Source organism: Marinitenerispora sediminis, from assembly GCF_003336425.1.
Taxonomy (GTDB): Bacteria; Actinomycetota; Actinomycetes; order Streptosporangiales; family Streptosporangiaceae; genus Marinitenerispora; species Marinitenerispora sediminis.
The window spans coordinates 57,672-110,676 of sequence record NZ_QEIO01000016.1; the positions used below are offsets into that span (position 1 = coordinate 57,672).

General features: G+C 73.7%; 48 protein-coding genes and 1 other RNA gene (1 of these 49 running past the window's edge). 21 read left to right on the plus strand and 28 right to left on the minus strand.

Annotated elements, in window-relative coordinates; translation table 11 throughout:
• From DEF28_RS04850 to DEF28_RS04870, 5 genes are all read left to right on the plus strand, one after another.
• Nucleotides 1-1,529 carry the 3' portion of a sensor histidine kinase gene (locus tag DEF28_RS04850; protein WP_233515098.1) on the plus strand. The gene continues 1,003 nt to the left of window position 1, outside the view, so 1,529 of the gene's 2,532 nt are visible here — the last part of the coding sequence; its start codon lies off the left edge, out of view; the stop codon is at nucleotides 1,527-1,529.
• 2 nt (nucleotides 1,530-1,531) lie between these two features.
• Nucleotides 1,532-1,972 (plus strand): roadblock/LC7 domain-containing protein, encoded by a 441-nt coding sequence (locus DEF28_RS04855; RefSeq protein ID WP_114396083.1) that lies wholly within the window; start codon nucleotides 1,532-1,534, stop codon nucleotides 1,970-1,972.
• Between the two features lie 13 nt (nucleotides 1,973-1,985).
• Nucleotides 1,986-2,360 carry a DUF742 domain-containing protein gene (locus DEF28_RS04860; protein ID WP_114396084.1) on the plus strand — a complete coding sequence of 125 codons (375 nt, stop codon included), beginning with the start codon at nucleotides 1,986-1,988 and terminating at the stop codon, nucleotides 2,358-2,360.
• Nucleotides 2,341-2,934 (plus strand): GTP-binding protein, encoded by a 594-nt coding sequence (locus tag DEF28_RS04865; RefSeq protein ID WP_114396085.1) that lies wholly within the window; start codon nucleotides 2,341-2,343, stop codon nucleotides 2,932-2,934. Before DEF28_RS04860 ends, DEF28_RS04865 begins: the two co-directional genes overlap by 20 nt.
• Before the next feature lie 219 nt (nucleotides 2,935-3,153).
• A complete protein-coding gene (locus DEF28_RS04870) occupies nucleotides 3,154-4,107 on the plus strand; it encodes an oxygenase MpaB family protein (protein WP_114396086.1) in 954 nt (317 codons plus the stop codon).
• On the opposite strand, the gene DEF28_RS04875 is transcribed toward DEF28_RS04870, so the two are convergent.
• Entirely contained in the window at nucleotides 4,104-5,096 is a 993-nt protein-coding gene (locus DEF28_RS04875; protein WP_114396087.1) for a DUF3068 domain-containing protein, read from the minus strand. The two genes, DEF28_RS04870 and DEF28_RS04875, sit on opposite strands and share 4 nt — an antisense overlap.
• 182 nt (nucleotides 5,097-5,278) lie before the next feature.
• On the opposite strand from DEF28_RS04875, the gene DEF28_RS04880 reads away from it, so the two are divergent.
• Nucleotides 5,279-6,553 (plus strand): acyltransferase family protein, encoded by a 1,275-nt coding sequence (locus DEF28_RS04880; RefSeq protein WP_233515099.1) that lies wholly within the window; start codon nucleotides 5,279-5,281, stop codon nucleotides 6,551-6,553.
• 288 nt (nucleotides 6,554-6,841) lie between these two features.
• Here the strand turns inward: DEF28_RS04880 and DEF28_RS04885 are convergent, their stop codons facing one another.
• Nucleotides 6,842-7,213: a VOC family protein gene (locus DEF28_RS04885; RefSeq protein ID WP_114396088.1), complete on the minus strand. Its 372-nt coding sequence runs from the start codon at nucleotides 7,211-7,213 to the stop codon at nucleotides 6,842-6,844.
• Between the two features lie 79 nt (nucleotides 7,214-7,292).
• Here DEF28_RS04885 and DEF28_RS04890 point away from each other — a divergent pair, with 79 nt between their 5' ends.
• Entirely contained in the window at nucleotides 7,293-7,754 is a 462-nt protein-coding gene (locus DEF28_RS04890; RefSeq protein WP_114396089.1) for a MarR family winged helix-turn-helix transcriptional regulator, read from the plus strand.
• 181 nt (nucleotides 7,755-7,935) lie between these two features.
• Here the strand turns inward: DEF28_RS04890 and DEF28_RS04895 are convergent, their stop codons facing one another.
• Together DEF28_RS04895 and DEF28_RS04900 are read right to left on the minus strand one after the other, a co-directional pair.
• A complete protein-coding gene (locus DEF28_RS04895; RefSeq protein WP_199493141.1) occupies nucleotides 7,936-8,655 on the minus strand; it encodes a YqeB family protein in 720 nt (239 codons plus the stop codon).
• Complete coding sequence (locus DEF28_RS04900) at nucleotides 8,648-9,259, minus strand: TetR/AcrR family transcriptional regulator (protein ID WP_114396091.1); 612 nt, start codon at nucleotides 9,257-9,259, stop codon at nucleotides 8,648-8,650. Before DEF28_RS04900 ends, DEF28_RS04895 begins: the two co-directional genes overlap by 8 nt.
• 599 nt (nucleotides 9,260-9,858) lie before the next feature.
• On the opposite strand from DEF28_RS04900, the gene DEF28_RS04905 reads away from it, so the two are divergent.
• From DEF28_RS04905 to DEF28_RS04920, 4 genes are all read left to right on the plus strand, one after another.
• Entirely contained in the window at nucleotides 9,859-10,653 is a 795-nt protein-coding gene (locus tag DEF28_RS04905) for a class I SAM-dependent methyltransferase (protein ID WP_114396123.1), read from the plus strand.
• Nucleotides 10,654-10,874: 221 nt separating this feature from the next.
• Entirely contained in the window at nucleotides 10,875-11,609 is a 735-nt protein-coding gene (locus DEF28_RS04910; RefSeq protein ID WP_233515100.1) for a class I SAM-dependent methyltransferase, read from the plus strand.
• Between the two features lie 456 nt (nucleotides 11,610-12,065).
• Nucleotides 12,066-12,281, plus strand: a complete 216-nt coding sequence (locus DEF28_RS04915) for a helix-turn-helix transcriptional regulator (RefSeq protein ID WP_233515101.1) — start codon at nucleotides 12,066-12,068, stop codon at nucleotides 12,279-12,281.
• A complete protein-coding gene (locus DEF28_RS04920; protein ID WP_114396092.1) occupies nucleotides 12,268-12,675 on the plus strand; it encodes a hypothetical protein in 408 nt (135 codons plus the stop codon). Before DEF28_RS04915 ends, DEF28_RS04920 begins: the two co-directional genes overlap by 14 nt.
• A gap of 238 nt (nucleotides 12,676-12,913) precedes the next feature.
• Here the strand turns inward: DEF28_RS04920 and DEF28_RS04925 are convergent, their stop codons facing one another.
• The 4 genes from DEF28_RS04925 to DEF28_RS27960 form a co-directional block, all read right to left on the minus strand.
• A complete protein-coding gene (locus DEF28_RS04925; RefSeq protein WP_158562763.1) occupies nucleotides 12,914-13,849 on the minus strand; it encodes a DUF3068 domain-containing protein in 936 nt (311 codons plus the stop codon).
• Between the two features lie 166 nt (nucleotides 13,850-14,015).
• Nucleotides 14,016-18,605 (minus strand): alpha-(1->3)-arabinofuranosyltransferase domain-containing protein, encoded by a 4,590-nt coding sequence (locus DEF28_RS04930; RefSeq protein ID WP_114396126.1) that lies wholly within the window; start codon nucleotides 18,603-18,605, stop codon nucleotides 14,016-14,018.
• Nucleotides 18,602-19,882 carry a glycosyltransferase family 4 protein gene (locus DEF28_RS04935; RefSeq protein ID WP_114396094.1) on the minus strand — a complete coding sequence of 427 codons (1,281 nt, stop codon included), beginning with the start codon at nucleotides 19,880-19,882 and terminating at the stop codon, nucleotides 18,602-18,604. Before DEF28_RS04935 ends, DEF28_RS04930 begins: the two co-directional genes overlap by 4 nt.
• A gap of 127 nt (nucleotides 19,883-20,009) precedes the next feature.
• On the minus strand, nucleotides 20,010-20,150 hold the full coding sequence (locus tag DEF28_RS27960) for a hypothetical protein (protein ID WP_181874190.1): 141 nt from the start codon (nucleotides 20,148-20,150) through the stop codon (nucleotides 20,010-20,012).
• Nucleotides 20,151-20,630: 480 nt separating this feature from the next.
• On the opposite strand from DEF28_RS27960, the gene DEF28_RS04940 reads away from it, so the two are divergent.
• A complete protein-coding gene (locus tag DEF28_RS04940) occupies nucleotides 20,631-20,903 on the plus strand; it encodes a hypothetical protein (protein ID WP_114396095.1) in 273 nt (90 codons plus the stop codon).
• Here DEF28_RS04940 and DEF28_RS04945 read toward each other — a convergent pair.
• The 3 genes from DEF28_RS04945 to DEF28_RS28785 form a co-directional block, all read right to left on the minus strand.
• Nucleotides 20,871-21,257, minus strand: a complete 387-nt coding sequence (locus DEF28_RS04945; RefSeq protein WP_114396096.1) for a hypothetical protein — start codon at nucleotides 21,255-21,257, stop codon at nucleotides 20,871-20,873. The two genes, DEF28_RS04940 and DEF28_RS04945, sit on opposite strands and share 33 nt — an antisense overlap.
• Nucleotides 21,258-21,690: 433 nt before the next feature.
• Entirely contained in the window at nucleotides 21,691-22,458 is a 768-nt protein-coding gene (locus tag DEF28_RS04950) for a DUF1963 domain-containing protein (protein WP_114396097.1), read from the minus strand.
• A gap of 202 nt (nucleotides 22,459-22,660) precedes the next feature.
• On the minus strand, nucleotides 22,661-24,559 hold the full coding sequence (locus tag DEF28_RS28785) for a hypothetical protein (RefSeq protein ID WP_158562764.1): 1,899 nt from the start codon (nucleotides 24,557-24,559) through the stop codon (nucleotides 22,661-22,663).
• A 238-nt stretch (nucleotides 24,560-24,797) separates the two neighbouring features.
• Here DEF28_RS28785 and DEF28_RS04965 point away from each other — a divergent pair, with 238 nt between their 5' ends.
• Nucleotides 24,798-25,721, plus strand: coding sequence for a hypothetical protein (locus DEF28_RS04965; RefSeq protein ID WP_114396099.1), 924 nt, complete (start codon nucleotides 24,798-24,800; stop codon nucleotides 25,719-25,721).
• Nucleotides 25,722-25,745: 24 nt separating this feature from the next.
• Here the strand turns inward: DEF28_RS04965 and DEF28_RS04970 are convergent, their stop codons facing one another.
• Both DEF28_RS04970 and DEF28_RS04975 read right to left on the minus strand, forming a co-directional pair.
• A complete protein-coding gene (locus DEF28_RS04970; RefSeq protein ID WP_114396100.1) occupies nucleotides 25,746-25,928 on the minus strand; it encodes a DUF397 domain-containing protein in 183 nt (60 codons plus the stop codon).
• Nucleotides 25,925-26,731 carry a helix-turn-helix domain-containing protein gene (locus DEF28_RS04975; RefSeq protein WP_114396101.1) on the minus strand — a complete coding sequence of 269 codons (807 nt, stop codon included), beginning with the start codon at nucleotides 26,729-26,731 and terminating at the stop codon, nucleotides 25,925-25,927. Before DEF28_RS04975 ends, DEF28_RS04970 begins: the two co-directional genes overlap by 4 nt.
• Nucleotides 26,732-26,911: 180 nt before the next feature.
• On the opposite strand from DEF28_RS04975, the gene DEF28_RS04980 reads away from it, so the two are divergent.
• Both DEF28_RS04980 and DEF28_RS04985 read left to right on the plus strand, forming a co-directional pair.
• On the plus strand, nucleotides 26,912-27,142 hold the full coding sequence (locus tag DEF28_RS04980; RefSeq protein WP_114396102.1) for a hypothetical protein: 231 nt from the start codon (nucleotides 26,912-26,914) through the stop codon (nucleotides 27,140-27,142).
• A 47-nt stretch (nucleotides 27,143-27,189) separates the two neighbouring features.
• On the plus strand, nucleotides 27,190-27,423 hold the full coding sequence (locus tag DEF28_RS04985) for a hypothetical protein (protein WP_114396103.1): 234 nt from the start codon (nucleotides 27,190-27,192) through the stop codon (nucleotides 27,421-27,423).
• Between the two features lie 193 nt (nucleotides 27,424-27,616).
• Here the strand turns inward: DEF28_RS04985 and DEF28_RS04990 are convergent, their stop codons facing one another.
• Together DEF28_RS04990 and DEF28_RS04995 are read right to left on the minus strand one after the other, a co-directional pair.
• The gene (locus DEF28_RS04990) at nucleotides 27,617-28,177 is read right to left on the minus strand and encodes a S1 RNA-binding domain-containing protein (protein WP_114396104.1); all 561 of its coding nucleotides are present in this window, start codon (nucleotides 28,175-28,177) and stop codon (nucleotides 27,617-27,619) included.
• 145 nt (nucleotides 28,178-28,322) lie between these two features.
• On the minus strand, nucleotides 28,323-28,841 hold the full coding sequence (locus DEF28_RS04995; RefSeq protein WP_114396105.1) for an NADPH-dependent FMN reductase: 519 nt from the start codon (nucleotides 28,839-28,841) through the stop codon (nucleotides 28,323-28,325).
• A gap of 564 nt (nucleotides 28,842-29,405) precedes the next feature.
• Between DEF28_RS04995 and nagA the strand changes: the two genes are divergently transcribed.
• The gene (nagA, locus tag DEF28_RS05005) at nucleotides 29,406-30,542 is read left to right on the plus strand and encodes an N-acetylglucosamine-6-phosphate deacetylase (RefSeq protein WP_114396106.1); all 1,137 of its coding nucleotides are present in this window, start codon (nucleotides 29,406-29,408) and stop codon (nucleotides 30,540-30,542) included.
• A 353-nt stretch (nucleotides 30,543-30,895) separates the two neighbouring features.
• On the opposite strand, the gene DEF28_RS27965 is transcribed toward nagA, so the two are convergent.
• Nucleotides 30,896-31,462, minus strand: coding sequence for a hypothetical protein (locus DEF28_RS27965; protein WP_181874191.1), 567 nt, complete (start codon nucleotides 31,460-31,462; stop codon nucleotides 30,896-30,898).
• 237 nt (nucleotides 31,463-31,699) lie between these two features.
• On the opposite strand from DEF28_RS27965, the gene DEF28_RS05015 reads away from it, so the two are divergent.
• Nucleotides 31,700-32,533, plus strand: a complete 834-nt coding sequence (locus DEF28_RS05015) for a hypothetical protein (protein WP_147280055.1) — start codon at nucleotides 31,700-31,702, stop codon at nucleotides 32,531-32,533.
• 42 nt (nucleotides 32,534-32,575) lie between these two features.
• On the opposite strand, the gene DEF28_RS05020 is transcribed toward DEF28_RS05015, so the two are convergent.
• Nucleotides 32,576-33,505 (minus strand): EamA family transporter, encoded by a 930-nt coding sequence (locus DEF28_RS05020; protein ID WP_114396128.1) that lies wholly within the window; start codon nucleotides 33,503-33,505, stop codon nucleotides 32,576-32,578.
• A 400-nt stretch (nucleotides 33,506-33,905) separates the two neighbouring features.
• On the opposite strand from DEF28_RS05020, the gene DEF28_RS05025 reads away from it, so the two are divergent.
• From DEF28_RS05025 to DEF28_RS05035, 3 genes are all read left to right on the plus strand, one after another.
• A complete protein-coding gene (locus DEF28_RS05025) occupies nucleotides 33,906-34,910 on the plus strand; it encodes a LysR family transcriptional regulator (RefSeq protein WP_114396108.1) in 1,005 nt (334 codons plus the stop codon).
• Nucleotides 34,911-35,085: 175 nt separating this feature from the next.
• On the plus strand, nucleotides 35,086-36,132 hold the full coding sequence (locus DEF28_RS05030) for an aminotransferase class V-fold PLP-dependent enzyme (protein WP_114396109.1): 1,047 nt from the start codon (nucleotides 35,086-35,088) through the stop codon (nucleotides 36,130-36,132).
• 183 nt (nucleotides 36,133-36,315) lie between these two features.
• Nucleotides 36,316-36,624, plus strand: coding sequence for a hypothetical protein (locus DEF28_RS05035; RefSeq protein ID WP_114396110.1), 309 nt, complete (start codon nucleotides 36,316-36,318; stop codon nucleotides 36,622-36,624).
• Nucleotides 36,625-36,919: 295 nt separating this feature from the next.
• Here the strand turns inward: DEF28_RS05035 and ssrA are convergent.
• Both ssrA and DEF28_RS05045 read right to left on the minus strand, forming a co-directional pair.
• Nucleotides 36,920-37,291: a transfer-messenger RNA gene (ssrA, locus tag DEF28_RS05040) on the minus strand.
• A 97-nt stretch (nucleotides 37,292-37,388) separates the two neighbouring features.
• Nucleotides 37,389-37,907 (minus strand): MarR family winged helix-turn-helix transcriptional regulator, encoded by a 519-nt coding sequence (locus DEF28_RS05045; protein ID WP_147280056.1) that lies wholly within the window; start codon nucleotides 37,905-37,907, stop codon nucleotides 37,389-37,391.
• 23 nt (nucleotides 37,908-37,930) lie between these two features.
• Here DEF28_RS05045 and DEF28_RS05050 point away from each other — a divergent pair, with 23 nt between their 5' ends.
• Nucleotides 37,931-38,347 (plus strand): nuclear transport factor 2 family protein, encoded by a 417-nt coding sequence (locus DEF28_RS05050; protein WP_158562765.1) that lies wholly within the window; start codon nucleotides 37,931-37,933, stop codon nucleotides 38,345-38,347.
• Nucleotides 38,348-38,612: 265 nt separating this feature from the next.
• Here DEF28_RS05050 and DEF28_RS05055 read toward each other — a convergent pair whose 3' ends face one another.
• The 9 genes from DEF28_RS05055 to DEF28_RS05095 all read right to left on the minus strand — a co-directional run.
• Nucleotides 38,613-40,592, minus strand: coding sequence for a penicillin-binding transpeptidase domain-containing protein (locus DEF28_RS05055; protein ID WP_233515103.1), 1,980 nt, complete (start codon nucleotides 40,590-40,592; stop codon nucleotides 38,613-38,615).
• A gap of 327 nt (nucleotides 40,593-40,919) precedes the next feature.
• Nucleotides 40,920-41,384: an SsrA-binding protein SmpB gene (gene smpB, locus DEF28_RS05060; RefSeq protein WP_114396114.1), complete on the minus strand. Its 465-nt coding sequence runs from the start codon at nucleotides 41,382-41,384 to the stop codon at nucleotides 40,920-40,922.
• Between the two features lie 44 nt (nucleotides 41,385-41,428).
• Nucleotides 41,429-42,337 carry a permease-like cell division protein FtsX gene (gene ftsX / locus DEF28_RS05065; protein ID WP_181874192.1) on the minus strand — a complete coding sequence of 303 codons (909 nt, stop codon included), beginning with the start codon at nucleotides 42,335-42,337 and terminating at the stop codon, nucleotides 41,429-41,431.
• Nucleotides 42,338-42,413: 76 nt separating this feature from the next.
• A complete protein-coding gene (gene ftsE, locus DEF28_RS05070) occupies nucleotides 42,414-43,103 on the minus strand; it encodes a cell division ATP-binding protein FtsE (protein WP_114396116.1) in 690 nt (229 codons plus the stop codon).
• Between the two features lie 395 nt (nucleotides 43,104-43,498).
• Nucleotides 43,499-44,614: a peptide chain release factor 2 gene (gene prfB, locus DEF28_RS05075; RefSeq protein ID WP_114396117.1), complete on the minus strand. Its 1,116-nt coding sequence runs from the start codon at nucleotides 44,612-44,614 to the stop codon at nucleotides 43,499-43,501.
• Nucleotides 44,615-44,681: 67 nt separating this feature from the next.
• Nucleotides 44,682-45,521, minus strand: a complete 840-nt coding sequence (locus tag DEF28_RS05080) for a hypothetical protein (RefSeq protein ID WP_114396118.1) — start codon at nucleotides 45,519-45,521, stop codon at nucleotides 44,682-44,684.
• A gap of 230 nt (nucleotides 45,522-45,751) precedes the next feature.
• Nucleotides 45,752-50,611 (minus strand): NAD-glutamate dehydrogenase, encoded by a 4,860-nt coding sequence (locus DEF28_RS05085; protein ID WP_114396119.1) that lies wholly within the window; start codon nucleotides 50,609-50,611, stop codon nucleotides 45,752-45,754.
• 392 nt (nucleotides 50,612-51,003) lie between these two features.
• Nucleotides 51,004-51,702 (minus strand): HAD family hydrolase, encoded by a 699-nt coding sequence (locus DEF28_RS05090; protein ID WP_233515107.1) that lies wholly within the window; start codon nucleotides 51,700-51,702, stop codon nucleotides 51,004-51,006.
• Nucleotides 51,703-52,275: 573 nt separating this feature from the next.
• Nucleotides 52,276-53,005: aldehyde dehydrogenase family protein (locus DEF28_RS05095; RefSeq protein ID WP_114396121.1), on the minus strand; the 730-nt coding region annotated here is incomplete at its 5' end.

A 53,005-nucleotide genomic window follows, 5' to 3' on the forward strand; every position in this document is an offset into this window, starting at 1 on the left:
CCTTCAGGTTCGCCCTGCGCGCCGCCCATACGGTGAGCGACCGGCTGAACCGGCTGCGCGACGAGACCCAGGAGCTGGCCGACCGCCGACTGCCCGGCATCATGGAGCGCCTCGGCCGCAACGAGCCGGTCGACGTCGCCCGCGAGGTGCCCGAGCTGTCGCACAGCGACGACGAGATCGGCGAGGTGGCCCGCTCGTTCAACGCCGCGCAGCGCACCGCCGTCGCCGCGGCCGTCCAGCAGGCCGAGCTGCGCGAGGGCGTCAACAAGGTGTTCCTCAACATCGCGCACCGCAGCCAGACCCTGGTGCACCGCCAGCTCCGGCTGCTCGACAAGCTGGAGCGCGAGCAGGAGGACCCGGACCAGCTGACCGAGCTGTTCAAGCTGGACCACCTCGCCACCCGCTCGCGGCGCAACGCCGAGAACCTGCTCATCCTCGGTGGCGAGACGCCCGGCCGCACCTGGCACCGGCCCATGCCGCTCATCGACGTGCTGCGCAGCGCCATCTCCGAGTCCGGCGACTACACCCGGGTGAAGCGGCAGCGGATCGCGCGGGTCTGGCTGAGCGGCCCGGCGGTCGCGGACGTCATCCACCTCGTCGCGGAGCTGGTGGACAACGCGACGGCCTTCTCCCCGCCGCATACCAACGTCCACCTGCGCAGCGAGCAGGTGCCCAACGGGGTGACGGTCGAGATCGAGGATCGCGGTCTCGGCATGAAGGACGAGGAGTTCACCGACGCCAACGAGCTGCTGGCCAACCCGCCGGAGTTCGACGTCATGCGGCTGAACGAGAAGATGCGCCTCGGCCTGTTCGTGGTCTCGCGCCTGGCCCAGCGGCACGGCATCAAGGTCCGGCTGCGCGCGTCGCCGTACGGCGGCGTGCAGGCGATCGTCCTGCTGCCCAGCGCGCTCGTCTCCACCGACGAGCCGCCCGCCTCCGCAGGCGCCCCGGCCGGCGAGGCCGGTTCCGCGCGCCGGGACCACGCCGACGCCCACGGGGCCGACGACGACCGCGACGCCTCCACCGGTCCGCGCCGGACGGTGCCCCGGCACGCCGAGCGCGGCGCGCACGCCGCTCCCCCGGCCGGCGACGTCCTGGCCGGCCCCGGCGAGCCCGATCCCGCGCAGCCCGCCCGGACCGCCCGCCCCTCGCGGCCGCGCCGCGTCCCCGGTGCGACGCTTCCCACGGCGGGCACGGTGTGGAGCACGGGTCCCAACGGCGCGCCCGCCGCGGGCGGCGGCCCCGAAGGGGACTCCTCCGGTGCCCGCCCGGAGGCGGCGCCGCAGGAGCCCGCGCCGGACGGCGCACCGGCGGGCGGGCGGCCGCGGCTGCCGAAGCGCCAGCCGCAGGCGAACCTCGCCCCCCAGCTCTACGACTCCGGTCCGACCTCCGCTCCCGGCCCGGCCGCCACCGAGGACCCGGAGCGCTCGCAGCGGCTACGCCGGAACATGGCCGCGTTCCAGCAGGGCACCCGCCGGGGACGCGCGGACGGTCGGCAGCACCAGAACGAGACTGAGAAGGATGCGTGAGCGTGACGAACAACGTCTCCAGAGACCTGGACTGGCTGCTGGACGAGCTCGTTGAGCGGGCGGTGGGCGCGCAGTCCGCGATCGTGCTGTCCGCGGACGGCCTGCCCATCGGCAAGTCCCGCGGTCTCAGCCAGGCCGACGCCGAGCACCTGTCGGCGGTGGCGTCGGCCTTCCAGAGCCTGGCCCGCGGTACCGGCCGGCAGTTCGGCGGCGGGCGGGTGCTGCAGACCGTCGTGGAGATGGAGCACGCGTACCTGTTCGTGACGGGGGCGGGCAGTGGTGCCTGCCTGGCGGTGATCGCGGGCGAGGAGTCCGACGTGGGCCTGATCGCCTATGAGATGAACGTGCTCGTCGAACAGGTCGGCGGGTCCCTGGACGCCGCGCCGCGGCACGGCGGAGCACCGTCCTCCGGCGGACCGGTCTCGGGAAGCACATCGCGGTAGCGGGAGGACGTAAATGCCGGACGAGTACGCGTCGGGACCCGCTCCGGAAGAGGCGGGCCCCCTGGTCAGGCCCTACGTCATGACCTGGGGGCGGCAACGCTCCGACACCGTCCAGCTGGACATGATCAGCGTGGTGATCGCGGCCCGGGCCGACGTCGACGAGATGTCCCTGGAGCCGGAGCAGGTGGACATCCTGTCCCTCTGCCACCGACCGTTGTCGGTCGCCGAGGTCTCGGCGCACCTGGACATCCCGGTGGCCGTGGTCAAGGTCCTGCTCAGCGATCTCATCGGGCGGGGATACGTCCTCGCACGCGCGCCCTACACGACGGAGAGCCCGGTGAGCCGGGACATACTTCAGGCGGTTCTCGATGGCATCCAACGACTCTGACCGGCCGGCAGAGACCGGACCGATCCCCTCGGCGATCAAGATCCTGGTGGCCGGTGGCTTCGGGGCCGGCAAGACGACGATGGTGGGATCGGTCAGCGAGATCTCGCCGCTCAGCACCGAGGAGCTGATGACCGAGGCGAGCCTCGGCGTCGACGACCTCGACGGCGTGGAGGAGAAGACGACCACGACGGTCGCCCTCGACTTCGGCCGCATCACCATCAGCGCCGAACTGGTGCTGTACCTCTTCGGCACGCCGGGGCAGCAGCGGTTCTGGTTCATGTGGGACGAACTGGCGCTCGGTTCGCTGGGCGCGGTGGTGCTCGCCGACACCCGGCGGCTGGACACCTGCTTCCCGTCCGTGGACTTCTTCGAGCGGCGCGGGATCCCGTTCATCGTGGCGGTGAACTGCTTCGACGGCGCGTACCGCTACGAGCCGGAGGAGGTGCGGGAGGCGCTCAGCATCGCCGACGGCATCCCGATCGTGCTCTGCGACGCGCGGGTCCGCGACTCCAGCAAGGAGGTGTTGATCACCCTCGTGCAGCACGTGGTGGCGACGATGGCCGTGGTCGGCTAGCCCGGCCGCACGAGCGCACCACGCCGGTGACCAGGGACCGGCCCCCGGTCACCGGATCCCTCCGCCAACATCACAAAACCGACAACAAGCCCGAAAAGGCCGTTCGTCCGCTGCGTTCCGACGACACCGCGATTACGCTACGACGCGGTATCCGGGACAGCTGTGGCGCAGGTCACCTCGTGTACCGCGGAGCATCCCCCCAAGATCGAGAGAGCGTGCATGAAACGGTACGACTGGTACGACGAGATCCACCGACTCGACGCGGACGCCGACTGCCGGCGGATCGCGCAGATCCTCAGCGCGCACGAGTTCCCGTGGGACATCATGCAGGCCCTCGGCCTCGCGCTGTACCGTACCTACGCCGCGCCGAGCATCGGCGGCCTGCTCGGCGAGACCCGGGAGTTCACCACCCGCACCCAGTACCGCTACGACGACACCGCGCTGATCCTCGACCAGATCCTGGAGCACGGCTTCGAGCCCGGCCGCGGCCGCGACGCCCTGCGGCGGATGAACCAGATGCACCGGTCCTACGACATCAGCAACGAGGACTACCTGTACGTGCTGAGCACCTTCGTGGTCATGCCGGTCCGCTGGCTGAACGACTGGGGCTTCGGCTGGCGGCGGCTCACCGAGCACGAGATCACCGCCAACACCAACTACTACCGCCGGCTCGGCAAGCACATGGCGATCAAGGAGATCCCGGAGACCTACGCGGAGTTCCTCGACCTGTTCGAGGCCTACGAGCAGGCCCACTTCGGCTACTCCGAGGGCGGCCGGGCGGTCTCCGACGCCACCCTCGCCCTGATGATCGACTTCTACCCGAAGTGGCAGCGCCCGATCATGCGCCCCTTCATGATGGGGCTGCTGGACGACCGGCTGATCAGCGCGTTCCGCTACGACGAGCCGTCCCGCTTCTGGCGGACCGCGGCGCGCGTGTCGCTGAAGGCGCGGGCCCGCGTGGTGCGCTTCATGCCGCCGCGCGAGCAGCCGCAGTGGGCGCGGATGAGCCCGAACATCCGCAGCTACCCCGACGGGTTCGACCCCGCCAGCATCGGCACCTTCCCCAAGGGCTGCCCGGTGCCGCACGGCCTCGCCACGGTGGAGGTCCCGGAGACCGGCGCCCGGGTGCCCGCCCCGGGGGCCAGCGCGCCGCAGGGCGCCGAGCGCCCCTAGGGCTCGCGGCGGGCACGCCGCCCGAGGCGGCGGGCGGGGCCGGCGGACACGGAACCGTCCTCCCCGCCCGGTCGCCGTCCGTCGCGGCGGCGCCCCGCCGACAGGACGAGTCCGAGCACGGTCAGGGCCGCGCCCGCCGCCGCGAGCGTGACCGGCAGCGTCTCGCGCAGCAGCGGCAGCCGGGTCATGCCCGGGGTCGCGGACTCGATGTAGCCCTCGGTGGTCTCCTCGGTGAAGCGGAGATCGCCGTCGAACAGCACGAGGCGCTCCTCCCCGTCGACGCTCACCGCGCGGTGGTGCTCCTCCACCAGGTCGATGGGGATGCCGGTGGTCGGCTCGATCCAGTAGGTGCGGGTCAGGGAGAACATCTCGTCGGCGGTCACGTCTCCCTCACCCTCCAGGCCGAGGAGGCTCCGGGGCAGGGTGCGCTCCCCCACCCGCGTCGGTTCGATGACCTGCACGAACCGGTAGGTGTCCACGCCGTGCACCGTCTCCTCGCCCTCGAACTCGATCGGCCAGGTCCGCCGGGTCGTGGTGTCGAAGAACTCGTGGTCGCGCCGCTCCGTGAGGAACGGGAACTTGAACACCTGGCCGCGCTGCACCACGCGCTCGCCGTTCACCGAGGGGTCGCAGCACTCGACGGCCTGGCCGGTGAACCGGTCGTGCCCGGCGCGCCGGGTGGTGGACTGGATCGGGTAGTCACGGTCGACGTCGGTGACCCAGGTGAACTGGTCCCACACCACGACGTCGGAGTCGCTCGCCGGAACGTCGGCGCGGAAGGTGGAGTAGGCCTCCACGGTCGCGCCCTCGACCGACTCCAGGTCCTCGGCGCTGAAGTAGGTGACGTTCTCCCCGTGGTTGACGACCTCGTTGTAGTAGTCCATGGGCGTGCGCATCAGGGCGGGGGCCGCCCAGAACCGCAGCATCGGGGCCAGAGCCAGGGCGAAGACTCCGAGCGTGACGCAGACGAGCGCGACGGTACGGCGCATGACCCCTCCCGGGCCCGGATCCACTATCTGGAACTTGCTTCAGTTTGAGGTATCGTAGTTGGCGCCGTGAGCTACGTCACCAGGGCGTGTCGGTTTCTTTATAACTAGTTCTATTTTCCGGCGGCGGGCCGACCGAGCCCCGTTTCCGACCGGCCCCGCGCCCGCACCGTGAAAGGGCGGCCGTGACCGCATCCCCCGCCGAGCAGCCGCCTCCGGAGGCCGGACTGCCGCAGGCGGCCGGGCGCCAGGAGGGCCTGGACGGCGTCCGGGCGCTGGCGGCGCTGATGGTGCTGGTGTTCCACGTGGCCATGGAGACCGGTGCCGCGCTCGCGCCCGGGGCGGTGGGCGCGCTGCTCGCGCGCGGCGAGATGGGCGTACCGCTGTTCTTCGCGCTCTCGGGGTTCCTGCTGTACCGGCCGTGGGCCCGGTCCGCCCTGGACGGCACGCGCGGCCCGGCGGTGCGCCGCTACCTGTGGCGGCGCGGGCTCCGGGTGCTGCCGGCCTACTGGATCGTGGCGGTCACCGCGATGCTGCTGTGGTCGCGCGACCAGATCACCTCGCTCCCCGCCTGGACCGAGGTGCTTACGCTCACCTTCGTCTACGATCCGGACCCGTGGTGGGTCGGCACCGGACCCGTGGGGCTGGGGCAGATGTGGAGCCTGTGCGTGGAGGTCGGCTTCTACCTGGCGCTCCCCCTCCTGTCCGCCCTCCTCGCCCGCGGCGCGGCCCGCACCGGCCGCGACCCCGGCGCCCGGGCACGCCGGCTGCTCGCCGGCCTCGCGGCGCTCGCGGGTGTCGCGGTGCTGGCGACGGTGGTGCAGTTCTATCCGGAGCCGCGGCCCCAGATGCACGCCTGGCCGCCCCGGACGCTCGGGATGTTCGCGGTCGGCATGGCGCTGGCCGTGCTCGCGGAGTGGGCGTGGCGGGAAGCGGGCCCGGACGGCCCCGTGCGCCGGGTCTGCCGCACCCTGCCGCGGTCGGCCGCGCTGTGCTGGCTGACCGCCGGCGCCGTCTACCTGGCGGCCGCCACGCCCGCGACCGGTCCCCGGTTCGTCGGGGTGGACGGCTTCTGGGTCGCGCTGGTGGACATGGCGACCTCGATGCTCTTCGCGTTCTTCGTCATCGCCCCGGTCGCCCTGCTGCCCGGCCCCGCCGCCGCGGCCCCCGCGGGGGCGGGCTGGCTGGCCGCCCTGCTCCGGCACCCGGTCGCCGTGTTCCTCGGCCGCGTCTCCTACGGCGTGTTCCTGTGGCAGTTCGTCGTCCTGTACCTGTGGCGGGACTTCACCGGCCAGGAGGTCTTCACCGGGTCGTTCTGGCTGGACGTCGTCCCGGTGACCGCGGGAACCGTGCTGCTCGCCGCGGTCACCCACCGCTGGGTGGAGGAGCCGGTCCGCCGCTGGGGAACCGCCGACCGGCACCGACCGGTCCCAGATCCGACCGGGCGGGCGGACGCCTAGATCGGTGACGGGTTCGCCGGACCGTCCGCACCAGCGGTGAGGGCCACCGGGGACCGGTGGGCGAAGGCGGCCCCGGGCGCCGCTTCGTCCATCCGGGTCTCGCTGCCCCACCGTCGGTGTGGCACCGGCGCGGCCGCGCCTGCTCTGCTGGCCCGCAGGCCGCGGCCCCATTCGCGTGCACTCGCCACGGAGGCTCCTCTATCCCGTGCACTCGCCACGGAGGCTCCTACCCCCCCCGGACGCCAGAGGCGTGGGAGGAGGGCCCGGCCGGGGTGACGGCGGCCGTGATCAGGCTCCGTGTGCGGTGAGCGTGTACCCTTCCGGGCCCTCGAAGGAGAACGTGGGCCCGAAGGGGCTGTCCACCATCGGGGTGAGGATCTTGACCCCCGTGGCGGCGAGCTGGTCGTGGAGCTCATGGGCGTCCGACGTCCGGAACCAGAGCGCCACACCGAGACCGGGCCGCGCGGTGTCGGCGAGGTCGACGCCCGGAAGGAGCTCGCGGACGGCGAAGGGGATCGGCCTGGTGTCGAACACGACCGCGTGCGGCGGCGAGACCGCGGCCCGGCGCAGGCCCAGATGCCGCTCGCAGAACGCCGCCGCCGCGTCCACGTCGCGGACCTGGAGGGCGACGAAGTCGGGGCCGTCGATGGTGGCTGGCACAGGTCTTCCTCGATTCATATGTCAGGACTTTGACATGATCGAGACTAGGACGCCGCACCACCTATGTCAAAATGCTGACATGACCGAGAGCATGCCGGCCGAGCCGCCCCACCCCGCGAAGGACGTCACCCAGCACGTGGGTTACCTGATCAAACGCACCCAGGCCGCCCTGCGCGGTGCGATGGACAGGGTCCTGCGCGAGCACGGGCTGACCGTGCCGCAGTACGCCACGCTCGAACTCCTGGCCCTGCACCCCGGCATGTCCAACGCCGACCTCGCGCGCGCGACCTTCGTCACCCGGCAGTCCGGAAACGTGGTCCTCCAGGGCCTGCAGGAAGCGGGACTGATCACCCGCCCCGCCACCGCCGACCACGGGCGGGCCCGGCCCGCCCACCTCACCGAGGAGGGCCGCAGCCGCCTGGCCAGGGTCCAGGCAGCCGTCTACGCCGTAGAAGAGCGCATGGTCACGGCGATCCCGCCCGAGCGCATGGCCGCGCTCCTCACCGACCTCGACCGCATAGCGGCAGCCCTGGAGGACTGACCGGCCGCCCCGCCGCGGGGGCGCCCCTGGACTCCGGCCGGGTACCCCCGCGCGGCACCGGCGCCTTCTCATCCACCACCCGGCACGAAGCCGCTCGCGCGATCCCGTGCGGCGGGCCGAGCGCCCGCCCCAGGGTCCCCGCTCCGATACGCGCGCCCGCGCTGACGCCGCGTTCGCGGCCCTACCTGTGCCGGGGATCACCCTGCCGGGGGCGCGATGTCCGGCGGTACTGCTGTCCTCCGCGGCGGTCCCGGACGGCGACACCGAGATCACGAAGCGCGTCCCGGGCGTCATCGGCCGCGCCGGCCTGTTTGTCGGCCAGTGCCCGGTGCCGCGCGCGCAGCAGCGCGTGTGCCTGTTCGCCGAGGGCCGGATCGCGGTCCACCCACGCGGCGAACGCGGCTTCGTGCGGATCGGCCTCCCCCCGCCAGGGGTAGCCGAACCGCTGGAACGCCTGCCGCAGCCCGCTGACGAGGACCCGGTCCGCGTGCACGCGCACCAGTTCGACGGTCTCCCGGTCGACCAGCACCAGGTCGTGGCCATCGGTGAACACGCCATCGACGAGGCCGCGCCCGACGCGGAGGCTGACGCCGGCGCGGCGCACGACCACCTCCTCGCCGCCCACCGTGACGACCGGGTTCTCCCGCTCCCACTCCCTGACGATCCACGCGCCCAGGACGAGCCCGGTGATGGTCAGTACCGGCACAGCCCATCCCAACGGCAGTTGGGCGGCGATTCGCAACGGAGCGGGGGCGCCGTCAGCGACCCGGACCAGCCCGTCCACGACAGGGCCGACGACGAAGGCGGCGCCGAAGCCGAGCACGGCACCGGCCGAGAGAACGAGGCACCGCCATGCCCGAGGAAACCGCACGGTTTCCTCGTGGCCTTCGGGATCACTCATGGTCTTGCGTCCTTCCCAGCTGGTTCGGAGCGAGATAGCCCAGGGCCGTGCGGCGCAGCGCGGGGACGGGCGAATGGCCGGGCCTGGCGTTCAGATAGGTCGCGTCGACGACCGCCTGCAGCCAGGTGGCCGCCTCGGCCGGGTCGAGTTCGGGATCGACGGTGCCTTCCTCGGCGCCGCGGGCGATGAGCTCGGCCAGGCCGTCCCGGACGACGCGTGCGGTGCGCGTGACGACGGACAGCAGGTCCGGGTCGTGCTCGACACGGCGCAGCAGTTCGACCAGCATCCCGGCCGCGGCCGGGTCCGCCGCGTCCTCCGCCAGTTCCGAGAGCACGTCGAGAATCGCGGCGACCGGATCCGCGTCGTCGGCGTGCCGGGCGACGAGCGCCTCCGCCAGCGGAAGATCCCGCTCGAACACCGCACGGAACACCGCCGGTTTGTCCGCGAAGTAGTAGAAGACGCTGGCCGCGCTCAGTCCGGCGGCCTCGGCGATCTGGGCCACCGTCGTCCGCTCGTACCCGCGTTCACCGAACAGCCGTCCGGCCGCGAGGAGGATCGCCTCCCGCCGCTGGGCCGTCCGGCCAGGGTCCACCGTGCGCGCCACCGTGCACCTCGATTAATTAACTAATTGGTCGATTAATTATAGCCCTTGGATGCCCGGGCACGGCGGCCGACGCCGCACCAGTAGCCCTGCCGTGCCCCCGCCGGACGCCGGCAGACAACGCGCCCCACACCCGACTCCGCGAGAACGGGACCGTCCCAGTGGCGGCGAACACGGCACGGGACCCCCTACCGCGGCCGGACGGCCCGCCCGCGGAGCGATCGCCCGCGCTCGCGGCCGGCCGAGGACGGCTCCGCGGCCGGCCCCGCACGCCGAATCGCCGCACGCGCCCGGCGGCGGGTGCCGGCCTCCCGGCGGCCGCCAGCCTCGGAGCCGAGCCCGCGGCTCGCCTTGACACGCGCCCCCGGCCGGGCGCCAGAATGTAACGCGTTCCATCTGCGGCCGTGGGCACCACCACGCCCCGGTGGACGCAATGGACGCGCGACAGGAACACACTTCACCGCGACCGCGCGGCCGCGGCGCGATCGGGAGGCGATGGTGCGCCTGACGGTGCGGGCGGACGAGCGGGTCCGCGAGGTGTGCGCCGGGTCCCCGGCGAGCGGCCGCCGCGTATCCGGCTCCGGCTCCCGGAGGGGCGGCGGATGAGCCGCCCGACGGCGGAGAGCGCCGCCGGGCGGCCCCGCCGACCCGGCCTCGACGAGGTCCGGCGGGACTGGACCCGGCTCGGTGCCGCGGCGCCGCTGTGGGCCGTGTGCGTGGACCCCGCGAAGCGCCACGCCGGCTGGGACCACGACGAGTTCCTCGCCTCGGGGCGGCGCGAGGTCGACGCCGCCATGCGGCGGCTGGCCGACGCCGGCGGCGCCCCCGGACGAGGGCGGGCCCTGGACTTCGGCTGCGGGGCCGGCCGGCTGTCCAACGCGCTGGCCGCGCACTTCGACTCCGTCGTCGGCCTCGACATCTCCGCGCCGATGCTCGCGGCGGCCCGGCGGCTCGACCGCGGCGGCGGCCGGATCGAGTTCCGGCTGCACGACGCGCCGGACCTCGGCGCCTTCGAGGACGCCAGCTTCGATCTCGTGTACACCGACCTGGTGCTGCAGCACCTCCCGCCCGCCCTTGCCCGCGGCTACCTCGCCGAGTTCACCCGGGTCGTGCGGCCCGGCGGAGCGCTGGTGGTCGGCGCGCCCGACCGGGAGCGCCGCACCGCCAAGGGCCTGGTGTTCCGGTACGCGCCGTGGCCGGTGATCCGCTTCGGCCAGCGGGTCCTCCTCCGCTATCCGGCGCCGATGCGCATGCACACGCTGCCGGAGCGGGACATGCGCGCCCTCCTGGTCGGGCACGGCGCCCGCGTGCTGGCGGTCGAGGAGTACTGGGCCGGCGACCACTGGCGGCACCTGCGCTACTACGCGACCATGGACGGCCCCGGAGCGGTGTCGTGACCGCCCCTGGCCGACCCGGCGGCCCCGAGAGGGCCGCGCGCACGGGCGGGCGGGACCGGCCCGCGGCGCCGGGCGCCTCGCCCGGCCGGTCCGTGCCGCAGGCCGACACGGCGCCGCGCGCGAGCGGGGTCGATCCGCCGGCAGCGCCGCTCGGGCGGCCTACCGCGGAGGCGCCGCGCCCGCCGGCCCCCGAGCCGTTCCACGCCACAGCGGCGCGCTCGGTGCGGCTCTTCCAGGCGTTCCGGCAGGAGCAGACCGATCCGGACCACTTCTACGGCACCCTGGCCCGCGACACGGTCGCGCAGCTCGCCCGCTACCTGCCCGACGGGCGGGCCGGGCTGGCCGGCGCCCGCGTTCTGGACGTCGGCGGCGGCCCCGGCTACTTCTCCGACGAACTCCGCGCCGCCGGCGCGCACCCGGTCTGCGTGGACGCCGACGCCGGCGAGCTCCGGCTCCGCGACGGCCGCCTCCCGCAGACCGCGGTCCTGGGCAGCGCGCTCGACCTGCCGGTCCGCACCGGAGCGGCCGACGTCTGCTTCTCCTCCAACGTGCTGGAGCACGTCCCCGACCCCGAGCGCATGGCCGACGAGATGCTCCGCACAACCCGTCCGGGCGGCCTCGTCTTCCTGTCCTACACGGTGTGGCTCTCCCCGTGGGGCGGTCACGAGACCTCCCCCTGGCACTACCTGGGCGGCCGCCGCGCGGCGGAGCGCTACGCGCGCCGCACCGGCCACCGCCCGAAGAACGACTTCGGCCGCACCATGTTCGCCGTCTCGGCGGCCCGGATGCTGCGCTGGACGTCCCGGACGCGCCGCACGGGGTCAGCCGAGGTCCTCGACGTCCGCCCCCGCTACCTCCCGGACGCACTGGCCCCGGTGGTCCGCGTCCCACTGGTCCGGGAGCTCGTCACCTGGAACCTGCTCCTGGTCCTGCGCAAACGTGCGGCGGACGGCTGACCGCACGTCCTCCCGCGCCCACTCACCACGCACTCCGCCACCTGGACCCGGGCCGGGCAGCGGCCCCCGTCCCCGGAGACGACGTGCGTCCCGGAGGACCCTGGCTGCCCGAAGTCCGCACCGAGATCACCACCCACCGCCCGACCCGGGTCCTCGACCCAGGGCTGTCCGGACAGCGTCTATCCCCGCAGAACGCGCCTACGGGCTCGGCCCTCTCACCCACCTCTCGTGCTCGGAACCCCGTCATCAGGACAGTGAGCGCCGTGATGGCGCTGTCCTGCCTTCTCCTGGGCGCAGCCATCCCCGTGGTGGTCGTCCGAGCCATCGGCGCGGGCGCGATGTGGGTCACCGGCGTCGCGCTCGCCCCCGACCGTCGGCCTAAGTGGCATCTGGGGGAGGCGAGGAGGATCGGCCGACCTCGACCACTCCTGTAAAGCGAACTTGACACACCCGGACATGTCAAGCATCCTTTACATCATGCGAAGCGAGGTCAGGGACCTGCGGCAGCAGGCCGGACTGTCCCAGGCGGCGCTGGCCGGCGTCCTGGGTGTCTCCCGGCAGACGATCAACGCGATCGAGACCGGCCGTTACGATCCGTCCCTCACGTTGGCGGTCCGGATCGCCCGGCATTTCCAGCGACCAGTGGAGGAGATCTTCCATGTCGACGACTAGCCAGCGCTGGCTGCTGGCCTCCGGACTCGTCCTGATCGGTGGCGCCTTCACCGCCTTCACGTTCTGGATCTCGGCGAACTGGGTCATGCCGACCCTCCTGGCCGCCGTCGCCTGGTTCGGCCTGTGGCGCGTCTTCCGCACCCATCTGCGCCCGGGCGAGGCGTCCGACTCCGAGCGCCTCGCCGCGGGCAAGCGGCTGGACGAGCGTGACCGCGCCCTCAACCGGCGGGTCTTCGCCATCGTCGGGCTGGTGGCGCTGCCCCTGAGCCTGGTGTGCTCCTACGCGGTCCTGCTCTTCGACTCCCTCGACGCCCGCCAGGTCGTGCACGCCCAGTTCCTCGTCGTCATGCTCGCCTGGGCGATGGCCGGCGGCCACGTCCTCCGGCGCCACTGACCCGTCCACCGCGCCCGGCCGGTCCGTCCGGCCGCGCGCCGGGGCCCGACGCCTCCGGCCCGGTGGGCCGCGGCGCGGTCCACGCGGGGCGTACGGAGCCCGCCCGCCGGATGGGGGCCGGCTCATCACCGCGGACCAGCAGTGCGCCCACGCGAGTCGTGATCCGAGTGAATGGGGACCCTGCTCGAACGGCCGGGAGCACGTCTTCGGAGCCCGCACCGCGTGCGGGCGGGTCCCCTCACACCCGGCCAGCGGCCGAGCTCCGCCGCCGATCCGGACGGTGCGCCCGGCGTAGGACGCCGACCAGGACGAGCAGCGCGCCGGCTCCCCCGAGGGCTGCGGGCAGGTCGGTGCTGGTCAGTCGGAGCAGCAGGGCCCGGCGGTCGGCCGCGGCCGCGTTCGCGGCGGCCTCCTCCGGCGGCGTCTGGAAGTCGGCCGCGAGCAGGACGCGCTCGGTCTCGCCGTCGGGACCGGCCTCCTCGGGACGCAGGGTCTCCCGGCGCTGCTCGCGGAGCTGGACGACGCGGCCGGTGAGCGGCTCGACCCAGTAGACCCGCTCCACCTCCAGCCAGCGCTCGGCACCGACGGTCCCGCGCGCATCGGCGTCGAACAGCCGGGCGGGCACCGGGCGCGCGGGCTCGGAGGCGCGGGTGGCGGCGACGGTCTGGACGTAGCGCTCGGTCGGCACCCCGGAGACCAGGTCCGCGCCGTCCGGGACGGCGGGGGCCGAGGTGCGCGACTCCGGGTCGAACAGCGGGCGTTCGGCGGCGCCGGCGCCGGGCGGCCACCACAGGGTGAGGCCGTGCGGCCTGGCGAGGTGGTCACCGTCCACGTGGGCGCCGCAGCAGCGCACCGCCTCCCCCGACGAGCGGTCGACCGCCACCCGCCACGCCAGGTGGCCGAGCGTTCCGTCGGGACCGGTGGTCGCCGTGCGGACGTCCCACACGGCACGGCCGGCGCTCCCCGCTGCCGGAGACCCCACCGCGTCGATCCGGCGGACCAGTTCGGCGTCCTCACGGGTCCGCCACGTCGCGGTGTCCAGGTACCGCGCCGAGTCGGCCTCCAGCCGCCAGCTCAACCGCCCGCTGTCCGGGACCAGGGCCGACCGGCCGTGCACCGGGCCGGGCAGCAGCAGCGCGAGGGTGACCAGGAACGCGCCCGCTGCCACCAGCACCGCCGGGAGGTCGGGGCGCCAGGCCGAGGGGACGGCCCGGCCAGGACCGGCCCCGCGCTCGGGTGTTCCCGTCCCGGGCCGGTCCGGCGGAGACGGCGGCGTCATCCCGGGTTCCCCTCCTCGCCGTGCCGTTGCGGGGGGCGGCCGCCAACCGCTCCGTGCCCCGTCACGTGCGCACCTCCTCGGAGCCCTCCCGGATGGCCTCCGATGGCCGACCGCCGTTCCCGGTATCCGCCGGGCGCGGGAGGCCGGGCGGTGCGGGCTCGGGGGCGGCCAGCGCGGCGAGGGCCCGGGCGAGGGCCGTGACGCACAGCAGCTGCGGGACCCAGCCGCGCAGGGCCGCGCCGAGCGGTGCGTCGGGGACGCGGACCTCCAGGGCGGTACCCGCGGCGAGTGCGAGGCCCGCCGCCGTCAGGAGGGCGGCGGCGAACCACCGCCGGGCCGCCACGTCAGCGGCGCGGTGCGCGGTCCGGCGCAGTGCGCGGCCGGTCCGGCGGCCGAGGGCGCGGCGTCCGCCGGTCTCCACCGCGCTTCCGGTGTCGTCCCGACCGGGCCGCGCCGGGCGGTGGCGGGCCCGCCGCCACCCGGCCGCCAGCACCGTCGCGACAACGGCGAGTCCGGCGGCTCCGGCCACCCACGTGCCGTACAGCAGGGCCGGCACGACCAGCAGGGCCGGGCGCGGGCGGGCGGCCCGGGCAGCGGGAAGCACGCTGCCGCGCCGGTCCAGGCGCTCGGCCAGCGTCGGCCGGCCGGCCGTGCGACCCGCCGCGCGCGGGAGGCCGCTGGTGCTCGGGAGGCCTCCCTCGTCCGGGGGTCCGCCCTCACCCGCGGCCTCGACCGCGCCCGGGGTGCCGCGCCCCTGCGCCGGACCGCGCGCACGCGAAGCACCGAGCGGGCGGAGCCGGGCGAACGCGAGCACGACGACCCCGAGGGCGAGCGCCCCGCCCGCCGCCAGGGCGGCGCGGTACGGCGTGTCCGGCGTGTACCGCAGGGTGACCGTCCCGCTGGTCCCCGCGGGCAGCTCCCACGCCTGCTTCCAGCCGTCCAACCGGACCGGGGTCAGCGGCTCGGCCCGGCCCGGCAGTGTGGCCTGCCATCCCTCGTTGAAGTTCTCGTTGACGACCAGGTAGGCGGCGTCGCGGGCGTCGACGGTGACCCGGCGCTCGGTCGCCGTCCAGAGCTCCGTCGAGCGCACGGCCGCCGTCCGCACCGGCGGCGGGTCCCCGGCCGCCGCGGCCTGCAGGGCGGCCGACTCGACGCCGACCCGGCCGGCGCCGGTCCCGGTCCCGTCGACGGCGATCCGGTTGCGCCCCTCGGTGAGCGGCACCTCGCCGCAGCTCTCGTAACGCACCGGCCGGCCCGCCAGCGCGTCTTGCAGCGCGTCACCGACGATCCGCGTCGGCACCGACCGCCCGTTGACCCGCAGCCGCGGCCCGGAACCGCAGGACGCCGCCAGGCCGGTGTCCGCGACGGCTGCGAGCTCCGGCACGCCGGGCAGCGCGACGGACTCGACCTCCAGCGGCTGCCCGGGCGGCGGTTCGAACGTGATCAGCACCTCGTCGGCGCTGAACGGCGCGAAGTCCAGCCGCCCGTCGCCGTCGAGCCATCCGGAGCGGACAGCGGTGGTGCTCTCCAGCGTGACGCGGACCGGAGCACCCATGGCGTCGGCGCGCGGAAAGCCCACTCGGACGGTGTCCAGCTCGGTGCGCTCCGCCAGCTCCACCCGCAGGGAAGGAGCGTCCTCGGCCGGGTCGGGGTACCAGACGGTGGCGGGGTCGCCGTCGAAGGCGCTCCGGCCCAGGGCGGCGGGATGGTCCACGGAGGTGGAGGACGACGTCACTCTCGGGTACCCCCCGGCGCGGTTGGCGGCCCGCTCCAGGACCGCCGGATCCGCGGCCACCACCCGGCCGGTGACGGTGTCGAGCCGCTCGGCGGCGGCCGCCGAGAGGGTGACGACCCGGTCGATGGCGGCGGCGTCCTCCCCCTGGATCGCGAGGTCGGGGTGGCAGGCCCACACCCGGGAACCGGCCAGGCACCCCGGGGCGCTGCCCACGGACCCGGTGAGCAGGACCGCGCCCGCGTCCGGCGCTCCGGGCACGTCGAGGGAACGGGTCGCCCGCAGTCCGGGCACGGCCAGTTCGGCGATGCCCACCCGGGCGGGCCGTCCGGCGTCCCAGGCGAGCGCGTCCACCCGGAGCAGCAGCTCCGAGGTGCGTCCGGGCGGCGCGGCGACCTCCTGCGGTTGCGGTCCGGGGGCCACCGGGACGGTCCGGCGGCCGGTGTCGGTGACCACGGTGACGCGCGCCGGCGGCGGCTCGCCCGGGATCTCCTCGAAGGCGGCCGTCAACCCGGTGACGTCCCGGGGCTCGGTGAACTCGACCCGGAGCCAGGCGCCGACCGGCCCGCCGGGCCCGGCGGGCCGCCACGCGGTGTCCGGGTCGCCGTCCAGCGCGGCGAAGGGCAGCCGGCCCGGGTCCCGCTCGGCGGCCGCGGCGCGGACGCCGGCCGCCGAGGAGGACGCGGTCACCGAGCGGACGCCGCCGGGCACCGCCACCGCCGTGTAGCGGTCCCAGGCGGGGTCCGCGATGTCCGGGGCGGGCGCGCCGCGCTCCAGCGGTTCGTCCGCCGTCAGCGTGGCGGTGACGTTGCGCCGGACGTCGGAGTAGAGCACCTCGCGGCGGCGCAGGGTGTCGGTGACCACGGTGTCGTGCGCGGGCACGTCGGCGCCGCCCGGGTCGTCGCCGATGATCACCGGCCGGTCGCCGTCGAGCATGCCCTGTTCGGCGAGCGCGAGCAGCGCCTCCGGCCCACCGGTGACGCGCAGCGCGCCGTCGCGCGCAACGGTGCCAATACGGGGCGCCGCGCCGCGCACGGTGTAGACCTCCACCGCCTGGTACGGCTGGTCGAACCAGGCCGACGCCGGCAGGGCGTCCAGTGCGCCCACGACCGGACCGAAGCCGCGCGCGTACTCGATCCCGGGCGAGTCCGCGAGCGCCTGGTGGACCCGGGCCGGCCACCCGCCGTTGTTGCCGACCCGCTGGAGGTCGTTGCGCACGAGGAGGTGGGTCACGCCCATGCGGGCGAGCGCGTCCGCCAGGCCCGGCGAGCCGCGGCCGGAGCTGAGCCGCTGGTCGATCTCGTGCAGCAGCCGGGACACGCCGGCCGATCCCCACGGGATGATCTGGTGGTTGGTCCAGGGGCTCTCCATGAGCGGCTGCATCGGCTCGTCCATGGGGCGCCCCCACAGGTACTCGCCGCGCGCGGACCCGGGGACGGCCATGGTCATGCCGGTGCCGCCGCGGGCGTCGATCCAGGCGGTGGCCTCGCGCCAGTACACCGGGACCTCCTCGAACCCGCCCGGCGCCGCCAGCCCGGCACCGGCCGCCGGGGTGAGGGTGGTGAGCACCGCGACCGCGCACAGGCCTGCCGTGTACCGGCGCACGGCGGCGGGCGGCGGGACGGTCGCTCCTCCGGTCGGCCGGTGCGGAGGGCGGGCGGCCCGCGCCGCGGCGGCCGCGGCGGGCAGCCGCGCCAGCCCGAGGGCGAGCGGCAGCCGGATGAGCGCGTCGAACTTGTGGATGTTGCGGAACGGCGCGAGCGCGCCGTCGAGCGCGTCCCGCACGGCCGGTGCGAACGGCCCGGTGAGGTCGCCGGTGTACCCGGCCGCCACGACGGCGGTCCCGGTCAGCAGCGACGCCAGCAGGAAGGTCCGCTCGGGGGTGCGGCGGCCGAGCAGGCCGGCGAGGCCGAGCCCGGCGACCAGCGCGGTCGCCGCGACCAGCCACGGCTCGGCGGCCAGCTCGGCGCCGGCCGGCAGCGCGGTCACCCCCTGCGCCGGCACGTACCCCATCCAGTTAGCGGTCCCGCGCAGCACGTTGACCAGCGTGGTGACGCTTGTCGTGGTCGCGGCGTCCTCGGTGAAGGGCATGAACGAGAAGACGTAGCGGCCCATGAGGAGCAGCGGCACCAGCCACCACATCGACACCAGGCCGACGGCGGCCAGCCAGTACCCGAGCAGCCGCCGCCGGCGCGGACCGGGCGTCCGGGTGAGCAGGTACAGCAGCGGGACTACGAGCACCGCGAGTTCGGCCGCCGCGTTGGTGCCGCCGCAGCAGAGGAACGCCACCGCCGACAGCGCCGCCGCGCGCAGCGGACTGCGCCCGGAGCGCGCGCCGTGGACAAGGGGCAGCAGGATCCACGGCAGCAGCAGCGTGGGTTGGAGCTCCGCAGAGTTGTAGGAGAGCAGGGTCAGGACGCGGGGCGCGAGGGCGTAGCCGAGGCCGGCGACGATGCGGGCGTGCGCGGACCCGATCCCGAACTCGCGGGCCAGCCGCACGACGCCGAGGAACGCCGCGCACAGCAGTGCGGCCGCCCACACGCGCTGCACCAGCCACTCCGGCATGCCCGCGCCCACGAGCAGCGCGTGGAAGGGCCCGTTGGGGAACAGGTAGCCGTACGCCTGGTTCTGCACCTGGCCGAAGTAGGCGGCGTCCCAGAGGTGCAGCGCGCGGTCCAGGAAGCCCAGCGGGTTGACGGTGAGGTCGATCTTGGTGTCGCCGAGGATCCGGCCGGGGTCCGTACTGAGGGTGAGCGCGGTCAGCAGCACGCAGACCGCGAACAGCTCCAGCCGGCGGACCAGCGCGCGGTCGACCGGGCGGGCGGCCGCGCCGCCGGCGGCCGGGCGGCTCGGGGGCGCTCCGGGCGGCGTGGATCCGGACGGCTCCGCGGGGCCGGAACCGGGAGTCGGGGAGGTCACCGAGGCGCCCCGCCGCGTGGCCGGCGCCCGGCGGGCCGGCGCGCGCGGTCCGGCCCGATCTCGGCCGCGATCAGGGCGGCCATGGCGGTTCCGGTCCGCTCCCAGGTGAACCGGGACGCCCACGCGCGGCAGGCGCGCCGGATCTCCGCGGCGCGCGCCGGGTCGCTCAGCTCGACCAGGGCGCGGTGCACGACCTCGGCGAGCGACTGGCCGTCGCGGACCAGCCACCCGGTCCACCCGTCGCGCACCGAGTCGCGCAGGCCGTCCACGTCGTAGGCGACGGTGGGCACCCCGAGCGCGGCGGCCTCGATCACGGTGAGGCCCCACCCTTCGAACCTGGACGCGGTCACGTGCAGCCGCGCGCCGGCCAGGACGGCGTTGCGGTCGGCCTCGGGCAGGAAGCCGTGCAGCCGGACCCGGTCGGCCAGCCCGTCCCGGTCGATCTGGGCCGCGAGCGCGGCGGCCTCGGGGCCCCGCCCGACGATGTGCAGCCGCAGCCCCGGCCAGTCGTACCGAAGCCGCGCGGCGACGTCGACCACACGGCTCACCCGCTTCTGCACGACGAGCCGTCCCAGGCTGACCAGCGCGGGCGCGCCCGCCGCCGCTGGCGCTCCGGTCGGGGCCTGCCCCGGGCTCCGCCCCGGCCCCCCGTTGTGGATGACGGTGATGGGGGCGCGCCAGCGCAGCTTCGCCCGCATGGCGCGCCGGGAGGACTCCGAGACCGTCACCGTGGGGCAGTCGCGGTAGACGCGGCCGGCGACTCTGCTCTCGATGAACCGGCCGAGCCATGCCAGTGGGCGGCTGAAGTAGGCGTCGAACTGGAGGTCGTGCACGTGGTGCACGACGCTGATGACCCGGGTGCGGCGGCAGAGCACCAGTGGCGCGAAGAAGGGGACACCGTTCATGCAGTCCAGCGCGACGTCGAAGCGCCACCGCGAGCGCAGCAGCCACAGCATCACCAGCGGGTAGACGGTGAACGCGGTCCCCATCCGGCGCAACCGCACGCCCTCGCGGGTCTCGGCACGCGCCTGGCCGGGTTCGCGGCTGGTCACGAAGGTCACGGCGGCGCCGCGGCCGACGAGGTGCCGGCTGACCCGCCAGGCGTACTCCTCGGCGCCGCCGGCGGCCGACTGCCACGGGTCGCGCCAGTTGATGACCGCGACGCGCACCCCGTCGAGCCTCGGGCCGCACGTAGGGCTGGGCGGCGGGCGCCGCGGCTGCCGGTGCGCACCGGCGGTCGGCGCGTGCGTCCCGGCGCGCGTCCGCTGGACGACCACATGCCCTCCCTGTTCGGCCCGCGCACCCCGTCGAGCGGTCGGTCCGCGCGGCGGCGCCGGCCGGGGTGTCCGCACGGTGCCGCGGCGGCGACCGGGCGGCGCGCGACGGCCGCCCGGCCGGACCGGGTCAGCGTTCGCCGTAGTTGTACAGCGGCTCGGTCACCGGCTCCGTGGTGGAGGACGCGCCGCTGATGACGCTCGTGCCGATGAAGGTGAGTCCGCCCGCCAAGGCCGCGCCGATGGCGCAGGCGGCGATGAGCTTAATCACCGGGTGCTCTCCTTCCGGGTCTGCTCCGCGCGCCGGGCAGGCGCGGGCAGTGGAACGAGACTAGAACCTGATTCAGCGATTGACCAGAGGAGTGCCCCAACCGTGACGGTCCGACCGGCGGCCGTCCACCGGAAGGCCCACTCGTAATCCGCTGCCACATGGGCGTCCTCGGCGCTGAGCAGCGGTTGCCGCGGGCCGCCGCACGCGCGGCAGGCGCCGCCGAGACGGAGGAATAACGCGTTCTCGTACGCCGGACCTAGGGGAGTCGGGGCAGCCGCAGCACACCGCGCGCCCCCAGACCGCCCAGGACCGGCGGACGCCGGGTCCACCGTTCCGCCGGCCGTTGCCGGATCGCGGTGTTCCGCTGTGAGAGCGGTTGTGCGCCTTGCTCGGGCCCGGTCGGAGGGTCGGACCACAAGCTGCCTTCCCAGGCCGAACGCGAGTCGGTCAAGGAGAAGGTGAAGCGGCTGCCGCGCCTGAATGCCGAGTCGGCGAAGCTCGCGACGGCCGTGGGGTGCTGATCGGGGCGCCCCCGGCGACTGCGACGCCGCAGCCGGCGACCTCGCCCAGGCGTGGGAGCGCATCGAGCGCATCGTCCCGCGCGGCGAGCTGGCCGCGGCGCTGCGGGCGTTGGAGAAGATGCTGTCCGACCCCGATTCCGACGAGGACGAGGAGTGGCGGGCCGAACTGGTCAACCGCTTCGGTGGCGTGCGCGGCTTCCTACACGCTATAGGGCAGATAGCACTGGACTGAGTAGCGCCGGCTGATGAGAAAGCATGTCTGTTCGAGCCAGCGACCGTCAGCGCCGATCCGCTGGTACAGAATCCCATTGCCATCGCCGAATAGCGACACCGTAGGGACGTTGGCCTGCACCCCGTACTCCAAGACGATCGCGTGGCGTCTCGCGACGTCCCTGGCGATCGAGCGGCTCACCTCCGCCACAGCTTCTTCCCAGGAGCCGCAGCGCGTCGGGCTCTGCGCTCTATAGACGCCCGCCCGCCAGGTGACGATCCAGGAGACCGGCAACGGGATGCCCCTGGTATTGGCCGCCAGACGGCGGACTGTCGTCTGCACGGCTTCGACGGGTTCCAGGTCCGTCTCTACCACCTGCTCGGTACCGGAGTCGGCTTCCAGTCAGGGACGATGCCCTGGCGCGGAGTGGTAGCCCAACCGCTTGTGGACGGCGACGAGGCCACCGGCCAGCACCGCCAACCCCACAAGCGTCACGCCGGTGAGGGCCAGACCAACGAGCGCTATCGCGTTTGTCATCCGCACCCCGGTCAAGGCACTGCTCGCCTGACCGGAGGCTGTCCCCCGGCCGCAGACGGAACCTGTGGCGGCAACCGTGGGGGACTCCGCCAGGTAGGCCGGCTATTCCGACGAGGAACACGAGCGTCCCGAGCGCCATTCTGCGGCAGAACTTCGGACAGCGACACCGCTTTCCGGATCCGGCAGCGCCGCCTGCCGTCACACCTGCTCGCGGTCCGGGCGGCGGGCCGGTCGGTGCCCGGCCGCGCCATCCGCTGAGCGGGGACGGGGCTCATTCAGGCGGGTACATCTCCAGCCGCACCTTCGCCCGGTCGAACCTGCCCTCAGCGATGTCCTCGGGGCGCATCAGCCAGAAGATCGTGCCCATCGACGACTTGTCGTCGCGCGCCGGAATGTGCGCCTGGGCGAGCAGCCGCCACGGTCTGTCATCGCCGCCGGGGTAGGGCGGCAGGCACGGGTCGTCCCAGATGGGGGAGGCGTGCCCGCCCAGCGTCAGTTCACCGGCCGAGGAGTTGTCGTAGCCGATGTCGCCGAGCTCCTCCCACATCTGGGCGCGCTCCTCGTCCGACTCGATGACGTCGTGCCCGGCGGACGGGAGGTTCCAGGCGGGGTGCCCGTGCAGGGGGAACGGCTCGCTGACGTAGGCGGCGTGCCCTGCGTCGGGCTCCCGTTCGGCGGTCGGAGTTCCGGCGGGGACGTAGACGATCCGTCCCTCGGTGTCCTCGGAGTCGTCCCCCCATTCGGGTTCGTCCTTGTTGCCGAAGAACAGCAGGTGCCCGTCCTTGGGCAGCGGGAGGTCGAGCACGTCACCGGGCAGTGCCGCGCAGTCGACCGAGGCGAAGAAGTGCGGATAGCTGGACCACTCGACGTCCGGCGGAAGCAGCGGCAGCCCGCCGTACTGTCCGACGACGGGGCCGGGGCTGTGCTCCCTCGGCCGCAGTTCGATCTGCGGCAGCGCGAACCGCAGAGCCCACTCGATCGTGGCTTCGGCGACTCCGTACTCGGTCGCGTGCGCGCGGAACTCCTGGCGTCTGTCCATAGCGTCTGGAGTGTGCCACACACCGCTGACAGCACGGGAGTCCGCTACCGAAGCTCGGGCGCCGTTCCCTGTGCTGACGCACGACGGAGGGAGTTGACCGGCATGCCGCACTCCTCCGTGCTGCGCCGGGCTACCCAGTGGCGCGCGAGGTGAGGGCCGGCGGCCCCGGCCGGCGCCCCGCCTCCGGAGGGGTTCGGCGCGCTCACCGCTCCCCGCGCGCGGTGGACCTCCGGCCCCGGACGGCCGCCCATGCAGCCGCCGCCCCCGCCCAGAGCAGCGCCGAGCCGGTGACCGCCCACGCGGCCGTCACCGCCCCCGGCAGGTCGTCCGGGACCGCCGTCACGTGGCGGTCCGCGATACGGAGCAGCGCGAACCGAGGCCCCTCGTGGACCACCTGGACGTCCGGCCCCGGGTCGGGCCAGGCGGCGCCCGGGGCGGCGTCCACCGCCCGGGCCAGCGCTGTCCGGTCCACCAGGACGTAGCGGATACCGAGCGCGCCCAGTCGGCGGGGGACGTCGGGAGCGGGGTGCGCGGGCCAGCCACCAGCGACCAGGGGGGCCACGGCGCGGGCGGTCGGGTCCTCGCCGGCGATCTCGTACACCCGGCCGTCGGACGCCACCCGGAGGGCGTCGTTCCACACCACGCGCCGCGCGAACCCTTTGGTGGCCGGGTCGAGCGCCACGACGGTCCGGCCGCCGCCCGACCAGTCCAGCCCCCGGTAAGCGCTCCAGGGCAGCGTGAGCAGCGCCCCGGGCGCCGGGTCGCCGTCCACGGCCGCGCGGACCCGCGCCCACTCGGCGGGGTACTCGACGGCGACCAGCCGGCCGGCCGCTCCCCACGCCAGTCCCGGCACCAGGACCACCGGGAGCACCACCAGCAGCACGGCCGCCAGCGGCCCGGCGGCCCGCCCGAGGTCCGGGGACCGCCGCCGAGGTTCACGCTCCGGGCCGACGGTTCCGCCGCCCGGTTCCGGGCGCCGGAGGGCGTGCGCCAGCGCGGCGCAGCCGACCGCCTGGACGAGCGCGAGCGGCGCGACGTAGAGCTGGCCGTCGCGCAGGGGGCCGAACCCGGGCCAGGCGGTGATCAGGGCGGCGAGGACGGTCCGGCCGGTCTCCGTGGTCCCCACCGCGGCCACCGCGAACCCGGCCCCGGCCGCCACCGACAGGCCGCGCCCCAGCGGGGACGGGATGCGGCCGGTCCGGACCCACCAGGCCCACCCGGCGACAGCCGCCACGGCGAGGAGCAGCCGGCAGGTCGCGGGGAACAGGTGGCCGTGGCCGGCCGGTACCGCGTGGGCGTTCCAGATCCCGCCGAGTGTGAGCAGCGAACCGAGCGCACCGAACGGAGTGTCGGCGCGCGCCGCGAACAGCTCGACCGCCGCCGGGTCGGTCCGGACGTCGGCCGCCACCGCCGACAGGGCCGGGACCAGCCACGGCAGACTCACCGCGACCAGGGCCGCGCCGACCAGCGCGGTCCTGCGGAGGGCCGTCGGGACACGTCGCCACCACGGTCGTCTGCCGCCCCCACCCGCGAGCACCGCCATCGGTACAACCACCAGCGCGGACAGCAGCACCGAGGAGAACCCGCCCACCGCCGCCGGCAGCAGCGCGACGAGCATCCGGGGCAGGTCCCGGACCCGCTCCAGCCGAGCGGCGGCGGCCAGTACCCAGGGCAGGCCGGCGTAGCCGAGCAGCAGCGCCCACTGGCCGAGGAGCAGGCGTTCGGCGAGGTAGCCGTTCCAGACGTAGCACAGCGCGGCGGCCAGCCGGGGCACCAGGTACGGACCCGGCACCAACCGCGCCGCACCGGCCGCGCCGAGGGCGAAGACGGCGAGCAGCACGAGCGGTTGGACAGCGGCATCAGGGAGCAGCCGGGCGAGCACCGCCACGGCGGCGTCGCTGGGGACCGCACGCGGGAAGCCGTCCCCGGCGCCGAGCACCATCGGGGACAGGGGCGGGTCGGGCACGAACACCATGTCGTAGCGGAGGACGTAGCCGGCGCCAAGTGCGGGCCCAAGGGCCAGCGCCCCGGCCGCCGCGCCGAGCACGGCCGGCGACAGCCGAACGACCGCGGACAGCGCGCCCGAGCCGGTCCACCGCACGCCCGCCCCCTGCAAGAACTCGTTTCACCACGCCGTCGAGGACGGCCGTTCCGCCGCACCACCGTATCCGCCTGATCACACCGAACGCGGAGTGCACGACGTCTGCGGGCGACCCTTGACAGATTGGCCGAGACATAACAGGTTCTACTCCAGGGGATGCGCCCGGGCACCGCATGCGCGACTGCCCCCGTCTCCCATACCGTGAACGGGCGTATCCCCCGCGGAAAGGCGGCTCGACGTGATCGGTCTGGTCACGGCGCTGTGCTCCGCCGCGATCTACACCTGCGGACTCGTCATGGAGCAGCGCGCCCTGCACCGCGCTCCCGAACTCAGTCCGCGACACCCGATGAGGCTGGCCCGAACCCTGCTCGGCAACCGGCGCTGGCTGTGCGGCTGCCTGCTCGCCGCGATCGGCAGCGTGGGCCTGATCGTGTCACTGGGTCTGGCGCCGGTGTCGGTGGTCCAGCCCGCGTTCGCGGGCGGCGTCGCGACGGGCCTGCTGGTGGCGGCCCTGCTCCTCGGCGAACCGATCACCCGGGGCGAACGCCTGGCACTGGGCATGATGCCGCTCGCACTACTGCTCCTCGCACTGTCCAGCAGCGAGGCGGCGGACCCCGGCCGCACCGCCGACCAGCCGCTGCTGCTCGCGGCCAGCCTGGGGTCGCTGCCTGCGGCCATGGCCATCGCCCTGCTCGCTGGCGCGCGGCGCACGTCCGCCGCCATGTCCGCCGTCCTGCTGGCGGTGGCGGCTGGGCTGGCCCAGGGGACGGCGGGGCTCCAGGGCAAGGGGCTCGGCGGCCTGCTGGCCGACCACGGCCCGATCGGCGCGGTCCTGCCCGCGCTGCTCTCCCCGTTCCCGTACCTGTACGCACTGGGCTGGGCGGTGGGGATCGCGCTGTTCCAGACCTCCATGCAGCGGACGCGCGCCACGGTCACCACACCCGTGGCGAACGTGGTCGGCAACGTGGTCACGGTGCTGTTCGGCACGCTCGTCTTCGCCGAGACGCTGCCCACCGAGCCGCTTCCCCTCGCCCTGCGCCTGACCGGACTGGGACTGACGCTGCTCGTGGTCGCGCTGGTCCGGGGGCAGGCAGGGCAGGCGGCGGCGCAGACGGCCCGACAGCGCGGCGCCACACCCGCCAGGCTCACCGACGGCGCATAGGAGCGGGGGTCAGGCGGTCAGGCGTCAGAGGTGGTCCGCCTTCAGGGTGGTGAGGAAGGCGGACCATTCGGGGGCGGGGAAGTCCAGACGAGCAAGTTCACGGTGCCGGGTGTCCCGGACGCTGGTGACGGGGCCTTCGGCGACCTCAACGCAGTTGCCGGTGCTTCCACCGCTGTAGCTCGACTTGTGCCACCGTGAGCCGTTCATTGGTCACCTTTCCTGATCTTCTGCAGCATCGCCACCGACGCGGTAGGCGACAACGCCTCAGCCTGTAGCGCACCGTAGAGCTTGGAGCATCGGCGGACTCCCTCGGGGTTGTCCACGATCTCCTCTCCTACGAGGTGCTCAGCCAACGCCACGGCTGCCCTGTCGGTGAAACTGAGGATACGAAGCCCCCCGCTCATGCCTGGATGCTGGGGAGCATGCTGGGGGATGATCTGCAGCCGGATTGTCCCGTCCTCGATCAGGGACAGAACGCGGTCTAGTTGGCAGTTCATGATCCGCGTATCGCCGACCACCCGCCTTAGCGCGAACTCGTCCACCACGAACCAGAGAAAGACACCCTCCTGTAGAGAGCGCAAGCGTGATACTCGGGCCTCAACGTCGCGCTCGATGACCTCATCCGGGTCCCATAGCCTCCCCGCGCGCATGGCGGTACGAGCGTAGTCGGCAGTCTGCAGCAATCCAGGTATGAGGACCATCTGGTATTCCCGGATCTCGACAGCGGCGCGCTCCAGCAAACTGATGTCACGCCACCATTCAGGAACACCGAGACTGTCGTTGAGGTCGAGCCACAGCCGCGTCAACGTGCCACCTGTGGAGAGAGCAGCATCCAGAGCCTCCGCATATTCCCGCTTCGGAGCTCGTGTCCCATTCTCGATGGCCGAGATCAGCGAGTCGGACATATTGACACTGCCCCCCAGCCTCACCTGCGTTATTCCAGCCCCCGAGCGGAGGCGTTTCACCTCAGCCCCGAACCGCGCCCATACTCGACTTTCTTTTTGCACCATTCCACGTTTCTAGCCGAGAGCTCCACGAGATTCCACACAGTCAACGGCATCGCACAGGAATGTAGCGACTATGGGCAGGTCAGCTCGCCTTGGGCATTGTGGAGTACCGAAACGAAAAAACCCTCGCGACGGGTCACCACCGTCCGAGGGCACGGCCTCCACCTATGCAGAGGTGCAGACATGGAGAATGGTACCTTCCCGACACCCCACCCCGAATCCGCGACCCAGGATGCGCATTATGCCGCTTTTCTCGCGGTCGCCGCCGCTTTCCTCACCGGCTATCGCCTGGAACGGTGCTCCGTCCCCGACGGCTGGGAGTACACCGTCCGCACGCCGGACGGCGTCGTCCACACCCGTTGGCGGCTGGCCGACGTCCAGCGCATCCTCGCGGCCGTCCGGGGCCCGCGGTGAGCCCGGGGGCACGGCCCGGCGCGCGTGTTCGGACCTACCTGCCCGGCGTGCCCGGCCGGTTCGCCGATTATCCGGTGTTCGCCGCCGTGGCCGCCCGGCACCACGCCCGCTGGGAGGTCACCCACCACGAGGGCGAGCCGGTCCCCTACCGCGCCCGGCACCGGACTTGCGAGATCACGCTGGCCAGCGACGACGTGGAGATCCTGGGCTTCGCGCTGTCGGCCTTCGAGCCGGCCTCCTACGTCCGCCCCTACGCCCCGCGAGCGGAGGAGGCGCGATGAACCGGCCGCACCGCACGTTGATCTGGTACGGCCGGCACACCCGCCGCTGGTGGGCACTGCACGCCGGGCGGCTCTGGGAGGCCGCCACGCGCGCGGAACTCACCGCCGCGCTCGGCCGCGCGCCCGGACCCGGCATCGTTAGCGCGCCGAATCGGATCACTCGCGGGTAAGGCGTCCCGTGGCCCGGGGACGGCTACCGCCGTTGGGAGAACGTCAGCCTGCGGCGTGCCCGGTCGATCCCGGTGACCACGACCGTGATCTCGTCCCCGACCTGGACCACGTCCGACGGGTCCACCACCGGCGTGCGCGTGGGTTCCCGCAGCGGAACCAGTCCCTCGACGCCCTCGGCGACCCGCACGAAGAACCCGAACGGGACCAGCTTGGTGACCCGTCCCGGTAGCTCCCGCCCCACCGCGACGCGGTCGGCGAACGTCTGGAACGGGTCCGGCCGCGTCGCCCGCAACGACAGCCGGGCCTCCAGGTTCCAGGTGTCGAACTGGAGGAACCGGCCCCAGACGCGCTGCCCGACCTGGACGACGTCCGAGGCCGCCTTGATGCGCGACCAGGACAACTCGGGGATGGTCACGAACCCGACGCCCGGGAAGACCGGGTGGCCGGGGCCATCGTCCAAGGCCACGAACACGCCGAAGCGCTCGATCGCCGCGACGGTGCCGGAAAGGAGCTGGCCCTGGTGCAGTGACTCCAGGAACGCCCAGAGTTCCGGGTGCTCCGACCGCCCGCCCACGCCGCCCATGGCGCCCAGCCTCCCACGCGGAGTCCCGGGCCGGGGCGGCGCGCCCGGCCGCTGCGGTCACGGCATCGGCCGGACCCCCACCGCAGTTCGCCCGCGCGGCCGTCCCGCAGGCCGCGCGGGCGGACGTGCGCCGCGTGGCAGGGGCTCAGACGCTGACCGCGAACGCCTGGCGCAGCGCCGGGGACGCGACCTCCGCCCAGGCGGCGACGACCTCCGCCGGCTCGGCCAGCTCGCTGCGGGCCAGCAGCAGGCCCGGCTCGGCGACCCACGCGCCCAGGTCGGAGAGCAGCAGCCGCAGGTCCTCCTCGACCGTCCGCCCGTTGCGCAGGTCGTCCACGACGGCCAGCGGCACGGCGACGGTGTGGGCGAGCGCCAGCTCCGGCAGCCGGTCCACGAACACCTTCAGCAGGCCGGTGTAGCTGCCGTGCGCCTGCGGCGAGGCCACGAGCAGGACGTCGCTGGCGGCGACCCGGCGCAGCGCGTCGCGCACGTCGCTGCCGGCGTCGGGGGCGAGCAGCGCCGGTCCCAGCTCGGCGAGGTCGATCACCTCCACGGCGGCGTCGACGTCCGTGGCGGCGGCGATGGTGCCGGCGGCGTGCAGGGCGGCGGAGCGGACGGCGGAACGGGCGTCCGGGGCGGCGACGAGCACGGTGAAGCGGGTCATGGTGATCTCCTGGTGAGAGCGGCGCGGCGGCCGGGGGAACGTAGCGCTGAGGGTCGACGGGGCCGGGAACTCCGGTGTTCGCGGCCGGAGGGCGTCAGGCGCGCTGAGGCGCGCCGGGGGGACAGAACGCTGGTCGAATGGGCAGGACGTTCCCATCGGCCCCGAAGACGGGAGGCCGACGCCAGGGATCACATGGACCGAGGCCGGTGCGGCCGGGCGATCGAGCGCCGCGGGAGTCCTGGGCGGTACAGGGCGGACGGCCCTGTCACGTGCACTCAGCTACGACAGAGGGCGCTCGCCTGCTGTCGGAGATCGACATGCAGGCGCTGGACGAGCAGCTCACCGGCGGTCATTGCACCATCATGAGCGGGCGCCGCCGCTATCGTCAATGCGCGGCGGGCGGTTTTGTCGGCGGCGGCGGGCCGATGCCGGTCACGGGGGCGGGGACAGCGGCCGGGGAATCGGCGCACGCCACGCGGGTTCTCCTGGGGTTCCCCGACCCGCCTGTTGGACCGGTCGGCGCGGCGCCGCATGATGTGTGGTATCCGGCACAGGAGGCGGCAGATGGTCTTGGTGACGAACGCACGGCTGGTGACCCCCGATGGCGTGCAGGACGGCTGGTTGCGCGCGGAGCGCGGCCGGATCGCGGCGCTCGGCGCCGGTGCGCCGCCGGACGGCGCCGCCGGCACCGACCTGGGCGGGCGCTGGGTGCTGCCCGGCGGGGTGGACGTCCACGTGCACGGCGGCGCGGGCGCCGCCTTCACCGACGCCGACCCGGAGCGAGCGCGCGCGATCGTGGAGTTCAACCGGCGGAGCGGTGTCACCTCGGTCGTGGGCGGCCTGGTGGCGGCCACCCCGGAGGACACGCTGCGGCAGATCGCCGCGCTGGCCGAGCTGGCCGACTCCGGAGAGCTGGCCGGGATCTACCTGGAGGGGCCGTTCATCGCGCGCTCCCGGTGCGGCGCCCACGACCCGGCGCTGCTGCGGGATCCGGACCTGCGGGAGTTCGACCGCATGCTCAAGGCGGGGCGCGGGCACGTCCGGATGATCACCGTGGCGCCGGAGCTGCCGGGCGCGCTGGAGCTGATCCGGGCCGCGGCTGGGCAGGGGGTGGTGGCCGCTGTCGGCCACACCGACGCGGAGTACGACACGGCGCGGGCCGCGTTCGACGCCGGGGCCACGGTCGCCACGCACCTGTTCAACGCGATGCGCCCGCTGCACCATCGCGAGCCGGGCCCGATCGCCGCCGCGCTGACCGACGAGCGGGTCACGGTGGAGCTGATCAACGACGGCGTCCACGTGCACCCGGCGGCCGTCCGCATGGCGTTCCAGGCGGCCGGTCCGGAGCGCGTCGCGCTGGTCACCGACGCGATGGCGGCGACGGGCCTGGGCGACGGCGAGTACACCCTCGGCAAACTGCGCGTCCGGGTCGCGGACGGGCGGGCGATCGTGGTGGAGACGGGCGCGATCGCCAGCAGCACCATCGTGCTCCCGGACGCGGTCCGCCGGGCGGTCGACGAGGTCGGCGTTCCGGTGGCGGCGGCGGCGCGCGCGGCGTCGACCGTCCCGGCCCGGGCGCTCGGCCTGTCCGGAGTGGGCGAGCTGCGCCCGGGGTACCGGGCGGACCTCCTGGTGCTGGACGAGGATCTGGCCACGGCCGGCGTGCTGGCCGGCGGCGCGTGGGCGGTGCGGCCGGACTGAGGCCGATGCCGTCGGCCCATCAGTGCACCGGATTCCGGCCGTTCGGCGGCGCCGATGACCGCGTGGGGGTGCCGCGTGACCGGGACCGGCCGCCGATGCCGCGCGCTGTCGCGGGTGCCGGATGAGAGCCGCCCGTGGTTCGCCGTAGGTCGGGGCGCGGGCGCGGAGCGTCGTGACGGCGGAGCGGCCGTCGCCGGTGACGAGCGGGTACCGCGGCGAGCCGACCCGGCCGCGCCTGCTCGGTCGCGATGCCCGCCGCGGTGGTGTACCCGGGGCGCAGGCAGGCGGCGGCATCGGATAGCCGCCGCGCGCCCGCCCGCACCGCGAAGTGGACGAGATGCCCATGGAGCACCTCATCGCAATCGGGTCCGACGAGCTCCGCGCGGGCGAGTGCCGCATCCACGTTGCCGAGGCTGCCCGGCGGCGCGTGGCGGCCGCCCTCTCCGGCGAGCCAGCCGACGCCCCGGGGAACGGACGGCGATGGCGTTCGCGGTTCGACCCGTGCGGCGGGTGACGTTCGTGCGCACGGTGTGCGGCCTGCCGTAGTCGATCGTGTCGGCACGCCACGCCGCGGCGACGTCGGCCAGCGACAGCCGCGCGTAGGGGCCCTGCGGATCGTGCACGGCCGCGTACCCGCCGTCCACGGCGAGCACGATGAGGTAGCGGTCGGCACCGATCGGCCCCGCCTTGCCGGGCTGGTACCTGACGCGCCCCATCTCGACCGGGCCGACAAGGACCGAGCCGACGAGGACCGGGCCGTCGGCCAGGCGGGCGCGGAGGCGGTCGAGGGCGGCGTCGGCGTCGTCCTGGCCGGTGGTCTCCGCGGTCCAGCCGAAGACGGCCAGCGCGTCATCGATGCCGAGATCCGGATTCCGGCTGTACGGGTCGGGGAACGGCACCGAGCCGCCGATGAGCCGCATCCCGAAGGAGCTGCCGGTGGACCGTTTCGACCACGGCGGTACCGGGGGCGTCGCCGCCGAGCACCATGGTCAGGCAATTCGAGTAGCGGTAGGGCCCCGATCCGCGATAGTAAGTGTCGATCACGCCGCCATGGTGCCGGTTTTCCGGGGGAATTCACCATCGGCGGAAGGAGACGGGCGCACGGCGGACCCCGACCTTGACCGAACGCCGGCGCCGCCACCGCACACGAGGACGCGATGTCGAACATCTTGACCGCTCAAATGCGGATCCACGCGCGCCCCAGGCAGGTGATCGACCGGGCGGAGGCCGAGTGGATCGCCGAACAGGTGCTGGCCGACCGAGGGTCGTACTGGGTTCCCGTCGTGGTGACGCTCGCGCCGGACCGCCGCCGGGTCGACCTCCAGTACGGGAACGGCAAGGCCGCGGGCTGCGACTTCCTGTACGATCACGTCGGCCGGTATGCCGCGGCATGGCTGCGCGGGCACAACGAGGGTGACGAGAGCCGCGACTACATTTCCGGCCCCGATCCGGAGTCCCACGATGCGGAGTCGCGCCCCTGCCGGTACGGCTTCGACGAGGTCCGGGTCACCGCTCCTACGGGGGCACTCCCGGCCCCGCCCCCGGCCGGCCACGGGCCCGCCCCCTCATGGCAACGCCTTTCCGACAGCACATGGCGGCTGGCGGTGGAGGGCCACTACGTGACCGGCAACGACCGTGCGGACATGGAGGCCGGGCCGGTCCTCCGCGAGATCGTGTGGAACGCGCCGGCCATGGAGGTCCGTCCCGGCGGGCTGGTCACCCCGACGACACCGGCCTACCACGACTCCTCCTTCGCGTCCCTGTTCCCGCCGGAACTCGGCGCCCTCACCGGGGACGGATCCGCCTCCGGCGAGCCCATCGCGCAGCGGGTCGAGTTCCGCTGGCGGGGACGTGTGGTGCACCGCGTGCAGCAGGAGTACATGGAGATCCTCGACGAGTGGGACTGGGAGCATCGCAGCGCGGACGGGTGGGACAACTGCGTCGACCCGGGCTACCTCGCGGACGATCAGCGGCGAGTGGGCCGGGCGTGACGGGCCAAGAGCCCGCTTCCGGGCCTCCTCCGCCTCCGCGGGTCAGCGCCCGGAGCCGGGCGCCGCGCGTTCGGCGGCGGGGCGCTCGGGCTGCGCCCCCGCCGGCCCGGCGGCCCGCTGGCGGCCCGCGAAGGACGTGATCGCCACCCCGCCGATCAGGAGGACCGCCGCGACCATGCCCAGCCCGCTGACGTCCTCGCCGAGGAACAGCGCCGCCGAGCTCATCCCGAACACCGGAACGAGCAGCGAGAACGGGGCGACCATCGACGCGTCGTAGCGGCGGAGCAGGAAGCCCCAGGCGCCGAACCCGAAGACGGTCGCGCCCCAGGCGACGAAGCCGATCGCGCCGAGCCCGGCCAGGTCGATCGAGCGCAGCGCCGCCAGGTCGGCGGCCGGTCCCTCGAAGAGCAGGGACAGCACGATCAGCGGCACCGGCGGGACGAGGCTGACCCAGACCATCCAGCTCAGCGCGTCAGGCGGCGCGGCCCTGCGGGTCAGAACGTTGGACAGCCCCCAGAACGCGGCGGCCGCGATGACCAGTGCGAAGGCGCCGAGCGGGCCCGAGGCCCCCTGGTCGACGGCGGCGACGGCGATCCCGCCCAGGGCGACAGCCATGCCGAGCAGCCGCACCGGGCGGGGGCGCTCACGCAGCGCGGCGGCGGCGAACACCACGGTGAAGACCGCCTGGACCTGCAGGACGAGCGACGACAGACCCGCCGGCATCCCCTGGTGCATCGCGACGAACAGCAGCCCGAACTTCGCGACGCCCAGAGTCAGCCCGACCGCCGCGATCCAGCCGAAGGCGACCTTGGGCCGGGGCACCAGGAAGACGGCCGGGATCGCCGCGACCAGGAAGCGCAACGCGGAGAAGAGCAGTGGTGGGAAGTGGGCGAGCCCGACGTCGATGACAACGAAGTTCACCCCCCAGACCACGGCGACGAGGACGGCGAGAGCGGTGTGGGTGGGACGCACCAGGCCATCATGGGCGCGCTCCACCATTCAGCACCAGCGCGGATATCTGCATGGTTGGATGTAGTGAAGCTGAATGGTGGCGGCGCAGGGGCCGTCCTTCGGCGCCCGCGTCCGCGCAGCGCACGCCGGACCGACGCGGCCGGGCCGGGACCGCGGGGCCTTCCGCCAGGTTCGCATCGGCGCAACCGGAACCCGCGGCGCTCCTTCGCGCCCATCGTGGACGGCGCCGGTGGTGCTCTCGCGGCCCGGTGGCGCCCAGGCCGGCGCGGCGAACAGGCGGCGCGGGCCGGCCCCGGTTCCGGCCGCCGGGGCGGGAACGACCCGTTCACGGCCGCCGGTGGAGTCTCCGGCCGCGCCCGGGCCCGCTTCCGGGCCGCCGCACAACCTACGGAGGGACCTCATGCTGGACCTCGCGCGGCTGCGCGCGCTGCACGCGGTGCACACCCACGGCTCGGTCGTCGCCGCCGCCGCGGCGCTGGGATACACGCCCTCCGCCGTCTCCCAGCAGATCGCCAAGTTGGAACGCGAGACAGGTACCACGCTGCTGGAACGCCAGGGCCGCGGAGTGGCGCTGACCGACGCGGCGCAGCTGCTGGCGGCCACCGCCGAGCAGATGCTGACCCTCATGGAGCAGGCCGAGGTGGGCCTGGAGGAACGCCGCGGCCGACCCAGCGGACGGCTGACGGTGGCGGCGTTCCCGACCGGTGCCCGGGGCCTCCTGCCGCCCGTGCTCGCCGAGCTCGCCCGTGCCCACCCGGCGCTGGACGTGCGGCTGGTCGAGGAGGACCCGCACCGGTCGGTGGACCTGGTGTCCCGCGGTGTGGTCGACCTCGCGGTCGCCCACGACTGGGACGTCGCGCCGCTGCCCGCGCCGGACGGGTTGGACCGCGCGGTGATCGGCGCGGACGTCTGCGACGTCGTGCTGCCGGAGGACCACCCGCTGGCGGCGCACGCGACGCTGGTGCGCGAGGACCTCACCGCGGCCCGGTGGATCTGCCAGCCGCCGGGGACCGTGTGCCACGACTGGCTGATGCGCACACTCCGCGCCACCGGCACCGAACCCGACGTCGCCTACCACGTCGCCGAGTACCAGACCCAGCTCGCGCTGGTGGCGGCCGGTCTGGGGATCGCGCTGGTGCCCCGGCTCGGGCGCGAGGCGCTGCCGCCCGGAGCCGTGGTCCGTCCGCTCGTACCGGCCCCGGTGCGGGGGCTGTTCGCCGTGTGGCGCAGCGGTGCCGCCCGGCGCCCGGCGATCACCGAGACGGTGCGGCTGCTGCGCGCGCACCGGTCCGCGTCCGGAGGCGGGGAGGAGGGCGGTCGGGCGCGACGGTCCTCCGCCGAACCCGAGTCGCGGGGTCCCGCAGCGGCGCCCTCCCCGCACCCCGCACCGGGGGTGCCGGCGTAGCCCCGCCGTGGTGAGCGCCGCGCCGACGACCGCACCCCGCCGGCCCGACCGCTGAGGCGTCGGGCGGCCGCCCCGGCCGCCGTCGGCGGGGCAGCCGGCCCCGCCGCCTCGCGTGTCCGCCGGGAACCGGGGCCCGGCGCGCGCCGGACGGGCGCACTCTGGGAGTCTGGGCTCTATGGACCTCGGATCCGCACGGCAGCTCTGGGACGTCCGTTCGGCCTGGCTGAACACCGCGCAGTACGGGATCCCGCCCCGGCCGGCCCATGAGGCGCTGCAGGCGGCGGTGGACACCTGGCGGCACGGGACCGGCGGCCCGGGTGCGTGGGGCGCGGCCACGGAGACCGCGCGGGCGGCGTTCGCCGAGCTGGTGGGCGCCGTTCCGCAGGACATCGTGCACGGGTCGGCCACGTCCCAGATCCTGGGCACGGTCGCGGCGGCGGTCCCGGACGGCGCGCGGGTGGTCGTGCCGGAGGTGGAGTTCACCTCGAACCTGTATCCGTGGCTGGCGCAGGCCGACCGCGGGGTCGAGGTGGTCACCGTCCCGCTGGCGAAGCTGCCCGACGCCATCGACGCGCGCACCTGGCTGGTGGCGTTCAGCCTGGTGCAGTCGGCCGGCGGCGAGGTGGCGCCGGTGGCCGACGTCCTCGCTGCGGCACGCCAGCACGGCGCCATGGTCAGCGTGGACGCGACGCAGGGGCTGGGCTGGCTGCCGCTGGACGCGGCGGACTTCGACGCCGTGGTGTGCTCCTGCTACAAGTGGCTGATGGCCCCGCGCGGGATCGCGTTCGGCTACCTCTCGCCGCGGCTGCGCTCCGTGATGCGTCCGAACAACGCCGGGCCGATGGCCGCCGCGGACCCGATGGGCGCCTTCTACGGCCCGGACATGCGGCTGGCCGACGGCGCGTCGCGGTTCGACATCTCGCCGGGCTGGTTCGCGGCGGTGGGCGCCGCCGCGTCCATCTGGGTGCTGCTCGACGTGGGGGTCGAGCGCATCCAAGCGCACAACGTGGCGCTCGCCAACCGCTTCCTGGCCGGGCTGGACCTGCCGCCCGGCGAGTCGGCGATCGTCTCGGTTGACGCACCGCCCGGCGCGCTGGACCGGCTGGCCGCCGAGGGGATCTGGGTGTCGGAGCGCGACGGCCGGCTCCGGGTCGCCTGCCACGTCTACACCACCGAGGAGGACGTGGACCGCGCGGCTGCGGCGCTGCGCGCACCGCGCTGACCTGCGGTTCCGAGGCCGCAGGGGTGTCACGGCCGCCTGCCGCGGACGCTCCCGCCGCGCCGCCCTGCGGCGGGAGCGGGCGGCATCCAGGCATCGGCGTGTCGCCGTCACGTTCCGCACACATTCACACGTGAAACGTCACACTGGGTGAAGGATCAGTCGATTCGTTGTGAGGACATCACCATGACCTTCCCCAAACACGCGCGGCCGGCCGCGCCCCCACTCGCGCGCTCGGCCGAGCGCCGCCATCTCTCGGAGCTGGCCGCCGCGCTGACGCCCTACGGGGTGTGGGCTCGGGTCATCGAGGACGGCGCCCCGTTCCTCCGGGTGAGCAACCCGACCTCCAGCTGCGCCACCGAGGACGTCTCGTGCGAGCGGCGCGACCAGCACTACGCGTTCGTCACCACGTTCTGCCTGCAGCTGGGAACCAGCGACGACGTCCCGCGGGCGGCGCGGCGGACGGCATGGCTGGTCGGCGCCGCGGACCGCTGACCCCACGGCCGGCCCGGGCATCCGGTTCGTCAGGCGGACGCGCCCGCCTCCCCGTACGTCAGGCGGTGGACACGCACTGACGTCGAGTCGAGCGGTGTCCGCCGACCTCGCCTCACACGGCCCGGCGCGCGGATCCCGGGCGGCCAGGCCGCCCGCCCCGGCACGGCCCGGGCCCGCCGGACGCGCCGGGCCCGCCGTCCCGGCGGGCCCGTGAAACGACGAAGAGGCCGCGACCTGGTGGAACCAGGTTCACAGCCTCTTCGAGGCGGTCGTCGCGACGACGCGGCAACCGCGGGGGTGGAGGTGGCGGGAATCGAACCCGCGTCCTTCAGTACCGAGACAGGGCTTCTCCGGGCGCAGTCTGCTCAGCGTTCTACTCGGCTCCAGCGCTCTCGCAGACAAGTCGCTGACGAGCCCAGCCACGTGAATGTCCCGGTCAGGCCCCGTGGCCTGATCTGACCGGTAAGTCCCCTTAACGATGCCGGACCCTGAGCCGGAGACGGGCTCAGACCGACAGAGTCGCTATCGCTTAGGCAGCGAGAGCGAACTCAGTGCGCTTGGAATTGGCACTTGTTATTTGTGCGATCGCAGGATTAACGAGGTCACAACCGCAACCCTCGGCCCGCTTCCCCTGAAGCGTCTACCGAAGTCGAAACCGATCACCCCCTGTGGAGTTGTCAACAGGCCCTGGGGCCCGCTCGCACGCGCGACCGGGATCGCTCGTACAGTGGCAACGCTACCCTCATAACGCCCGAGAGACCAAGTCAATTCCCGTCGCCGGCGCGGACGTCCGGGCCGCCGGCCGGCTCCGGAGGGAGTCCCGCGGCGGCCAGGTCCGCGGTGAAGCGGACGAGCAGGCGGGCGAAGGCGGCGCGCTCCTCGGCCGGCCAGCCGGCGGTTCCGCGCCGGAAGACCTCGGCCTGGAAGTCCAGCGCCGCCGCGCGCAGCCGCACCCCGTCCTCGGTCAGCCGCAGCCCGGCCACCCGTGCGTCGTCCGGGGCGGCCGCCCTGGCCAGGTAGCCCTCGCCGAGGGCCGCGGCCGCCATACGGCTGGCCGTCGACGGGCGGACGTGGATCCGCTCGGCGACGTCGCCGACCCGCAGCTCGGCGTCGGCGCACGGGAACGCCTGCACGACCAGCACGCTCGCGGTCGGCCGGTTCCCCCGGCGTGGCGGGCCGCCGGAGGGCGGGGCCGCCCAGCGGCGGACGAGGTCGAACAGCGCGCTACCGGCCGCGCCGGCGAGGTCGGCTTCCTTCTGCACCGCCCCAGTGTTCCACGGCACCTCTTCACTCTAGACTTATGTGTATGACACATATAAATCGCGCCGCCCCCTGTCCCACAGGGCTCGTGCACGCCTGGCACGACGCCGTCAACCGCGGCGACGCCGAGACCGCCGCCGGCCTGTGCGGGCCCAACGTCCGGGTCGGCGGCCCCCGGGGCGGGAGCGGCGGCCGAGACGCGGTCCGCGCCTGGGTCGGGCAGGCGGGCGTGCACCTGGTGCCGCTGCGCACCTGGAGCGTGCCCGGGACCACCACCACGGTGGTCGTGGAGCAGCAGGCGTCCTGGCCGGGCCGGCCGGAGCCCGGGGCCGGCGAGGCGCGGCGGGCCGCCTCGGTGTTCCGGGTGACGGACGCGGGGATCAGCGCGATCCTGCGCTTCGCGGACCTGCCCGGTGCCCTCGCCGACGCCGGACTGCCCGCGGACGCGCCCGCCGACGAGTGAACCTCGGGCAACGAGAAACCCCCGCGGGCGCGGACGGGATCCATCAACGCTGCCCGCGAGGGCGGCCGGCAGGGTCAGGCCGGCCTCGAACCAACAGGGCCTCCCCCGAGATGAGGTCCTGCCATTCACGACTGGTCACCACAACCCCCTTTGTGGGCCAGTCATATAGGAAGACGCCCCGGGGGGCCAGGATGGTTGCCCGGCCCCGCGGGGCGTTTCACTCCGCGGCGGCTCCCCGCTGGAGCGGGGGGTCCGCCAGCCGCTCTCAGTACGTCGGACCGCCGCCCGCGGCGCTGTTGCCGGCGGCCTGGGCGCCCTCCGCCGCTCCGGCTCCGATGTCCTGGACGTAGTCGTAGGGCAGGCGCTGCAAGAAGTCCGCGATGGAGCCGACCGCGTAGGAGTACCCGGCGGACTCCGGGCCCACCTCGACCGCCGCCGCGAAGGCGACCTGGCCCTGGAACCCGACGAACCACTGGACGACGGTGTCCTCGCCGTCGACCTCCTGCCGGGCGGTCCCGGTCTGGCCGTGCACCGGCACCGTGCCGACGTTGGCTCCCGTCCCGGCGCCCTGCTGGACGGTCGCGCGCATCATGGTGCGCAGGGCCTGGACCGTCTCCGGGTCGAGTTCGGCGCCCGGTTCGGGCTCCTCGGCCTGCTCGGTGTCGGTGACCAGCCGGGGCGCGTGCCAGGAGCCGTCGGCGACCGCCCCGGCCGCCAGGGCCATGCCGAGCGGGCTGACCCGCACTCCTTCGGCACCCACCAGCGCGGCCGAGGTCGCCGGAGCGCCGTCCGCCACGGAGACCTCGCCGGGGAACGTGGGCACCGACAGCCGCCAGTCGCCGCCGACGCCGAACGCCGCCGCCGTCTCGGCGACCTGCTCCGGCGCGACCCGGTCTCCCAGGCTGGCGAAGGCGGTGGTGCAGGCGCTGGCGAAGTCCTGCGTCAGGGTCGTCTCGCCCCACAGCTGCCCGGCGGCGTTGCTGAAGGTGCGGTCACCGACGTTGAGCTCCGCCTCGCACGGGACATGGGTGTCGGCGGTGACCTCCCCGCTACCGAGCAGGGCGGCGGCCGAGATGATGGTGAACGCCTCGCCCGGCAGGTACTCGTCGGTGAAGGCGCCGGCGTGGTCGGCGCTGTCCGGCTGGCTGGCGGCGGCGAGGATCTCGCCGCTGCGCGCGTCCACCGCCACCACCGAGGCGTGGCGCACGATGGCGCTGATGCCGGCCAGCGAGCCCTCCGCGGCCTCCTGCACGGCGCTGTCCAGGGTGGTGCTGAGCGACCCGCTCGACTCCCCTGGCCACTCCTCCAGGACCTCGGTCTGCTCACCGCTCGCGTCGAGCGTCACGATCTTGGTGGTGGCGGTGCCGGCGAGCTGCTGCTGGAACACGCTCTGCAGGCCGCCGAGTCCCACCGTGTCGCCGGCCTGGTAGGGGCCGGACACCCGCGAGGAGACCTTGTGCTCGACGGTGCCCGCGACGTCGCCGATCACCCCGGCGGCCATCGTGGGATTGAGCGGCATCGTGAGTTCGGTGGTCTCGACGCCCGGGATGCTCCCCGCGCGGGTGAGCAGGGTCGGGGCGACGTCGTCGCGGCGCATCAGCACCAGCGGCTGGAACTCCTCCGGGGGCGCCGAGCGGACCCGGTTGAGCAGCGGTTCCGGGTCCTCACCCAGCAGTTCGGCGAGCGCGCCGACCCCCTCGCTCACGTCGTCGAGCGCGGCCGGGCGGACCCCGAACGCCACCACGTCGGTGCCGCCCACCAGGGGGTTCTCGTTGCGGTCGTAGATCTGCCCGCGGTCGGGGACGTCGTAGGTGACGGCGAGGCGCTCGCCGTCGCCGAGCCGGGGGTGGATCACCGCGGGCGACCACTGGATGACCCAGCCCGTGCCGCTGCGGGTCAGCGGCATGCTGCCCTCGTAGGTCCACACCGGGTCGCCGATGCCGAGATCGGCCTGGACGTCGAAGGTCGCCGTCGCGCTGTCCCCCTCGCGGGAGATGGGACCGAGCCCGAGCCGCAGGGCGGCCATGTCCAGCTGGTCGCGGGCCTGGCGGAGCGCCTGGGCGACAGCGTCGACGTCGCCATCGGTCTGGCGGGCGGCGGATTCGTAGTCGCCGGCCTGCCAGTCCAGCAGGAACGTGCGTACGGCGACCTCGGGGCTGGGCTCGGCCGCGCACGCGGTCACGGCCGCCGCCATGGCGAGACTCGCGCCGGCGGCGAGGATTCGACGGAGGTGACGGGGGGACACCCTCGGTGGTCCTTTCACAGCGCCTGTGCGCTTGTCGGGTGCTCCGGCCGAGCGGGCCCAGCCAGAGCGGCTGCGGAGCGGGACGAGATCCGAGCGGCTGCGGAGCGGGAACCAGCCAGAGCGGCCGCGGAGCGGGAAGAGATCCGAACGGCCGCCGAACCGGAAGAGGCCCGAGCCGCCGCCGGGTGCGGAAACACCCGAGCGGCCGCGGAGCGGCGAACCGCGCCGGGGACGCGCGCGGCCCCGGAAGCGCCAGCCCGGCCGACCGCGGCGCGCGCCGCCCCGGGACAACTCACCTCGCCCACGCCGCGCTCCCCGGAACACCGCTCAGCGCCGGCGGCGGAGCGCCCGTTCGACCTCGCGCGCCGCCTCGCGTTCCGCGATGGCGTGGCGTTTGTCGTACGAGCGCTTGCCGCGCGCCAGCGCGAGTTCGACCTTGGCCCTGCCGTCGCGGAAGTACAGCATCAGCGGGACCAGGGTGCGTCCCGGTTCCTGGGTCTTGCCGATCAGCTTGGCGATCTCTTCGCGGTGCAGCAGGAGCTTACGCGGCCGACGCGCTGCGTGGTTGGTCCAGGTCCCGTGCGCGTACTCGGGGATGTGGACGTTCTCCAGCCACACCTCACCGTCCTTCACCTGGGCGAATCCGTCCACCAGGGAGGCGCGCCCGGCACGCAGCGACTTCACCTCGGTGCCGGTGAGGACGAGCCCCGCCTCGTAGGTGTCATCGATGTGGTAGTCGTGCCGAGCTCGCCGGTTCTGGGCGATGACCTTGCGCCCCTTTTCCCGTGGCACTGGATCTTCCCTTCCTGACCGCACGCGCGCGGGCCGCGGTGGGCTCAGACGCGCAGGTAGCGGCGCAACGTGAGGAACGACGCGATGGTACAGAGCAGCACGCCCAGGATGATCGACACGCCGATCACGTAGAAGACCGACCCCAGGCCGAGCGTGACGTTGAACTGGAACCACGACTGGATCCGGTCCAGCAGGAAGTACTTCGTGGCGAAGATGAACCCGGAGGCGAAGATACCGCCGATCAGGCCGGAGATCGCGCCTTCCAGCAGGAACGGCAGCTGGATGTAGAAGTTGGACGCGCCGACGAGCCGCATGATGCCGGTCTCGCGCCGCCGGCTGTAGGCCGACAGCCGGATCGTGTTGCCGATGAGCAGCGCGGCGGCGACCAGCTGCACCATGGCGACGGTCAGCGCGGCCCACTTGAGGCCGTCGAGCAGGCCGAAGAAGCGGTCCAGGACCCCCTGGTCGTTGGAGATGGTGTCGATACCGGGCCGGCCCTCGACCGCGCTCTGCACGGCCTCGTAGTCGTCCGGGGTCGCCAGCTTCACCCGGAAGTTGTCCGGGATGTCGCCCTCCTGGGTGGCCTCGACGAGGGCCTCCTGGTTGGAGAAGCGCTGCTGGAAGTCGGCGTAGGCCTCGGCCGCGGTGACGTACTCGACGCTGGCCACCTCCGACATCTGGTCCAGGTCGGCCTGGATCGCCTCCCGGTCCGCCTCGGTGGCCGCACCGTTCTCCTCGCAGACCGCGCTGGGGGAGTTGTCGGTGCACAGGTAGATCGTGAGCGAGATCTGCGAGTCCCACGTCCGGCGCATTTCCGTGACCTGCTGGTTGATCAGCAGACCGGCGCCAAAGAGCGCGAGCGAGATCGCCACCGTGGTGATCACCGCGATGGTCATCGTGAGGTTTCGGCGCAGGCCGATCCAGATCTCAGAAAGTACGAACTGTGCTCGCATGATGTATTAAGGGTCCATCCTTGTCGGGCTTCGCCGCGCTGCTCGGCCAGCGCTGGAACGCGCAGCCGACCGGGCCTCAGTAGGCCTGGCCGTACACACCACGCGTCTGGTCCCGCACGACCTGGCCCTCTTCGAGCTCAATGACGCGTTTGCGCATCGAGTCGACGATGGCGGCATCGTGGGTCGCCATGACGACGGTCGTTCCGGTCCGGTTGATTCGGTCGAGCACCTTCATGATGCCGATCGACGTGGCGGGGTCGATGTTTCCGGTGGGCTCGTCGGCCAGCAGGATCTGCGGCCGGTTGACGAACGCCCGCGCGATGGCGACACGCTGCTGCTCGCCGCCGGAGAGTTCGCCGGGCATCCGGGTGGCCTTGCCTTCGAGGCCGACGAGTTCGACAACCTCCGGGACCACCTTGCGGATGAACCGGCGGGGCTTGCCGATGACTTCCAGGGCGAACGCGACGTTCTCGAAGACGTTCTTGTTCGGCAGCAGCCGGAAGTCCTGGAACACGCAGCCGATGCGGCGCCGCAGGTGCGGCACCTTCCAGTTGGACAGGCGTGCGAGGTCCTTGCCCGCGACGTGCACCCGGCCCTTGGTGGGCTTCTCCTCCTTGAGGACAAGCCGCAGGAACGTTGACTTACCCGAGCCGGACGGGCCGACGAGGAAGACGAACTCCCCCTTGTCGACGTCGATGGAAACGCCGTCGAGAGCCGGGCGCTTCTGGGTCGGGTAGACCTTCGTGACGTTTTCGAGGTGTATCACAGGAGCATCACAAGGTTCTCGGAGGTAGGGGTGCCCAGGCGGGTTCCGATCCGCGCGGGGCAGGAGTGGCCACTTGGCCAATCGACAGTGTAGGGGGGAATGCAACCCGGAATGTCCAGATCGACACACGCCGCCGACCCGGATCTCTCCGGGTCGGGATCAGCGATCGCGCCCCGCCGCGCGGCCCCTGCGGTGGTCCGTGGCCCACGCGGTGGTCGCGGCGAACGCGACCCGGAACCGTGCCCGCCGCGGTTTCCGGCGGCCGGGCGCCCTCCCGCCCCACGCCGTTCGTCGGCGGTGGCTGGTACAGCAGGGTAGAGCATATCGGAACCGTCAACCGGTCATAACGGTCACATATACCCGCCGTCCCCCGAGCCCGCTCCGAGGCGTTGGCGCTACTCCGCGTCGCGCTCCTGGTTGCGCATCCAGCGGATCTCGGCGTCGATGAACTCGTCGATCTCGCCGTCCAGGACCGCGCCGGTGTTGCCGGTCTCGGTGTTGGTGCGCACGTCCTTCACGCTCTGGTACGGGTGCAGCACGTAGTTGCGCATCTGGGTACCCCAGCTGCTGGTCGCCTCGCCGCGCAGTTCGGCGAGCGCCGCCCGCTCCTCCTGGCGCTTGCGCTCCAGCAGCTTCGCCTGGAGCACCGACATGGCGGTGGCCCGGTTCTGCAGCTGGGACCGCTCGTTCTGGCAGGAGACCACGATGCCGGTGGGCAGGTGGGTGATCCGCACCGCGGAGTCGGTGGTGTTGACGCCCTGGCCGCCCGGGCCGCTGGAGCGGTACACGTCGATACGCAGGTCGCCCTCGTCGATGTCGATGTGGTCGCTCTGCTCCACCACCGGCACCACGTCGACACCGGCGAACGAGGTCTGCCGGCGGCTCTGGTTGTCGAACGGGGAGATCCGCACCAGCCGGTGGGTGCCGTGCTCACCGCGCAGGGTGCCGTAGGCGAACGGGGCCTTCACCGCGAAGGTCGTGGACTTGATCCCGGCCTCCTCCGCGTAGGAGGTGTCGTAGATCTCCGTCGGGTAGCCGCGCCGCTCGGCCCAGCGCAGGTACATGCGCTGCAGCATCTGCGTCCAGTCGGCCGCGTCCACCCCGCCGGCCTGGGCGTTGATGGTGACCAACGCCTCGCGCTCGTCGTAGGGACCGGAGAGCAGCGTGCGCACCTCCAGGTCGCCGACGTCCTTGCGCAGCGCGGCGAGTTCGGCGCGCGCCTCGGCCAGCGTGTCGGCGTCGTCCTCGGCCGCCGCCAGCTCGAACAGGACGCCGAGGTCCTCCAGCCGGCGCTGGATACCCTCGACCCGGGTCACCTCGGACTCCAGGTAGGACAGCCGGCGGGTGACGCGCTGGGCGTTGTCCTGGTCGTTCCACAGCTCGGGGTCGGCAGACTGCTCACGCAGCTGTTCGATCTCCGTGCGCTTGGCGTCGAGGTCCAGCACGGATTCCACGCTCGCCAACGTCGACGAGAGTTCCTTGATCTCTTCCGCGGGGTCTTGGTCTGCCACGTTGGCAAGTCTAGGGCCTGTCGGGCGGGTCCGGGCCGCGGCGGGCGGGGCCGCCCGCCGCGGCCGCTCAGATACCGGCGGCGAGGCAGGCGGCATCGACCCGCAGCGACAGGTCCGCGGCCCGCTCGACCGCGTCGGCGTCGAGCTCGACCCCCCGGAGCCGGGCGAGCGCCAGCGCCGCGTCACCGGCCCGGCCGCGGCGCAGGCACGCCTCGACGGCCTCGATCAGCGGCCATGGACCGCACGACCCCGTCCAGCGCTCCACCACGAGCCGCGCGCACTCGTCGTCGCGGCCGGCCGCCGCCAGCGCCCGGGCGGCCGCGGCCAGCGGGCCGGGTCCGCGCGGGCGCAGGTCGCACGCGGAGGCGAACAGCTGGACGGCGGAGCCGGCGTCGCCCCGGTGCAGGGCCAGCTCGCCGAGCATGACCGTCGCCCGCCAGCTCTGGCGTGACCGTTCGGTGAGCCAGCGCACCGCGTGTTCGTCGCCGTGCCGACGGGCCTGGTGCTTGTATCCCCACGCCAGGGCGTCGGCGTGGTCGGGGTCGTACCGCAGGGCGTTGTCCAGCGCGGTGTCGACGTCGGCGGTGCTGCCCCGCCAGGAGGCGAGCGGGGCGAGGGCGAACCAGGTGTCGGCGCCACCGCCATGCGTTCTGATGTGCCGGAGCAGCACGTCCTCGGCGCGGCGGTGTTCGGCGCAGCCGCGCAGCGCGAGCGCGAGGACGAGGGTCCCGCGCTCGGCGTCCTCGTCGATCTCGCGCAGCCGCTCGGCCGCGGGCAGTACCTCCCGCCCGGAACCGCCGTCCAGCGCACCGAGCACGAGCGACCGGAGCCGCTCGGGATCGTGCCACGCCTCGGCCACCCGTTCCGCCAGTTCACCGCGGCCCTCCGGCCGCACGCCCGCATTCACCCCCACATTGCAGCAGAACGTGACAGGTCCGACAATGCCCGGCACCGGAAGACCGCCACGGCGCCCAGCCCCTGGACGCGGAGTCCGGCCGCGGCACGGCCGAGCCCGGGCTCACCGGCTGGGTGCGGCCCGGGGCCGCCGGCCGGGGGTGGTTCGCCACCGGGGCCCGAGCCGGCGCGAACGGCGCGGTGGCCGCGGCCCTCCGGGGAGGGCCGCGGCCACCGGCGGGATCAGCTGCTGGAGGTCACCAGCGACCGGATCGCCCGCAGGGCCACCGAGAGCGTCGCGAGGTCGAACCGCTCGCTCTCCCAGATCTCCGACAGCGTCTGGCGCGCACGGCGCACGGCGCTCTCGTTCTGCTCGATCCAGTGAGCGCGCAGCTCACCCGGCCCCTCGCCGGGGCGGCCCGACACCAGCACGTTGCGCGCGAGTTCGGCGTGCGCGGCGTAGAGGTCGTCCCGGACCGCCGAGCGCGCCATGGTGCTCCACCGGTCGTCGCGCGGCAGCGCGATGATCCGCTCGCGCAGCCGGCTGATCTGGAGCTCGTCGGCCAGGTGGAAGTACACCTCGGCGACCTCGCGGATCGCCCGGCCGGTCTGGTGCGCCACATCGACCAGATCGAAGGTGGAGTAGGCCGGCACCATGCCCGCGACCCGCTCGGCGAGTTCCTCCGGCACGCCGCGCGCGACGTACAGCGAGCGGCGCTCGCTGAACGCCTCCAGGTCACCGCCGCGCAGCAGCGTCGGCAGCTGCGGCACGATGGCCGGCACGCCCTCCCGGAAGAAGGCGATCTCCTGGCCGAGGTCGAAGGGCGCCGAGCGGTTGCGCAGCAGCCAGCGGGCGGCGCGCTCGGTGAGCTTGCGGCCCTCCAGCAGCATCTTCAACTGGGTGTCGACGTCGACCTGGTGGTCCAGCTCCTCGACCGCCTGCCAGAAGTCGGGCATCCCGAAGACCTCGCGGACCACGAGGTAGGCCCGCGCGATGTCGTCGGCGCCCGCGCCGGTCTCCTCGTTCATCCGGAAGGCGAACGTCGAGCCGGACCGGTTCACCATGTCGTTCACCACCTGGGTGGTGACGATCTCCCGGCTCAGCGGGTGCTGGGGCATGGCGTCGGTGAACCGCTCGCGCAGCGCCGTGGGGAAGTACTCGGTGAGCGTCGTGCGCAGGTACGGGTCGTTCGGCAGGTCGGAGGCGAGGATCTCCTCGCCGAGGGTGATCTTGGCGTAGGAGAGCAGCGTCGCGAACTCGGGGCCGGTGAGCCCCTGCCCACTGGACCGCCGCGCCGCGACCGTCTTGTCGTCGGGCAGGAACTCCAGCTTGCGCTTGAGCTTCTTGGCCCGCTCCAGCCGGCGGATGTAGCGCGCGTGGACGTGCAGCATGCTCGACGCCTGGGTGCGGGCCGCCGCGAGCGCCACGTTCTGGTCGTCGTTGTTGCGCAGGACCAGCCGGGCGACCTCGTCGGTCATGCTGAGGAACAGCTCGTCGCGCTCCTCCCGGGTGAGCCGGCCGGCGCGGGTCTCGCGGTCCAGCAGGATCTTGATGTTCACCTCGTGGTCGGAGGTGTCCACACCGGCGGAGTTGTCGATGAAGTCGGTGTTCACCCGGCCGCCGGCCAGTGCGAACTCGATGCGGGCGAGCTGGGTCAGCCCCAGGTTGCCGCCCTCGCCGACGACCTTCGCGCGCAGCTCGGTGGCGTCGATCCGGACGGGGTCGTTCGTCTTGTCGCCCACGGCGGCGTTGGTCTCGCCGGACGCCTTGACGTAGGTGCCGATCCCCCCGTTCCAGAGCAGGTCGGCGGGTGCCCGGAGCACGCACCGGATCAGCTCGAACGGGGTGAGCGAGGTGACGCCGTCGTCGATGCCGAGCGCCGCGCGGACCTGCGGGGTGATCGGGATGGACTTGGCGGTGCGCGGGTGCACGCCGCCGCCGGCCGAGATCAGCGCCGGGTCGTAGTCCGCCCAGGAGCTGCGCGGCAGCTCGAACATCCGGCGCCGCTCCGCGAACGAGGTCTTGGGGTCGGGGTCGGGGTCGAGGAAGATGTGCCGGTGGTCGAACGCGGCCAGCAGCCTGATGTGCGGCGACAGCAGCATGCCGTTGCCGAAGACGTCACCGGACATGTCGCCGATGCCGACCACGGTGAAGTCCTCGTTCTGGACGTCCACCCCCATCTCGCGGAAGTGGAAGCGCACGGACTCCCAGGCGCCGCGGGCGGTGATGCCCATGGCCTTGTGGTCGTAGCCGACCGAGCCGCCGGAGGCGAACGCGTCGCCGAGCCAGAAGCCGCGGTCGGCGGCGATCCGGTTGGCGATGTCGGAGAACGTCGCGGTGCCCTTGTCCGCGGCGACCACCAGGTAGGAGTCGTCGCCGTCGTAGCGCACGACGTCGGCCGGGTGCTCGATGTCGCCGTTCACCAGGTTGTCGGTGACGTCCAGCAGGCCGCTGATGAACTGCTGGTAGCAGGCCACCACCTCCGCCTGGACGACGTCGCGGTCGGCGCCCACCGGGAGCTGCTTGCAGACGAAGCCGCCCTTGGCGCCGGTGGGCACGATGACGGCGTTCTTCACCATCTGCGCCTTGACGAGCCCCAGCACCTCGGTGCGGAAGTCCTCGGGCCGGTCGGACCAGCGCAGGCCGCCGCGGGCGACGGCGCCGAACCGCAGGTGCACGCCCTCCATGCGCGGCGAGTACACGAACATCTCGCGCTTGGGGCGCGGCGCCGGCAGGTCCGGGATGTTCTCCGGGTCCAGCTTGTACACGAGGTAGGGCTTGCCGGCGTCGGGCTCGGCGGATTCGGGGTCGCGCTGGAAGAAGTTGGTGCGCATCGTGCCCTCGATGAGGGCGAGGAACGCCCGCAGGATGCGGTCGTGGTCGAGGCTGGCGACGAGGTCGAGCTCGCCGCGGATCTCCTCGGCGATGGCCTCGGTGCGCTCCTCGCGCCCGGTCCCCAGCCGCGGGTCGAACCGCGACTCGAACAGCCGGACCAGCAGGTTGGCGAGGTGGACGTTGGCGACGAGCACGTCGGCGATGTAGGCCGGCGTGAACGTGCTGCCGGTCTGGCGCAGGTACTTGGCGTAGGCGCGCAGGATGGTGAGCTCGCGCCAGGTCATGCCGCCGCGCAGCACCAGGGCGTTGAAGCGGTCGGACTCGCCCCGGCCGTGCCAGAGCGCGACGAAGGCGTCCTCGAACAGCTCCTTGAGGCGGGCGGCCGGCAGGTCGGCGGTCTGGACGGGCGCCAGCCCGAAGTCGTAGACCCACAGCGGCCCCTGCGCGACCCGGTAGGGCCGCTCGTCGACGACCTCCACCCCCATGTGCTCCAGCAGCGGGAGCACCCGCGACAGCGAGATGGGCTCGCCGCTGCGGTACACCTTGAACCGCAGGTCGCCGAGGGACCTGGCCGGCTTGTAGAGGTTGACGGTGAGGTCGTCCGGCCCGAGCGCGTCGAGGCGGGAGATGTCGAGCACCGCGGTGGCGGCGTCGGTGTCGGCCTTGTAGCCCTCCGGCAGCGCCTGGCCGTAGCGGTGCAGCAGCTCGGTGGCGCGGTCGGGGCCGAAGCGCTCGGTGAGTTCGGCGACGAGGTCGTCGTCCCAGGAGCGCGACGCCTCCACGACCTCGGCCTCCAGCCGGGCGTGGTCCACCTCCGGCAGCGCCTGGCCGCGCCGGGCGCGCACCACGATGTGCAGGCGGGCCAGCGGCGCCGAGCCGACCATGACGCTGTGGTCCATGGTCGCGCCCTGGAAGGCGCGGTCGAGGACCTGCTGGATCTCCAGGCGCACGTTGGTGTTGAAGCGGTCCCGCGGCATGTAGACCAGGCAGGACATGTAGCGGCCGTAGACGTCGCGGCGCAGGAACAGCTTGCTGCCGCGGCGCTCCCGCAGCCGCAGCACGCCGAGCACGATGTCGTACAGTTCCGGCACCGAGGTCTGGAACAGCTCCTCGCGCGGGAAGCCCTCCAGGATCTCGACGAGGTCCTTGCCGTCGTAGCTGTCCTCGTCGAAGCCGGCGAGGTCGAGGACCTCGGCGAGCTTGCGGCGCAGGATCGGGATCTGGGCGATGCTGGCGGTGTCGGCCTCGTAGGTGAACAGGCCGAGGAAGCGGCGCTCCCCGACGACGTTGCCCTGCTCGTCGAACTTCTTGACCCCGATGTAGTCCAGGTAGCGGGGGCGGTGCACGGTGGCGCGGGAGTTGGCCTTGGTCAGCACCAGCACGTGCGGCTCGCGGGCCTTGGCGCGCGCCTCGGGCGGCAGCGCGGCGAAGCTGGACGACATCGAGCCGTCCAGTCGGAGCAGGCCCAGCCCGCTGCCGGCCTGCGGGCGCAGCCCCTCGTTCCCCTCCTCGTCGGTGACGAGGCGGTACTCGCGGTACCCCATGAACGTGAAGTGCCGGTCGGCGGCCCAGCGGAGGAACTCGACGCTCTCGCGGAGCTCGCGCTCCTCCACACCGCCGCGCTGCAGGGCGGCGGTGGAGGCGGCGACCTCGTCCGCGAGCGCGGCGGCGCGGTGCCGCATCTTCGCCGCGTCCTCGTCGACGTGCCGGACATCGGCGAGCACGCGTTCGAGGTCGGCCTCCAGGCGCTTGAGGACGGCGGCGTCGGACTGCCGGTCGATCTCGATGTGCATCCACGACTCGGCGAGCGGCTTGAGCGTGTAGGACTCGGGCTCGATCTGGACGAGCCGGCCGGTGAGGTCGCGCTCCACCCGCAGCTGCGGGTGGATGACGAGCTGCACTCCGATGCCCTGCCGGTTCAGCTCCATGGTCACGGAGTTGACGAGGAACGGGGCGTCGTCGGTGACGATCTCCACCACGGAGTGTCCGACGTCCCAGCCGTGCTCGGCCTGCGTGGGCGTGTAGACCCGGACCCGGGCGCGGCCGGGCGGACGGTATCCGGCGAGCTGGCAGTGGGCCATGGCGGCCCCGCAGACCTCGGCGGGTGCCCGTTCGGTGAGTTCCTCCGGGGCGACGTGTCGGTAGTACAGCCGTAGAAACCGTTCGGCCTCGTCGCCGTTGGCGGGCGACAGGTCGGAGCGTTCGGGCCAGTGGGTCACGGCGTCGTGCAGAAGCTGATCCGTTACGGCGTCTGACTGCCCGGACATGTGCGATCTCACTCCCTTGTGAGTCGTCGGGGGTTGCCGCCAGGCGTCTGGGGTCGGCCCAGACGTCGGGTGTCACCGACCTGCGGGCGCGCGGCGGCGACGCCGGACGGACGCGTCCGGTACGACCGCACCGGGCGGTCCGCGTGGCGGATCGGACCGTGACACGCAGGTCTGTTCATGCCGACGGGGACGTCCTTGTCCCTACCGGTCTGCCCTTTAGGCTACTGCTTCTGCCCGGACAGGACAGCGATCAACACCGTTAACAGTGCGTTTCACCAGTTCCGCTCGGCTGCGGGGCAGATGCGGGCATCCGTCGCGATACGGCGAGGCGGCGGCGCGCTCCCGGCGGGGCCGGCTGCGGGCGGGGCCGGGGCGCGCCGTGCCGCATGCGGTCAGGCGGCGTCCACCGCCGCCGAGCGGATCGCGGTGACCAGCGCCTGCGGGTCGGTGAGGTCCCGGACCACCTGGGCCGCGCCGGCGGCCCGCAGCTGGGACTCCGTGGCCGATCCGCTGACCACGGCGATGGGGACGGCGTGCCCGATCCGGGCGGCCTCCACGTCGCGCACGGACTCGGTGACGTAGAAGGTGGCGTGCTCCGGGAAGCGCCGCCCGTAGGCCTGTTCGGCGCGCATCCGGGTGAACTGGATGAGGCTCGCCTTGGGGTAGTGCTCGGAGCCGAAGCCGCCGATGCTGAGGTCGAGGTGGCGCTCCAAGCCGAAAGCGGCCAGCTTGGCCATGGCGTTGGACATGATGGACCCGGTCACCACGGTCTGCACGGTGTCCTCCATCCGGCCGACCGCGGCGAGTGCGGCCTCGGCGCCGGGCATGGCCCGGCCCTGCGCCGCGAGCTGGTCGCGGCGGCGGGCGAACGCGTCGCCGAGCGCCTCGGTGAAGTCGGGCAGCGGGTCGTCGTCGGGGTCCGCGTCGACGTCGTTGCGCGCCAGGAACTCGAAGAAGATCTCGGAGTCGGTCCGCCCCGCGGTGGTCGCCAGGTAGACGAGCGGCTGGCCGGTGACCTTCTCGAAGGCCTCGGCGTAGGCGGCCCGCGTTACCCGGGCGACGTCCACGAGGGTGAGGTCGATGTTCCACAACACCAGCCGGCTGATGGCAGGCTCCTTTCCCCGTTCGCTCCCTACGGGAGGCTCATTTTCCTGTTCAGGCCCGACGGGAGGCTTCCATTTCCCGTTCATTCGCCACGGGAAGCGCCCTCCCGTTCACTCGCCACGGGAAGCGCCCTCCCGTTCATTCGCCACGGGAAGCGCCCTCCCGTTCATTCGCCACGGAGGCTCCTTAACACCATCCGGCGCGCCCTGGGAAGGGCGGGGGACGAAGGCGGCGCAAGCCGGACCGAAGCGGCGGGAGGGACACTCCGCCCTTCGCCGTCTATCTTGCCGCACTGCGCGGTGGACGCGTCCCGTGGTCGCCGAACCGCCCGCCGGCTTTGTCAGGCGGGCACCACGACGGGCCCGGGGCCGGCGCCGGTCGCGGTGACGTCCGCTCCCCGGCCCGGGAGCCAGCAGGGCTGCCGGGCCCGCTGACCTGGCGCGGGCGCGCCGGGCCCGGTCCGCCGGAACGGGATCGGCGGGGCTCGTCAGGGCGGACGCGCCCCCACCGAGCTACGGGGCGGCCCTGTCCCGCCGGTGACCGCATGCCCCGCCAGGGCGTCAGCCCATGTGCGGGTAGCGCCAGTCCGTGGGCCCCACGAAGGTCTCCTTGAGCACGCGCGGGCTCGTCCACCGCATCAGGTTGAAGACCGAGCCGGCCTTGTCGTTGGTGCCGGAGGCGCGGGCGCCGCCGAAGGGCTGCTGCCCGACGACGGATCCCGTGGGCTTGTCGTTGACGTAGAAGTTCCCGGCGGCGAAGCGCAGCGCCCGGGTGGCCGCCGCGATGGCAGCGCGGTCCCGGGCGATCACCGCACCCGTGAGGGCGTAGGGGGCGGCGTCGGCGGCCTGGGCGAGCACGGTGTCGTAGAGGTCGTCGTCGTAGACGTGCACGGCGAGGATCGGACCGAAGTACTCGGTACGGAACACCTCGTCGGTCGGGTCGTCGCCCTCCAGCACGGTCGGGCGGACGAACCAGCCCACCGAGTCGTCGGCGGTGCCGCCGGTGAGCACCGTGACCGAGTCGGTGGCCTTCGCCCGCTCCAGCGCGGTCACGTTCTTGGCGAACGCCCGCTCGTCGATGACGGCGCCCATGAAGGTGGACAGGTCGCCGGTGACGTCGCCGACGGTGAGCGCCTCGACCTCCCCGAGGAAGTCGTCGCGCATGGCCGACCACAGCGACCGGGGCAGGTAGGCGCGGGACGCCGCGGAGCACTTCTGCCCCTGGTACTCGAACGCCCCCCGCACCAACGCCGTCCGCAGCACATCCGGATCAGCCGACGCGTGCGCCACC

Coding starts and splice junctions, on each gene's coding strand:
- DEF28_RS04870 (WP_114396086.1), top strand. CDS start 3,154: ATGAAACGGTACGACTGGTACGACGAGATCCACCGACTCGACGCGGAC.
- DEF28_RS05085 (WP_114396119.1), bottom strand. CDS start 50,611: ATGTCCGGGCAGTCAGACGCCGTAACGGATCAGCTTCTGCACGACGCC.
- DEF28_RS04975 (WP_114396101.1), bottom strand. CDS start 26,731: ATGGTGCAAAAAGAAAGTCGAGTATGGGCGCGGTTCGGGGCTGAGGTG.
- DEF28_RS05025 (WP_114396108.1), top strand. CDS start 33,906: ATGCTGGACCTCGCGCGGCTGCGCGCGCTGCACGCGGTGCACACCCAC.
- DEF28_RS04920 (WP_114396092.1), top strand. CDS start 12,268: ATGTCGACGACTAGCCAGCGCTGGCTGCTGGCCTCCGGACTCGTCCTG.
- DEF28_RS27965 (WP_181874191.1), bottom strand. CDS start 31,462: ATGCGGCTCATCGGCGGCTCGGTGCCGTTCCCCGACCCGTACAGCCGG.
- DEF28_RS04940 (WP_114396095.1), top strand. CDS start 20,631: ATGCCGAGTCGGCGAAGCTCGCGACGGCCGTGGGGTGCTGATCGGGGC.
- DEF28_RS04990 (WP_114396104.1), bottom strand. CDS start 28,177: ATGGGCGGCGTGGGCGGGCGGTCGGAGCACCCGGAACTCTGGGCGTTC.
- DEF28_RS04860 (WP_114396084.1), top strand. CDS start 1,986: ATGCCGGACGAGTACGCGTCGGGACCCGCTCCGGAAGAGGCGGGCCCC.
- DEF28_RS05035 (WP_114396110.1), top strand. CDS start 36,316: ATGACCTTCCCCAAACACGCGCGGCCGGCCGCGCCCCCACTCGCGCGC.
- DEF28_RS04895 (WP_199493141.1), bottom strand. CDS start 8,655: ATGAGTGATCCCGAAGGCCACGAGGAAACCGTGCGGTTTCCTCGGGCA.
- DEF28_RS04905 (WP_114396123.1), top strand. CDS start 9,859: ATGAGCCGCCCGACGGCGGAGAGCGCCGCCGGGCGGCCCCGCCGACCC.
- DEF28_RS05050 (WP_158562765.1), top strand. CDS start 37,931: ATGACACATATAAATCGCGCCGCCCCCTGTCCCACAGGGCTCGTGCAC.
- DEF28_RS04890 (WP_114396089.1), top strand. CDS start 7,293: ATGACCGAGAGCATGCCGGCCGAGCCGCCCCACCCCGCGAAGGACGTC.
- DEF28_RS04980 (WP_114396102.1), top strand. CDS start 26,912: ATGGAGAATGGTACCTTCCCGACACCCCACCCCGAATCCGCGACCCAG.
- DEF28_RS04915 (WP_233515101.1), top strand. CDS start 12,066: ATGTCAAGCATCCTTTACATCATGCGAAGCGAGGTCAGGGACCTGCGG.
- DEF28_RS04995 (WP_114396105.1), bottom strand. CDS start 28,841: ATGACCCGCTTCACCGTGCTCGTCGCCGCCCCGGACGCCCGTTCCGCC.
- DEF28_RS04865 (WP_114396085.1), top strand. CDS start 2,341: ATGGCATCCAACGACTCTGACCGGCCGGCAGAGACCGGACCGATCCCC.
- ftsX (WP_181874192.1), bottom strand. CDS start 42,337: ATGCGAGCACAGTTCGTACTTTCTGAGATCTGGATCGGCCTGCGCCGA.
- nagA (WP_114396106.1), top strand. CDS start 29,406: ATGGTCTTGGTGACGAACGCACGGCTGGTGACCCCCGATGGCGTGCAG.
- DEF28_RS04970 (WP_114396100.1), bottom strand. CDS start 25,928: ATGAACGGCTCACGGTGGCACAAGTCGAGCTACAGCGGTGGAAGCACC.
- DEF28_RS05015 (WP_147280055.1), top strand. CDS start 31,700: ATGTCGAACATCTTGACCGCTCAAATGCGGATCCACGCGCGCCCCAGG.
- DEF28_RS05030 (WP_114396109.1), top strand. CDS start 35,086: ATGGACCTCGGATCCGCACGGCAGCTCTGGGACGTCCGTTCGGCCTGG.
- DEF28_RS04950 (WP_114396097.1), bottom strand. CDS start 22,458: ATGGACAGACGCCAGGAGTTCCGCGCGCACGCGACCGAGTACGGAGTC.
- DEF28_RS04875 (WP_114396087.1), bottom strand. CDS start 5,096: ATGCGCCGTACCGTCGCGCTCGTCTGCGTCACGCTCGGAGTCTTCGCC.